Genomic DNA, 57,357 nt, shown 5'->3' on the forward strand with positions numbered 1-57,357 from the left:
CACAGCCGGTCGAACGCCCCCTCATCCGCAGAGGGCAAATACCCGAATGGACCTCTTCCCACGCAACCGCCTCCTTGTATGCGGTCGCGGCAGTATGATCCTTCTCGCCCTTAACTGATCGGCATTGCCCCTAAACCCAAGGTCGCGGCCCCCGCGGAGGCGACAGAGCATCTTCCCGTGACATCGCGAAACTGGACCCGCTGATGGTCGAGCGCCTGATAGCACCTCTCCACAAGCACGGCCCATTCGTTGGATGCCTCCCGCACCACGCAGCGCCCGCCATCCGCCCACGGCAGCGTCGCCGCTCGCTGGAGGTTGGCGACCCTTGGGTTCAAGGGCACTTGCTCCCTTGGGCTCGGTGCCGACGTAGCGCACGTCGAGAGGAAGAGCAGAAGCGTGGCGCAGGCGCGGAGTCGCATGGGCGCGTCCTTTCAGTCGAGCCAGCGAGCCGCGGGTCAGAGTCGGCCTGCTCCGGAGTATGCCACGACGATGTGCGGTGAAGACGCCTGGGCCGTGCCAGCGCGGCTGCTCCGGCGCGACGGGGCTCGGTAGGGAACGCCGTAAAGAATGGCGTCAGGCAGACTGAAGGTCGGGTCGGGCCCAACCCTGAGCTATCCCCTCGTTTGAAGGTTCTCCTCGGAGAACCCATGGGCAGCCGAGCGAGCTTTGAGGGGAAGTCGATTCGCACGCACCACTTGCTTCGCCTGGAGGCTCTTGGTGGTGAGTCAGTGCTGCAGCGGCTTCACGGCCTCGTTGACCTTCGGGGGATGTGCGAGGCCGCGCTCGTCGCCACCTGGGCAGACGTGGGGTGGCTACTCCGACTTCCCACCCGTCCGCTGCCAGAACTCACGGACCAGAATCGTCGCGAAGCGCGAGTCATTCAGGATGTACCGGCGCCACAGGCGCTTGGGTTCATTCACCAGACGGTAGAGCCACTCGAAGCCCGCCTTGGAAATCCACTGCGGCGCGCGCTTGGCCGTACCCGCGATGAAGTCGAACCCCGCCCCGATGCCAATCGCCACGGTGGGCCCCAGCTTCCCGGCCACCTGCGAAATCCACACCTCCTGCTTCGGACTCCCCAACGCCACGAAGAGCAGGTGCGGATCCGCCTCCCGAATCTTCGCCACAATCGGGTCGTTCTGCGCATCCCCTCCATCCGTCTTCACCATCGGCGAGTCCCACCCCACCACCTCCACGCCGTACGTATCCTTCACCTGCTTCGCCACCTTCGCCGCCACGCCAGGGCCCGCGCCGAGCAGGAACACCCGCCACTTGCGCTCCGCCCCCAGCTTCATCAGCGGGAGAATCAGGTCCGAGCCGGCGATGCGCTCGGGCAACGTCACGTCCATCGCCTTCGATGCCCAGACAATCGGCATCCCATCCACCACCGAAATCGTGGCGCGCGAGTACGCCTCGCGGAACTGCACGTTGTCCTCCGCCAGCACCACGTGGTCCACGTTGGCCGTGAAGACGTAGCCGCCCTGGTGCAAATCAACCAGGCGCCCAATCTGCTGCACGGCGTCCTCGAACGTCAGCTGGTCGATGGCCAACTGGCCAATGTGCAGGCGCGGGCGGCCCGTGGTGAACGGCGTCGGCTTCGGAGTCTCGGGGGTCGCGGCACTCATGGCTTCTTCACCGTCAAATCAAGCACTGTCATCGAGTAGGGCGGCAGCCGCTGCGTCAGCGTCCCCGCCGTCTTGCTTCCAGCCGTCTGCTCCAGGAATCCACCCGGCGCGCCCGAATATCCGAGCACGCGCGCACCCTCGAGCGTCCCACAACCCTTCAGCTCGACCCGAGCCTGCGCGGCCTGGTCCGGATCAAAATTCAACACCACCGCCACCAGCTTCGTCCCCGACTCGTCTCGCGAGGCGAACACGCTGGTGCCCTCCTCCGCCTTCGCCGGCACCCAGTAGTCCTGGAAGTGCCCACCGCGCCCGTCGAAGTCCCTGAACGCTCGAAACGCCCAGAACACCGGGCTGCCATTCGTGGGGTACTGCCAGAAGTACGCGGAGTAGATGTTCTCCTGCGCGAAGCGACCCAGCGCCTCGGCCTGCGCCAGTCCGCCGCTCATATGGCCGAACGCCCCGAAGTTGTACTCGCCGATGGAGATGCTCCGGCCCGGGTAGTTCTGCGCGATCCACTCCTTGAGGCGCGGCAACAGGCGCACGGGCTCGGCAATCCAGGACTCGTCCTTGTACGTCGGGTCCCACAGGCCCCGCGTCGAGCGGATGCGGCGCGCGTTCGTCTCCGGGTCCGTGTTGCCTTCCAACCCCACGCCGACGTTCGTCTGCGGGTAGAAGTGAACGTCCACCACGTCGAGGATGCGCACGCCCGTCTTCTTCTCGTGCTCGCGAAGCTGCCGCAGATACCACGGCAACAGCGGCACATCCCCGTGCGCGCGGCGGTCCGAGTGCGGCGCCTTGCCCGGCGCGAAGTCCGCCGCCGACCAGAGGTAGTTCGTCCAGCCCCACTCGGCCGGGCCCGCGATGAGCGCGTCCGGGTCCGCCTTCCGCACCGCGGTGCCGTACGCAATCGTCCGGGACAACAGCCCGTCGTACGTCAGCGGCTCCGGGAAGACATCCCGATGCGTCGAGTTCCAGAGCATGGGCTCGTTGTCCAGGATGTACATCCGGACGTTGCGCTCCCCTCCGCGCGCGATATCCCTCTCGCGGATGGTGCGGACCCACTCGGCGACGAACTCGGGCGAGGCCTCGGTGCTCGTCTGGGACGGAGCGCCCGGCTTGAGCGGTGTGCCATCGCGCGTGACGCCGTTGCCGGAGCCGTTGTCCTCGCCGCGCTGCGGACCGAACTTCGACACCGGGAAGCCCACCGACGTCGTGTCCTTCGCCACCCAGCCAATCAGCGGCACCGTGACGGCGGACATCATGCCGTGCTTCCGGTTGGAGGCGATGAAGTCCTCGTAGCTCAGGCCGATGTCCACGTTCTGGAAGTACCAGTCGTTGGCCGTGTTCCACGCGCCGCCCAGCTTCCAGTTGTAGCGGGACGTGGGGTTGCCGCCCCAGCGGCGCGTCGTCGCGCCCATGCGGTACTGGTGCTGGTCCTTCTTCTCGCGCAGGCCATCCATGGCGATGCCGTAGATGAGCGGGCTGATGCGATGGCCGGGCGCGGTGCAGTCGATGGTCAGCTTCGTCTCGCGCCCGCTGCCCTTGCCGGTGCGTCCCCCGCCCGCGGCGAGCGCGGCGGCGACCTCGGGAGGCAGCGGCACCAGCGACACCTTGTCGAAGAGCACCCAGTCGCGCCCCACGTCCTTGGACGCGCGCAGCACCACGCGGTCGAACGCCTCGCCGCGCGGGTTGAGCAGCTCCATGGGGATGAGGATTTCAGACCACTCGCCGTCCTTGCGGACCTGGAGCTCGGAGGTAATCGGGATGCGCGGGAAGGAGGTGGAGCCCTGCGCGTCCAGCCGTACTTCGAGGAACTCGCCGTAGGACTCGGGCGCGCTCAGGCGCAGGGACAGCGCGCCGAATGAGCCCTCCAGCTTCGGGCGGTACAGAATCCAGCCGCCGTAGTTGAACAGGCGCATGCGCGCCGGAGCGCCCCGAGGCAGTTCACGCGGCGCCCAGCCAATGTCCTTCCACCCGGTGCCCAGGCCGCCGTCATAGAGCGCCTCCAGCGTGGCGGAGGACGCGGTCGCACCGGAAGCCGCCGTGGTGCCGGACGCGTTCTTCACCTCGCCGGAGGTCTCCGTGGTGCCGGACGCGTTCTTCGCCTCGCCGGAAGCCTTCTCCGCCGAAGCTCCGGCTGTGCTCTTCGCCTCACCGGAAGCCGCCGTGGTACCAGACGCCTTCTTCGCCTTGCCCGCCGCCTTGGGCGACGCGCTGGCCACGGGCTCGGCGCCGGTGCCGTCCTGGGCCTGGAGTCCCTGGGCCACCGCCATCGTGCCGCCGACGACGAGCGCGCACGTCAACACGGCCGCGCCGGCCTTCCTCCGCGAACCCTTCACGCCGTCCTCCATGAACTCATCTCCCCCGGGCTCGCCGTGAGGCGGGCCTCACAGCACCACGTCGTCGGTGTCCTTGCGTGGGAAGACGCGGGCGGGAATGCCCACGGCCACGCTGTCCGGCGGAACGTCCTGGAGCACCACGGCATTCGCGCCAATCCGCGAGCGCGCGCCAATGCGCACCGGCCCGAGGATGCGCGCCCCGGCCCCAATCCACACATCGTCCTCGATGGTCGGGTAGCCGTTGTCCTTGGCGGTGCCCACGGTGTTGTTGCCGTAGAAGCGCACCCGGTCGCCGATGCGCGCGTCGCCGCCAATCACGATGCCCAGGCTGTGCACGAAGTACACGCCCTTGCCCAGCGTGACGTCCTTGCCAATCTCAATCCCCAGCACCGCCGTCTGCGCCACGCGCAGCACGTGGTTGACCAGGGGGATGTGGTAGTCGAGCGCGGCCTCGCGGGCGCGGTTCAGCGCGGTGATGCGGTACGAGTCACTGGTGAGCACCATCTTCGCGATGGACTTCGCGCCGGTGTCGCCGTTGGCCGCCTTCGCCAGCTCCAGTGCATCGGAGACCAGCGCGCCGAGCATCGAGCGCTTCGACTTCATGATGTTCATCGTCTCCCCCCGCCCTGGAGGTAACGCGCGACCTCGCGGGCGATGCCAGTCCATCCACCCGCCTCGTTGCGAGCGCCCCGCAGGTACTCCATGCCGTACACCACGGAGGTGCCCGCGAACGCCGCCTTCTCCAGCCCCAGCTTGTCCGCCGCCTTCGCCGCGCGCATCACCGCGCCCGTCAACAGGCGCGTGGCCTCCGGGGCCACCACGGTCGCCGCGAGCAGCGGGCGCGCCAGCGGGTTCGTCTCGAACAGGAGCCGCCACGGATTCACGCCGCGCACGTCCGGGTGCTTGCGCGCCACCTGCGTGTCGAACATGCCGTAGCGGTGCGCGCGTTTGAGCCAGCGCTCGAAGGACACGTGGTCGCTGCCGTGCAACACATACGCGTCGCTGGCGAAGACGAAGGAGCAGCCGGCCTTCTCCAGCCGCACGCCCAGCTCCACGTCCTCGGACTGGCCCAGCGACTTGTCGAAGCCGCCCACGCCCACGTAGTCCTCGCGATGGAAGGACACGTTGCCGGTGTACAGGTGGTTGCCGTGCGCGCGGGCGCCGGGGACGGAGAGCTCCTCCGCCATGCGGTGGTTGAGGTACGCGTACCAGCGCTCGAACAGCGGCATGTCGCCAATGGACGGGTCTGGCCGGATGCGGCCGAGCACCACGTGCCGCGAGCCCGCGGGGTGGTGGTCCAGGTGCCGTTCCAGGAAGTCGTTCGCCACCTGCATGTCGTCGTCGGTGACGAGCACGACTTCACCCCGAGCGGCCAGCACGCCCCGGTGCCGCGCGGCCGCGGCGCCCGCGTTGGCTTGCACCTCCACGCGCAGGGCATAGGGCAGCTTCGCGGTGAGGGCGAGCAGCGGCTCCTTCACCGGCTCCTTGGAGCCGTCATCCACGACGACGACCTCGAACCGCTCGGGCGCGAGCGTCTGGGTGGCGAACTGCTCCAGCAGTCGGGAGATGAGGGGGAGCCGGTTGTAGGTGGCGACGACGACGCTGAGGCGGAGCGACGGGGCGTCAGGAGACGTCATGGCTTCTTCTTCCTGGACGACGAGGCCCGGCCCTTCTTCTTCGGCCGGGGGAAGGTGACGCTGCCCACGAAGCGCTCCGCGCCGATGAAGTCCATCGTCTTGCGAGCCGAGCCGAAGTCGGTCTCCCCCAGGGTGACGCACAGGAGGACGCCGTCGGCGGCGAGCGCCAGGGGGAGGCTTGCGGGACGGGTGAGGACGGAGTCGATGACGGCCACGACGCGCTCACCCCGGGCGACGCGCTCGCGCAGCTCCAACACGCGGCGGGGCGCCTCCGCGGGGGAGATGCTGGTGGCGTCTTCCAGGTGGATCTTCTGCGTGGCCGCGTACGGGGCGCCGGCCTCCAGGATGGCGGTGGCGGCCTCCAGCGCGGGGGCGCCCGGGTGGGCGGGGACCACGGTGAGGTACGCCCAGCCGGTGCGCTCCAGGGCGAACCACAGCCGTTGAAGCGCCGGGGACGGCACGGTGCCGTCGGAAACCTCGGCGTCCGAGGGAGTGGAGGGTGCGCTGGAATCGGCCATGGAGCGCCGCCCGGTATAGCGCAACGCATGGCGTCGGCCCAACGACCTGCCCGGGCGGGCGGGGGAGCGGGTGTCTATCGACCTGCCCCCGGTGATTCCGGGGCCCGTCGCCCGGGCGTGGGGGCGGGCGTGTTATGGAAAGTTCGTGCAGAAGATTGGCTATCTCATCCCTGAGTTTCCCGGACAGACCCACATCTTTTTCTGGCGTGAGCTTCAGGCGCTGCCGGGCAAGGGCGTGACGCCGGAGCTGGTATCCACCCGTCCTCCGCCCGCGCGCATCATTTCGCACAGTTGGGCGCAGGAGGCGATGGCTCGCACCGAGTACCTCTCACCTCCGGGGGCCCTGGGCGTGGCCAAGGCGGCGGCGGAGGTGGCTCGCGCCATGCCCACGGGATGGGCCCGTTGTCTGGCGTCCATTGCTCGCGCGGAGGGCTTGGACGCGAAGGGGCGCGCGCAGCTCCTGGCCTTCGCCGTCATGGGTGGGCGCCTGGCGGCGCTGGCGCGTGAGCGCGGGTGGACGCACGTGCATGTGCATTCCTGCGCCAACGCGGCGCACGTGGCGCTGTTCGCGAACCTCCTGTCGGGGCTGACGTACAGCATGACGCTGCACGGTCCGCTGGACGACTACGGGCCGAACCAGAAGGAGAAGTGGCGCCACGCGAAGTTCGCCTTCGTCATCACGAAGAAGCTGCTGGGGGAAGTGAACCAGGAGCTGGCGGGGCACCTGCCGCCGCGCATCGAGCTGGCGCCCATGGGCGTGGAGCTGGGCAAGTTCAACCGCACGGTGCCGTATTCGGCGTGGACGGGCGAGGGCCCGCTGCGCATCTTCTCGTGTGGCCGTCTCAACCCGTGCAAGGGGCACGCGGACCTCATCGACGCGGTGGGCATGCTGCGCGCGAAGGGCATCGACGCGCGGCTCGCGATTGCAGGCGAGGACGAGGCGGGTGGCACCACGTACCGCAAGGTGCTGGAGGCGAAGCTCGCGGAGACGAAGCTGGGCGACGCGGTGACGCTGCTGGGCGCGGTGAGCGAGGACAAGGTGCGGGGCGAAATCGAGCGCTCGCACATCTTCGCGCTGGCGAGCCTCCAGGAGCCGCTGGGCGTGGCCATCATGGAGGCGATGGCCATGCGCGCGCCGGTGGTGGTGACGGGCGCGGGCGGCGTGAAGGAGCTGGTGGACGACGGCGTGGACGGGCTGCTCGTGCCGCCGCAGGAGCCTCGGATTCTCGCGGAGAAGCTGGAGCAGGTGGCGCGGGACCCGAAGGAGGCCGCGCGCCTGGGCGAGGCCGGCCGTCGCAAGGTGGAGACGCAGTTCAGCAGCGAGAGAAGCGCGGACATGCTCGCGCTGATGCTTCAGCGCGCGGTGGTGTAATCCGCACGGCGAGGGGTGGCTCGGAGGGAAGGGCGGCATGCGGGCGCCCTCCACGAGCCGCGCCGTGGATCCACGGGGCCTTCGGCGCATCGCCGCCCAGTCGCTCGGACCCTGGCCACGCGCCCGTCGACATGACGGGGGAGCGTGCCACCGCGTCCCTGGCTCCATACCTTTGAGACTGAACCGGTGGAATCCTCGTGCTTCGCCGTGAGGAGGGCGACCGGGCGTCCGGGCCCTGTGTCGTCGGGCGCTGGGCGGGCCGAGGTGTCGTGGGGGGCTGATCATCGGGGCCGCGCTGATTAAGCGAAGGGGACCTCGGGAGAGAAGGGAGGACCGGCCTTGGAAGGCACCGAGCAGCTCACCCCTCGCGCTCCCGTCCAGGTGGAGCCACAAAGCACCCGCATCCTCATCGTGGACGACCACGCATCGAACCTGCTCGCGCTGGAGGCCATCCTCGAGCCGATGGGACAACGGCTGGTGAAGGCGTCGTCGGGGAGGGAGGCACTGAGATGTCTCTTGCGCGAGGACTTCGCGCTCATCCTCCTGGATGTGCAGATGCCCGGCATGGATGGGTTCGAGACGGCCCGCATCATCCGGCAGCGAGAGCGCACCCGCTACACGCCCATCATCTTCCTCACCGCGCACGGGCGCGACGAGTCGAACCTGGTGCACGGCTATGCGGCGGGGGCGGCGGACTACGTCGTCAAGCCGTTCCATCCGGACGTGCTGCGCTGGAAGGCGGAGGCCTTCGTCGCGCTCCACCTGCGTCAGCGCGCCTTGCAGTTGCAGGAGGCGGCGCTGTGGGAGCGTGAGCGGCGGGTGCTGGAGCGACAGGGCGAGCAGCGGTTCCGCCGGGTGTTGGACTGCATGCCCCAGTTCGTCTGGGCGCTGCTGGCGGACGGCACCATCAGCTACGCCAACCGGGGATGGCTGGATTACGCGGGGCTGTCACCCGAGCAGGGTCGCCAGCGCGAGGAGAACCTGCGCTGCTTCCATCCGGAGGACGTGGGGCGCGTGCAGCTCACCTGGAATGCCTTGCAGCGCTCGGGGCGGCCGAAGGAGCAGGAGTACCGGCTGCGCCGCGCGACGGACGGAGAGTTCCGGTGGTTCCTCTGTCGCACGCTGCCGGAGCGGGACGAGGTGGGGCGGCTCGTTGGGTGGATATCGACGGCGACGGACATCGACGACGCGCGCCGCGCGGTGGAGTCCCTGCGGGCGACGAGCGAGGCGAAGGACATGTTCCTCACCATGGCGGCGCACGAGCTGCGCACGCCGCTCCAGGCCGCGCGCAGCTACGCGGACCTGGCGAAGGTGAAGGCGGCGGCGGAGCTGACGCCGAACGTGGACCGGGCGCTGGCGGGCATCCATCGCAGCGTGAGCCGCATGGCGCGGCTGGTGGAGAACCTGCTGGACGTGGGGCGCCTGCAGCGTGGAGAGCTGTGCCTGGAGGAGAGCGACGTGGACGTGGGCGTGCTGCTCCACGACGTGGCGAAGCACTTCGAGCCCCTGCCGGAAGGGTGGCGCATCGAGGTGTCTGCGCCGGAGGACCTGTCGCTGCGGGCGGATGGAGAGCGGTTGGACCAGGTGTTCAGCAACCTGGTGTCGAATGCGCTGCGCTATTCGCCGGACGGAGGGGCCATCCAACTGGTCGCGAGAGCGGAGCCCGGGTGGGTGCACGTCGAGGTGATGGACCATGGGCTGGGGATTCCCTCGGACCGGCTGGAGAGCATCTTCGAGCGCTTCGGTCGCGCGCACGGCGTGGCCTACGGCGGGTTGGGCCTGGGGCTGGCCATCGCCCGAGGCATCGTCGAGCGCCACGGAGGACGCATCTGGGCGGAGTCGGCGGGCCGCGCGGGCGAGGGCAGCTCCCTCCACATCCTGCTGCCGAGGTCCTTGAGTTGATGCCCTCGCGCTGAGCGAGTCCTGCCCCCGCGAAATGTCGGAGCGCATTGGTATGGGTGAAGACCACTCAGGTGGTTTGGCGCCCCATGCCGGAGGGCTGCGATGGGTCGTGGTAGGGCATTGGTATGGTGGTTGTTGTTGCTCGGGGCGACGGGTTGCTCGTCGACCCGGGTGGTCCGTCTGGACACGGGCACGGGCTCGCCTCGGGTCCACACTCCACGAGAGGACGCAGACGCGGCTCCGGTGGAGTTGGATGAGGACGCGTTCGAGGAGGCGGTGGCGAAGCTCGCGCGGGACGTGAGGCCCTTCGAGCATCCCTTGAGGGACGCGCGACAGCGCTTCGGCGTACCGGAGCGCGGCGGGGTGTATCTGTATGAAGGGCGCAGGCTCGTCCCGGTGGGGGACGGGGGGGATGCGTCCGCGCCCCAGTTGCTGGAGTCGTACGCGGACGAGGTGCTGACGCGTGACTACGGCCGCTGGTGTGAGCGCGAGCATCAGGGCGGCGACTGTCTCCGGCTGCTGGAGGAGGGGCCGCTGTTGGGGAGCGATGGCAGGTATGCGCTGGCACTGGCCATCGCGATGGAAGGGGTCTGGGAGGAGACGGACGAGGCGCTGGAGGGCGTGGCGAATCCACACGCGGTCCGGGCGACGCTGACGGCGTCGGTGGCGATGTACCTGCTCTTGTGGTCGCTGCCGGAGCCGTTGTCGAAGGGGTTGGCGTCGTTGCTGACGGCGACGGCGATTGCGTACCTGGGTGTGGACACGGTGTGGCGGGCGTTGGAGGCGTGGGTGGTGATGGTGCGGAGGGTGGATGCGGCGCGCACGTTCGAGGAGCTGAGTGCGGCGGGTGAGGCGTACGGGGACGTGCTGGGAGAGAACGCGGCGCGAGTCTTCGTGATGCTGGCGGCCGCCGCGGTGGGGAGCACGGCGGGGCTGGCGGTGACGGGCGTGGAGCTGCCGGGCTCGGCGCAGGCCGCGTTGGCCGTCGAGGGGCAGGCGGGCTTCGCCTTCAGCGCGCTGCGGAGCGTGGAGTCGGTGGCGCTGACGGCGGAGGGCTTCACCGTCGAGCTGGCGCCCACCGCGCTGATGACGGGGCGTGACGCACGGAAGCGGTAGGACGGCCGCGGGTCGAGTCGGTCCTTCGAGGACGTTCAACCTGGAGGGGATACGGGTTCCTGTCCGAACCCGTGAAGGACTCGTCACGGCTCGTGCGCGCGGGTTCACACTCGTGCTCGCGGGTGTCCTCCAGCGGGCGTTTGAGGTTTCCACGTCTCGGGCGCCGTGCTTGAACGCGTCCCCAGTGCGAGGCCGGCATCCGGCCCCGTGCGCGCAGGGAGGCGAGCCGTGGCCCCCGAGTCGGACCCCATCCACGAGGACGAGCTGCGCGACGCGTGGCCCGTGCTCGCACCTCGAGACCGGGTCGAGGGCTTCCGGCTTTTGCCGCCGTCGAGCGCGGACGACTTCTTCCTCTCCCTCTCCTCGAATGACCAGGCGGGGCTCCTCCAGGCCCTCACCCCGAGCGAGCGGCGCATCTGGATGCGAGTGCTCCCCCCGGACGACGCCGCGGACGTCATCCAGAGCCTCCCCGTCGAGGAACACGCCGCCTGTCTCGCCCTGCTGGATGACACCTCTCGCCGCGAGGTGCAGGTGCTCCTGGCCTACGCCGAGGACGCCGCGGGCGGCCTGATGAACCCGCGCTTCGTGCGTGTGCGGCCGGAGATGAGCATCGACGAGGCGCTCGGCTACCTGCGCCGGCAGGCCCGCGAGCAGGTGGAGACTGTCTACTCCGCCTACGTCCTGGACTCCGAGCAGCACCTGCTGGGCGTGGTCTCCCTGCGCCAGCTCTTCCAGGCCGCGCCCGGGAAGACGGTGCGCGACGTCATGCGGACCGAGCCCGTCACCGTGCGGGAGGACGCCCACCAGGAAGGCGTCAGCCGCCTGTTCGCGGAGCACGGCTTGTCGGCCATCCCCGTGGTGGACGCGCAAGGCCGCATGCGGGGCATCGTCACCGTGGACGACATCGTCAGCGTCGTCCAGGAGGAGGCCACCGAGGACATCCAGAAGGTCGGCGGAATGGAGGCGCTCGACGCGCCCTACTTCGACGTGGGCTTCTTCGCCATGGTGCGAAAGCGCGCTGGCTGGCTGCTGGTGCTCTTCGTGTCGGAGATGCTCACCGCCACCGCCATGTCCCGCTACCAGGACGAAATCGCGCGCGCCGTGGTGCTCAGCCTCTTCGTGCCGCTCATCATCTCCTCGGGGGGCAACTCGGGCAGTCAGGCCACCACGCTCATCATCCGCGCGCTCGCGCTGACGGACGTGCGCCTGCGCGACTGGTGGCGCGTGCTGCGGCGGGAGCTGCTGTCGGGCCTGGTGCTGGGCGCGGTGCTCGGCACGGTGGGGCTGGCGCGCATCCTGCTCTGGCAGCACCTGTTCCACAGCTACGGCGAGCACGCGTCGCGGGTGGCGCTGACGGTGGGCCTGTCGGTGCTGGGCGTGGTGACGTGGGGGACGCTGTCCGGGGCCATGCTGCCGTTCGTGTTGAGGCGGCTCGGCTTCGACCCGGCGAGCGCGTCCGCGCCCTTCGTCGCCACGCTGGTGGACGTCAGCGGACTGGTCATCTACTTCACCACCGCGGAGCTGCTCCTGCGCGGCACGCTGCTGTAGCCCTTCAGCTCCGCTTCGCCATCGCCGGGTCATCCGCGTTGACGTAGACGATGGCGCCTGGAGGCGGCTCGGGGAGCAGGGGCGCGGTGGGCACCAGCGCGCTGTTCGGCATGGGCCACGCGCCGGTGGCCACGGCGAGCTTCCCGGACGTCACCACGCACAGCGAGGTGATGAACGTACAGATGTACGAGATGATGCCCATGTCTCCGAACACCTGATTGATGTAGCAGACGATGGCGCCGACGATGACCATGGCGGCGGCGCGGTGCTCGGAGACGTGCGAGCGATGGTAGGAGCGCACCGCGAGATAGAGGGTGACGACCAGGTACATCCACACGCCCGTGTAGCCAACCATTCCACCGAACGCGAACAACCCCAGCAGGGAGTTGTGCGGGTGGTAGCGGTACTGGGGGAACACGAAGGCGATGTTGGGCAGCGGAATCGGCTCCAGGAACTCGTGGCCGTAGCCGGTGCCGAGCAGCGGGAACTGGGTCCACGTCGCGATGACGTCCAGGTTCTCGATGTCGCGATAGTCCAGGTTGCCTTCGCCGCCCTCGCCGTCGATGAGTGAGCGAACCTTGTGCACGGGCGCGAAGGCGCCGCCGCGCGCGTTCCACCCCACCGCGAAGTAGACGACCAGCAGCGGGGCCAGCAGCACCATGCCCCGGCTGAAGGTGCGCTTGATTGCGGGCCACGGGGTGATGAGGTAGCCGGCCAGGAGGCAGCCCACGAAGCTGACGTAGGCGAGCCGGCGGTCGTTGTACATCATGCCCATGAAGATGCAGAACATGAGGAGCAGCCCGCGCAGCGCGTGAGCGCCCTTGGGCTTCTCCAGGAATCGCATCGTCGCCACCAGCAGCGCGAAGTTGAACGTCATCGAGTCCGAGTGACACGTGGTGTACTCGACGAAGACGCCCATGGAGGGCACGACGATGGCGCCGAAGTAGACGCTGATGGCGGCCTTGGTCAGCCCCGCGGCGATGACGGTGCGCGCGAAGATGGGCCAGTCCTCCGGCCCGCGCATCGCATAGTGATACATCGCGACGATGAACGGCATCATCGCGGCCTGGTGCCACTGCCACAGCGAGTTCTTGATGTCCCCGCCGCGCATGACGCCACGCACCTCCATGAAGAGGATGGCGATGAGGGACAGCGTCACCACGGCGATGAGGGGCCGGGGCATGGGCAGCGCGGGGGGGTCGATTTTCGACCGAGTCACCCGCCGGTACATGGCCAGCCCCAGCAGGCCGAGGATGAGCACGTCGACCAGGGGGAAGCGCAGCGCTCCAATCTTGGTGATGTAGCTGAGCTGGGCGAAGAGCAGCTCACCCAGGGGGTGGAGCGGCGAGGGCCAGAAACCGGACTGGGGGCGCTCGGGGACGTAGTCCACGGCGAGGACCAGGTAGGTGACGGCCATGACGGGGTAGCGGACGGGGACCTTCACCACCAGCCACAGGACGGCGGCCACCAGGACTGGGGCCAAAGCGACCACAGGGTGCAGCAGGGCCCCGCCCACGGTGGCGAGCACCAGGGTGCCGAGCAGCGCCACGAAGCGCAGGTAGGAAGGCCGGTCCGGGGCGTACGTCACGACGCGGGGGAGGCTACATCTGGAGGGCCGGTTGGGATAGATGAAGGCACACGTATGCCTGCTCCCAGACCACGCGTCCTTCTGATTGCCGAGCTGTGCAACCCTGACTGGGTGAGTGTCCCGCTGGAAGGCTGGTCGCTCTACCGTGCGCTGGCCGAGGTGGCGGACGTGCACCTCGTCACGCATGTGCGCAACCGGGAGAACATCCTGAAGCAGGGGGTGCTGGAGGGCGCTGGATTCACCGCGCTGGACTCCACGCCGGTGGAGAAGCCGCTCGACAAGGTGGGGCAGCTCCTGCGGGGCACGGCGGGCGTGGGCTGGACGACGGCGACGGCGTTGAGCGTGCTGCCGTACTACTACTTCGAGGAGGTGCTGTGGCAGCGCTTTGGCGCGCGCATCAAGGCGAAGGAGTTCGACCTGGTGCACCGCTACACGCCCATCAGCCCGACGACGCCGAGCACGCTGGCGCGGCGGTGCAAGGCGGCGGGGGTGCCCTTCGTGATGGGGCCGCTCAACGGCGGGTTGCCGTGGCCCAAGGGTTTTGGTGGGGCGCGTCGGCGGGAGAAGGAGTGGCTGAGCTACGTGCGGGATGCGTACAAGCTGATGCCCTTCTACAAGTCCACGCGGGAGAGCGCGGCGGCCATCATCACCGGCTCGCGGGCGACGCGGGGGCAGGTGGCGGACACGTGGCAGGGCAAGACGGTGTACGTGCCGGAGAACGCCATCGACACGAAGCGCTTCGGCACGTCGAAGTCGGAGGGGCCGGTGGAGCTGCCCTTGCGAGTGGCCTTCGTGGGGCGCTTCGTGCCGTACAAGGGCATGGCCATGCTGATGGAGGCGGCGGCGCCGCTCATCCGTGAAGGCAAGGTGGTGCTGGAGTACATCGGCGATGGGCAGGAGATGCCGAACCTCAAGGCGCAGGCGGCGCGAGAAGGCATCGAGTCCGGGGTGACGTTCGCCGGGTGGGTGAAGCACCAGGAGCTGCAGGGGCGGCTGTCGAAGAACCACGTGTTCGGTTTCCCGAGCGTGCGCGAGTTCGGCGGCGCGGTGGTGTGCGAGGCGATGGCGTTGGGGTTGGTGCCCATCGTGATGGACTACGGCGGTCCGGGAGAAATCGTCAGTCCGGCGACGGGGTTCGCGGTGCCCATTGGAACGCCGGAGGAAATCGTGGCGCGGGTGCGCGAGGTGCTGACGAAGCTGGTGGCGGACCCGTCCGTCATCCGGCCCATGGGGGAGCGGGCGCGGGAGCGCATCTTCAAATACTTCACCTGGAAGGCGAAGGCGGAGCAGGTGCTGGAGGTGTACCGCTGGGTGATGGGTGAGCGTGAGAAGCCGGACTGGGGCATGCCCCTGGCGGACTGACGCGCGCCTCCCGCACGAAACTAAAGTCGCGTTTGAGTTTCGTGCAAGGTCGGCCAGGAATCCGCACGAAACTAAAATCACATTTTAGTTTCGTGCGGAATGGCCCGGGCCTCCGTGTCATTTCCGGGTCTGCTTCACGCTGACCGGGGCCGGCGGCGGAGGAGGCGGCAGCTCGAGCAGCTCCACCTTGACGCGCACGGTGCGGTTGGCGCGCAGCAGGATGTCCGAGCGGGAGTAGGTGTTGAAGTCGGGGTGCTCGAACCGCAGCGTGTACGTGCCCGCGGGCAGCATCGGCAGGCGGTAGCGGCCCTGCTCATCCGTCACCGCACCACGCTCTCCCCTGAAGCTCGGCGAGGTAGCGATGACCGCCACGTCCGCGACGGGCTTGCGGCTCTTCACGCCGATGATGGTGCCAATGAACACCCCGGGCGGCGGCGCGTGCTCGGGAGTCTCCGCCCGCGACAGCACTGGCACGGCGACCAGCAACACCAGCATGCACAGCACATAGGGGGCGATGAGCTTCATCATGGAAACCTCGTTCAGACTCGCGAGTGAGGTGTCCATGTTCTCGACCTGGCCCGTGACAAGCCTCACGCCCGGCTCGTCGCTGCATCACGGTTTCAGCATGGCCGCCGGTGCCCATGCGCGCCCTGAGCCCGACGCTTTTCGCTTCAGCGCTTCGAGACGCTCGACATCGACGTCCGCGAGGGCTGCTCCTCCAGGCTTTCGCGCAGGAGCTGCTCGGGAGTCCCCGGTGCCAGCTCCGCCAGGGACTGGAAGCCCCGCGGCGGACCTTGGAGTCCCATGCTCACGCGACGCGCGCCCTCGTCGGCCTCCGCGCCTTGCGTGACGGGCGCGCCCTGGGCCTCCCGCGTTTCCCATGACCCGCGCAGGCTGATGAGGGGCGCGTTGCGCAGGCTCATCACCTCGGAGAACTCCGGGACGTCGGAGATCCGCTCCAGCTCGTCCCCCATGCGGATGCGTACCTCCGAGCCCGTGACGGCGATGCGCCGGAGGAACTCCTGGTCCACCTGAACCCCCGTCGTCATGGAACCCACGTCGACGGTCGGCGCGACACTCCCCGGCTCCAACGTCTCGATGGGCCCGGTGGCTCGCGCCGCATCCAGGGCGACCACGGGACGGTTCGGGCGCCGCCTTACCGTGGACGTGCGGCTCGCTTCACCTGCCTCCAAGGGGAGCGCCTTCTCCTCTTCGCCCACGCACCCGGTCAGCGACTCGTCCGCGCTGGGCCCCGTGTTCGGAGTGGCGGTGACGCGGACGTCCTCGGACTGAGCCCAGGCGGCCGGGGCCACCCACCACATGAGTCCACACAGCACCCCACGAAGGACGGACTTCATGCGGTCAACCTCGAAGCGTTGAGAGAACGCCATCATCCGGAAGCTCCTCGGGATGATCTCCCCGAGAGGCTCCTGACCTGGTCATGGTTTCGTCACGGAGGAGGACTCGGTGGGGTGGATCCACCCGGGGGCAGCCCGGCCCGACACCCGGGCGCAGCGTGTGAAAGCCGACCTTCCGTCCGGAGTGAATCCTCCGGGGTGCCCTGGACTCACTAGCCTTCCGTTCCATGCGCTTGCTCATCCAGGGGTTCATCCTGTCGCTGGTGCTGTCCGGGGTCTCCGCCGCCCATCCCCGCCCCGGCCCCGTCTGGGCCGAGAGCTCCATGGTGAAGATACGGCCCCAGACGCAGCCTCGGGTCGAACGGGAGGTGGAGCTGGTCGGCGCCCGGAACGAATACCTCTCCTTCCAGGTGGGCCTTCACGGAGGCACCTCGGGCCTGAGGGACGTCCGGGCCCGGCTGCCCGCCCTCTGGAACGGCCTGCGGCGCATCGACGGACCGGACATCCTCCTCTATCGCGAGGCCCTCCTGGACATCACCCGGCCCACCCCGCCGGACACGGAGCCGGGGCGCTGGCCGGACGGGTTGATTCCGGACGTGGACGAGGTCGTCGGTGAGCAGCGCTCGGCCTTCCCATTCGATGTCCCCGCCCGGGAGGCTCGGGGCCTCTGGGTGGATGTGCACGTGCCCGAGGATGCGCGCCCCGGGCGTTACCACGGCCTCGTCGAGGTGACGGGCCGGGGCTTGCGCGAGTACGTGAAGGTCCGCGTCACCGTGGTGGAGGCCACGCTGTCCAGCACGCCCTCCCTGCGCACGGCCTTCCTGCTGTGGCCGCCCCACGTCTGCCGCGCCTTCACCGGCGACCCGAGCTGTCCCGTGGACACCCAGGTGCGCCTGTTGAAGCAGTTCCACCAACTGGCGCTCTCCCACCGCTTCACCCTGGCGAGCGCGTTCCCCCGCCTCCCCGAGCAGCCCACCTGGGACCTGCCCGACTACGACACCTTCGATGCGCGCTGGGGCCCGTTCCTCGACGGCTCGGCGCCGAACCCGCTGCCCGGTGCGCGCATGACGAGCCTCCAGTACCTGGGGCCCGGCACCGCGCCGGACCTCGCGGAGTTCGAGCAAGAGGCCCGCACCCGAGGCTGGCTGAGCCGCTCGTTCGACTACGTGGGTGACGAGCCGCCCTATGGCACGTCCTGGGAGGCCGTCACGGAGCGGGCCCGGCTCACGCGCGCCGCCGCGCCGGACCTGCGCACGTTCCTCACCACCACCGTGACGGAGACCCAGGCGCATGGACTCATCGAGGACATCGACATCCTCAGCGTCCTGGTGAACTTCATCGACGGGACGCAGCCTCCGTACGAGGGCAACCAGCGGCCGAAGTACGACGCCTTCCTCGCCAGGCCGAATCGAGAACTCTGGCTGTATCAGAGTTGCATGAGCCACGGCTGTGTGGAGGGCGAGCCGCCGCCACCGGAGAACCAGCCGGGGCAGGGCTGGCCCTCGTACATGGTGGACCGCTCGGCGGCGAAGGCGCGGGGCATGCAGTGGCTGACCTTCCGCATGGGCGCCACCGGTGAGCTGTACTACCAGACGGTGGGCCTGCTCTCCACGGCGTGGACCACTCAGTTCCGCTTCAACGGCAACGGGGACGGCACGCTCTTCTATCCGGGGCTGACATCGGTCATCGGAGGCACCACGGAGGTTCCGCTTCCGTCCATCCGGTTGAAGCTCATCCGCCAGGGCCTCCAGGATTACGAGTGGCTCCAGCGGGTGAGTGACGCGGGCGACCCTGGGTTCGCGATGCAGGTCGCCGAGCAGCTCATCCCCCACGCGTGGGCGGTGCCCGACGACGGGGCGCTGTTCGAGCGCGCCCGCCTCAGGCTCATCCGACGCTACCTGGAGCTGCGCGCGCGAGAGCGCTAGTTAGAGCACCGAGGGCGCCTGGTCGTAGTCCATGCTCTTCAAGGGGGCGAGCGACTCGAAGCGGTCCTGCCGCTGGTCGAGCGCCGCCGCCATGCGGATGAGGTCCCCCAACTCGCTCACGTCCTGACGGTCCTCCAGGCCCACGACCCGCCACAGCTCCAGGAGGGAGGCGTACGTCAGCGGGCGCGTCCAGTAGGAGCCTCGGAGCTTCTCCGCGAAGGCCGCCGCCACATAGGCCAGGCGCGTCGTCGACCTGGCCCGGGCATAGTTGGCCCGCAGCGCGGTGATGGGCAGCTTCGTTTCCAGTTCCTTCGAGTCCCCACCCTCCGGCGCCTTGTAACGGATGCGCAGCGTGCCCAGGTCGGAGGCGCCCTCGCGCAACTTCACCTCGTAGAGCGCGGTGACGGAGTGGCCCGCGCCGACCTCGCCCGCGTCCACGCGGTCATCGCGGAACGCCTGCTTCGTGAGCATCCGGTTCTCGTAGCCGAGCAGCCTGTAGAGGGACACGTCCTTCGGGTCGAACTCCACCTGGAGCTTCACGTCCTTGGCCACCACCTGGAGCGTGCCGGTGAGGTTCTGCACGAAGATGCGGTGCGCTTCCTTCAGGCCATCCACGTAGGCGTAGTTGCCCTCGCCCACGTGGGACAGCCGCTCCATCAGCGCGTCGTTGTAGTTGCCCATGCCGAAGCCCACGGTGGACAGGGTGATGCCCCGCGCGGCGAAGCCCTTCACCTTGGCCCAGATGCCATCCGCGTCGGAGACGCCGACGTTGGCCACGCCGTCCGAGCAGAGGATGACGCGGTTGATGCCTCCCGGGATGCGGTGCTCGGAGGCGATTTGATAGCCCAGCTCCAGCCCCTCCTGCGCGTTGGTGGAGCCCTCGCTGTAGAGCCCGTCGATGGCTTCGAGCAGGCGGGCCTGCTGGGTCGCGCTCGTGGGCGCGAGCACCCGGCGAGCCTGGGAGCCGTAGACGACGATGGACACGAAGTCCCGCTCATCGAGCTCCTCCACCAGCATCCGCAGCGCGTGCTTCACCAGCCCGAGCCGGTTCTCCATGTTCATCGAACCGGAGACGTCGATGACGAAGACGAGGTGGCTCGGCTTGCGCTGTGCGTCGCTCACCTCGCGCGCCTTCACGCCGATGCGCACCACCTGGTAGCCCTTGCGCACGGGCGAGGGAAAGCCCTCCACGTGGACGCCGAACGGCGCGTCCTCCGCGTCCGCGTAGCCGTAGTCGAAGGTGTTGACGAACTCCTCCACGCGCACGGCCTGTTCGTCGGGAAGGGCCTGGCGCTCCAGGTACGCACGCGTCAGCGTGTACGAGGCCGTGTCCGTGTCCACGGAGAAGGTGGAGAAGCGCTCCTCCTCCGTGTTCACCGTGGGGTTCACCCCGTGGCCCTTGAAGTACATGTCGAGGAACCGGGCGCCGTTCGGCGGGACGAGGGGCGCTGGTGTCTCGGAAGGCGGGCTCGCTGGAACGGGGAGGGCAACGGGTGTGGCCGCCGGAGGCGTGGGAGCGGAGGCGTGGCTGACGGACGTGCCCGGCGGTGGGCCGTTGACGCCGTAGGCACGGCGGGACTCGACGAGGCCGGCGGGACCGATGCCGTAGCTGGTGTTGGGGATGTTGGGGGAGATGGGGCCGGGGTTCGCGACGGGGACTCCGTACTCCTCGTTGCTGCTTGTGCCCGCGAGGGACTCATGGGAGCGAGAGGGTCCACCCCGGGCTCCGGGCCGAGCGACGGCGACGCGCTTGATGAACTCCTGGTCCACGTTGACGCCCGCCACCGTGCTTGCCACGTCGATGATTTGCCGTGTGCCAGGAGGTGACGTCCTGACGACCTCGATGCCTTCGCCGCGAGAGTCATCGGGAAGCAGGCTGGCGTCGGCGCGCTGGGTTCGCCCTGCCTGGACGCGGACCTGGTGCCGGATGCTGGGATAGAACTGCTTGCCCGCGAAGCGCAGGGTGTAGACGCCCGGTGGAAGCGTGGTCATCCGGTAGCTGCCCCAGGTGTCGGTCTTCGCCGACCAGGAGCCAGACTGCTGGAGCGAGGTCGCGGTCACCTCCACGTCGACGAGGGACTTGTGGCTGCGTGAGTCGATGACCGTGCCGATGAGGGTGCCCGTGGCCTTCCGTGCCAGCGCGGGCAGGGCGAACAGCAGCAACAGGCCACACAGCACACCGCGAATGACTGGCGTCATGACGTCCACCTCGGAGCTTGGAGAGGTGTCCATCGTCCGTGAGTCGCACCGCGTGAACCGCACGTGCGCCTCTTTGCTGAGTCATCGTTTCATCATGGGGCACTCCACATGCTTCTCACGCGGCAAGGACCTGTCCCGGTGTCGTCCTTCCTCTTCACGAGTGGAGGCCGAGGATGCTCTGGTGCGGCGTCCTCTTGGGTCAGGAGCTTTCATGCGACGTGGTTCGCGGTCCTTCTCGGCGTTCGTCGTCGTCCTTGTCGGGCTGCTCGCGGCGGGGCCCGCGGCGGCACAGGGCTCGCTTCGTGAGCGCATCGACGCGTTCGTTCGCGCGGAGCAGAAGCGTCAGGGCGTGGTGGGGCTCGCGGTGGGCGTCGTGCAGCATGGGCGCGTCGTCCTGGCGAAGGGCTATGGCTCCGCCAACCTGGAGCACCGCGTCCCCGTGGGGACGGACACTCTGTTCCAGTCAGGCTCCGTGGGGAAGATGTTCACCACGATGGCGGTGATGGCCCAGGTGGAGGCCGGCCGGCTTTCGCTGTCGGACTCCATCACGAAGTACTTCCCCGACGCTCCGGCCTCGTGGGCGCCCATCACCGTGCGCCACCTGTTGAATCACACCTCCGGCATCCAGGACCTGGAGGGCCAGCTCGACGAGCGCAAGGACTACACGGACGAGGAGTTCGCCCGGTTCATCTACGCGCTACCCCTGGACTTCCCGGCGGGCGTGCGGTGGAGCTACAGCAACTCCGGCTATGTCCTTTTGGGGCTCCTGGTGAATCGCGTCGCGGGGACGCCCTACGGCGAAGTCCTCGCCACGAAGGTCTTCAAGCCCGCGGGAATGAAGACGGCGCGCGGCATCAGCGAGGCCGACGTCATTCCCAACCGCTCCTCCGGCTATCGACTGGTGGGCAGCGAGGTGAAGCACCAGACGTGGGTCTCCCAGTCCCTCAACACCACGGGAGATGGGTCGCTCTACTTCTCGTTGAAGGACATGCTGGCGTGGGACGCCGCCGTGCAGCAGCGTTCCCTGTTGAGAGAGGAGAGCTGGCGCGAAATCCTGTCCCCCGCGCGGCTCAACAGCGGAGCCACCCAGCCGTATGGGTTTGGCTGGCAGCTCCTGGAGCGCAACGGCAAGCCCCTGCATCAGCATGGCGGTGCATGGCAGGGCTTCCGCACCGTGTACTCCCGCTTCCTCGGGGACTCGCTGTCCATCATCGTGCTGGCCAACACGAATCGGGCCAGCCCCGCGAGATTCGTCGAGGGCATCGCCGCCATCGTCAACCCCGCGCTCGCCGTGCCGAAGCTCGCGCCCATCGAGGACGGTGAGCCTCAAGTCACCGCCCAGCTCACGGAGTTGCTTGAGGATGTACGGATGGGGACCGTGGACCGCGCCCGCTTCGCGTATGCCCCGAAGTGGCTCGTCGACGAGGCGCTGCCGCACTTCCGCGAGCTGCTCGAGCGCCTTGGCGCCGCGGGGCCCCTGGTGCTGGCCCAGCGGGAGGTGGTGGGCGATGACCGCGTCTACACGTACCTGGTGCGCTTCGGCGCGGCCACCCATGTCTACAGGGTGGCGCTCATCCCGGACGGCCGCGTGACGGTCCTCAGCGTGAGCGAGAGGCCGAACTAGCGCGCCCCCTCACCGGAGTGAACGACTCGAAGTGGTCCTGGCGCAGGTGCCCCGAGGCCGCTTCGCGGAGGAGGTCACGCGGCTCGCTGACGTCCTCGGAGGTGCATGACGAAGGAGGCGAGTGCGGCTCGGTGGAGCGCCGCGCCGGGGGCTTCTGGGGACCTCGACGCTGGGGACGGGATGGAGCCGCAGCGTCATCGACATGCCGGGCATGGCGGGGGAGAAGTTGTACCGAGGAGGCGCGTGGATGACGGGAGGCTCCTCCTTCACGGGCTCGGGCCTGGCCTCGGCATCGGGCCTGCGCCTGGTCGCGCGAGAGTCGTTGCCCTGGCCCCTCGCGACCGGCCGGACGACGTCGGTGCACTTGACGAACTCCTCGCTCATGTTGACGCACGTGTTCCGTGCTCCCGCGTCGATGAGGGGTGGCTTGCCGATGACCTCCAACGGCTCATCGATGGGGACGAGCGGCAGCGCGATGTTGACGCGGCGGGTGCGGTTCGGTCGCAGTTGGACGTTGTCGCGCATGAAGGGCTGGTATGGCTCCTTCTGGAACACCAGGGTGTGCATGCCGGGCGAAAGCTCGAGGATGCGATAGGTGCCCTGGGCGTCGGTGAGCACGGCGATTTCGCCCAGGAACGTGGGCGACGTCACCGTAACGACCACGCCAGCCAGGGGCTCGAGGCTCCGTGCGTCGACGACCGTGCCGACCAAGGCGCTGCTCTGGGCCAGCGCCTGCGAGGCGAGGAGCCCCAGCAGGCCACACAGCATCCGAGGAATGACAGCGTTCACGAGAGCCCACTCCTGCGATTCGAAAGGTGGCCATCATCCAGAGCGCCCGTGCCTCGCACCGCACGCGAGGCTCCAGGCTTCATCATGGTTTCGGCACGTCCTTCATTCGAGCCCGACGCCCTGTGGCCCCGAGGGTTCGTGGTCGAAGTCCATCGACTTCACCGGAGCGAACGACTCGAAGAGGTCCTGACGCTGGTCCAGTGAGGCCGCCCTTTGGATGAGGCCGCCCAGTTCGCTCACGTCCTCTCGTGCCTTCAGGGGGGCGCCCAGGCCCTCCCACAGCTCCACCAGGGCGCCGTACGTGAGCGCGCGCGTCCAGTAGGAACCCCGCAGCTTCTCCGCCAGGGCCGCCGCCACATAAGCCAGTCGTGCGGTGGGTGCCGCCGCCCCATAGCTGGCCTGGAGCGCACCGCGAGCCAGCTTCGTCTCCAGCTCCTTCGAGTCCCCACCCTCCGGTGCCTTGTAGCGGATGCGCAGCGTGCCCAGGCTCGGCGAGGGTTTGTTCAGCTTCACCTCGTAGAGCGCGGTGACGGAGTGGCCCGCGCCCACCTCACCCGCGTCCACGCGGTCATCGCGGAACTGCTCCTTGGACAGCATCCGGTTCTCGTAGCCGAGCAGCCGGTAACGCGAGACGGCCTTCGGGTCGAACTCCACCTGGAGCTTCACGTCCTTGGCCACCACCTGGAGCGTCCCCGTGAGGTTCTTCACGAAGATGCGATGCGCTTCCTTCAGGCGGTCCACGTAGGCGTAGTTGCCCTCACCCACCTGGGCCAGCCGCTCCATGAGCACGTCGTTGTAGTGGCCCATGCCGAAGCCCACGGTGGACAGGGTGATGCCTTGCGCGGCGAAGTTCTTCACTCGCGACCAGATGCCGTCCGCGTCGGTGATGCCGTTGTTGGCCACTCCGTCCGAGCAGAGGATGACGCGGTTGATGCCCCCTTCGAGGAGGTGCTCGGAGGCGATTCGATAGCCGAGCTCCATGCCCGCCTGTGCGTTGGTGGAGCCCTCACTGTGCAGCCCGTCGATGGCGGTGAGCAGGCGCTCCTTGTCTTCCGCGCTCGTGGGAGGCAGCACCTGCCGGGCCTCGGAGCCGTAGACGACGATGGAGACCCGGTCTCGCGCGTCCAGCTCGTTCACCAGCAACAGCAGGGCCCGCTTCACCAGCCCGAGCCGCTGGTCTCCCTGCATCGAACCGGAGACATCGATGACGAAGACGAGGTGGCTCGGCTTGCGCTGCGCGTCGCTCACCTCGCGAGCCTTCACGCCGATACGCAACACCTGGTAGCCCTTGCGCGCGGGAGAGGGAAAGCCCTCCACGTGGACGTTGAAGGGGGCCTCGACGGGGCCCGGATAGGCGTAGTCGAACGTGTTGACGAACTCCTCCACGCGCACGGCCCCCTCCTCCGGGAGTGACGAGCGCTCCAGGTAGGCGCGCGCCAGGGTGTACGAGGCGGTGTCGGTGTCCACGGAGAAGGTGGAGAAGCGCTCGTCCTCCGTGTCCACCGTGGGGTTCACGCCGTACCCCTTGAAGTACATGTCGAAGTAGTGCGCGCGGGTCAGCGGCTCGCCGCGCCGGAGTCTCCTGAGAGGCTGCCCCGACGGGACGGGATGGAGCCGCAGCGTCATCGACATGCCGGGCATCGCGGGGGAGAAGTTGTACCGAGGGGCCTCGCTCACGACGGTGAGCGCCTCTCCGATGGGCACGCCGTACTGGTCGCTCTCTTCACTCGGGGCCAGCTCGGCCAGGGATTCGAAGGACCGTGACGTGCCGCCCGAACCGGGAGCGGCGATGCGCTTGATGAATTCCTGGTCCACGTTGACGCCCGTGGTCGTGGAGCCCTCATCGATGTCCGGAGCGGCGCAAATCTCCACCACCTCACCGAGGGGATCGGTGAGCAGCTCGACGTTGACGCGGATGGTGCGGTTCAGCCGCAGTTGCACGTCGCTCCGCGCATAGGGCTTGTACCGCTCCTTCTCGTAGCGAAGGAGGTACACGCCGGGAGGAAGCTGGGGGATGCGATACTCGCCCTGGGCGTCGGTGATGACCGTCTGTTCGCCCTGGAGATTGGGCGACGTCGCGGTGACCACCACGTCGGGCACCGGCTGACGGCTCTGCGCGTCGATGACCGTGCCGGTGATGGTGCTGCTCTGGGCCAGCACCTGCGAGGCAAACAGCGCCAGCAGTCCACACAGCATCCGAGGAATGACAGCGTTCACGAGAGCCCACCCCTGCGTTTCGAGAGGTGGCCATCATCCAGAGAGCCCACGCCTCGCATCGCACGCGAGGCTCCAGGCTCCATCATGGTTTCCGCACGAAGCGGACGTCACGAGCCCCGAAGGGCCCGGCACATCAACCCCTCAGGGACGCTCGGCCTCGCGCGAGGTGCGCACCCACTCGCCGCGCTTCTCCGCGCCGGGGCCGCGCAACATCAGCCCCACCTTCCACACCACGTACACGGGCGCCCAGGCCAGGTCCAACAGGCCGCGAGGCCCCACGCCGGACACCCACCAGCCGCGCAGCACGTACGCGCCCAGGCTCATCAGTCCGAAGCCCGCCAGCGCCGACGCCCACACCGCAGTGCCACCCGACAGCCACACCAGCACCGACGCCGCCACCGCGCTGCCCACCGCCGCGAGCACCAACTGGCTCAAGGGCGGCACCAGCACGTCCATGGACAGGTCGAGCAGCAATCCACTGCGCTGCTTCAGCGCGTCCTTCAGGAGCGGCCAGCCGTGCAGCTTGCGCATCTGGCTGCGCCCACCCTCCCAGCGCTGGCGCTGCGAGCGGCTCTGCTTCTCCGCGGAGACCATCTCCCCCTGCACCTCCGCCTCCCAGGCGTAGTGCACGCGGTGGCCCTTGCGGCCCAGGCGGATGCCGTACTCCAAATCCTCCACCACGCTGAAGGCGTCGTGCGGCACCTCGCGCAGCACCGCGTGCGTGAAGCACATGCCGTTGCCGCGCAGGCCGCAGGAGACGCCCATCGCCTCGCGCCCCGACGAGCGCACCTTGTGGAACATGCCCAACGCAATCGTCATCAGCCGCGTGCGCCACGACGCCGTCGGGTTCATCACCCCGTAGTGCGCCTGCGCCGCGTGCGCGCCGTCCGCGAGCCGCCGCGCGTACGCATGCAGCAGGTTGGGGGACACCACCGTGTCCGCGTCCACCACGACGACGGCGTCAGCGAAGCCGTCCTTCTGGCTGAACTCGAAGGCGTACGCGAGCGCATAGCCCTTGCCGCGCTTCTCCGTGTCGTGCCGCTCCAGCACCGTGGCGCCCGCCTCGCGCGCCTTCTCGGCCGTGGCGTCCGAGCAGTTGTCCGCCACGACGAGGATGCGCCGCAGCGACGCGGGGTAGTCCACCGCGGACAGGTTCGCCACCGTGCGGGCGATGCCCAGTTCCTCGTTGTGCGAGGGAATCACCACGTCGAACTTGCGCGTGGGCGCGGGAGGCACCGGCGCCGCGCGCCGCCACGACAGCAGCGTCAGGAGCAGCAGGTAGCCGCACGCCACCACCACCGGCAACAGCGCCACGCACAGCGCCAGGTCCACCCAGGTCCACACCGTCACGAGACTCTCCCCCGAGCGCGCGTCAGCGCCGCTCCAGCTCCGCCAGCACCGGGAGCTTCAGGATTCGCTCCACCTGCCACTTCTCCAGGATGCGCCGACGGATGATGTCCAGCGCCACCGCCGCGAAGATGCCCATGGCGATGCCACCCACCACGCCCGCGGCGAGGATGAGCTGCACCTTCGGCTTGGACGGCTTCTCCGGAAACTGCGGCGGCGCCAGCACGCTGAAGCGGTGCTTCATCGACGCGCGCGAAATCTCCAGCTCCGTCTTCGCCTGGTCCAGTCGCCGCATCTTCTCCTGATGCCGCATCACCAGCATGCGCACCCGGTCCGCCGCCACCGACACCTCCGGGTTGTCCGCCGTCGTCGGCCCGCCGAACGCCGCCGCGCCCAACAGCGGCCCCGTCGTCCCCTGCTCCAGCTCGCCCGGGTCTCCGCCGTTGCGCATGTACTCGTTGATGAGCTCGTTGAGCTCCGAGCGCAGCGCCACCAACTGCGGCGAGTCCTCCGTCAGCGCGATGATGCGCTGCTCCAGGTCCGTGATGAGCGGGTGCTGCGGCGAGTAGATGACGCGCTGCTCGGCCAACTGGTTGCGCAGCTCCGTCAGCCGCCGTGCGCGGAACTCCTCCACGTCGGAGATGGCCCGGCGCTTGGTCTGCACCATGAACCGCATCTGCGCGAGCAGGTGGTTGGTGTTGATGCCCAGCCCCGCCTGCGCCTGCGCGTTCCGGCCTCCGCGCGTCGCGGCCTTGGCCTCGTCGCGCTTGCGCTTCGTCTCCACGCGCTTCACGGTGGCGTCCAGCGCGGCGATGGCCTGTTTGATTCCCTCGCCCTCGTCAATCACCTGCTTGTCGAGGATGGTGATGGCCTCCGACACCGCGCCCATCTCCGCCGCCTGCCGCATCTCCAGGAAGTTCTTCTGCGCCGCTTCCACGATGTTGAGCGCCAGCTGCGGGTCGCTCCAGTCCACGCCGATGGTGACGGTGCCCGTGCCACCCTCCACCATGACGAGCATGGCCTGCTCCAGCATGGCGGTGAGCGCATCGCGCTTGTCGTCGTCCGACATGGGCGGCGGCGGCTTGCGCAGCAGCGTCTCCTTCAGCTTGCTCATGGGCGAGCGCTGCAGCTCCCAGTACTCCACCAGCTTCGCGTCCCGGACGATGGCCTTGATGTTGTCCGTCTTCATCACCATCTCCCACGCCGCGCGCGTGGGCTGGTCCGCGTCCACCGGAATGGAGCGGCCCGGGTTCGCCAGCGAGGCGATGATGAAGTTGCGTTGCGTCAGCATCCGCGTTTCGACGTGGTACTTGCGCGGCATGATTTTGCTGACGCCCGCCGCCAGCCCCGACACCGCGACCATCACCAGCAGCGCCAGGAACCAGTGTCGCAGCACCGCGTTCTTCACATAGAAGACCGCGTCAATCGCGAAGCCCCAGTCGATGAGGTCCGACGGCGCGTTCGTCTCCGCCCGCTCCGGCGTGTACAGCGGAGCGGGGGCGGGAGCCCGCGGACCCCGTGGCCCGGGGGCCGGCATCGTCACGACGTCCTCCTCGCAGCGGCGCTCTTCAGGAGCTGGCCCACCCGACGGGAGAACTCATCCTGCGTGAAGGGCTTGCCCAGGTAGCCGTTGGCGCCCGCCTCCTCGGCGTGGGCCTTGTCCTCCGGCAAATCGCGCGCGCTCACCACCAGCACCGGCACGTCCGCCATGCCCACGGTGCGGCGGATGTGCTCGCACAAGTCGTAGCCGGAGATATCCGGCAGCGTCAGGTCCAGACACACGAGGTCCGGACGCGCCGCTCCCGCCAGGTGCTTGAGCGCGGCCTGGCCATTGGGCAGCTCCACCACGTCCTTGAATCCCATGGCACGCAGGTAGTCGCCCAGCATCTTCCGAAAGAAGGGCGCGTCCTCCACCAGGAGAACCGTGTGCATTTGGGGCTCCATCCGTCGTCAGCCTTTCTTCTCAGTCGCGCTCAGTGGAAGCCGAGCCGTGGCACCCAGACGATGACGCCGTAGGTGTATGCCGCGTTGAAGAGGATCACCCACAGGATGGCCTTCTTCAGTCCCCTCATCGGATTCTCATCCCTCGCCGCCATCGCGGGGAGGGTGATGGTGAGGATGAGGACGGACATCAGGATGAGCTTCGCCATGGGCCTTGAACTCAGAGGATACCAGTTTGACGAAGCGACAGGCCCAACGCCGCCGCCCACTGGAAGCGGGCCGCCGGCAACTCGGGCGAGCGGCTCCACGTCCCGCGTGTGTCGGCATCCACCGACATCCAACTGTTGAGAATCCAGGATGCCGTCACCCCGCCGGACACCAGCCGGTCGCCTGTCGCGCCGCCCACCGCGAAGGCGGTGCCGCCCGTGGTGGCCACGCGCACGCGAGGCCCCAGCGCCCACGTCCCCGTCACGGTGAGGTCCGCTCGAGGGTAGACGCGCGCCGTCAGCCGGTCCGTGAAGGGAGACACTCGCAGCCCCAACCTTCCGTCGAAGTCCGCGGTGCGGGAGGGAATCCGGTGGCCCACCGCGAGGGTGAGGTTGGGCAGCAGCTCCGTGCGGGGCCCTGCGTCCGCGCCTTCCTCGCCGGGGTCCGGGTCGACTCCCGTCGCGGTGAGGGAGCGGACGATGCTGGCCCCGGCGCCGGCCTCGACGGAGGTCCTTCGCGTCATCCGCCGCGTCCAGCTCTCCGTCAGCGTCACGACGGTGTTGTTGGCGCCGGTGGAGAAGCGCGCGTGCGTGACGGCGGCGGACGTCGTCAGCGCGCTGAGCGAGGACAGCGCGTGGCTCAGCGACGTGTCCAGGCGCGGGCCGTACTGGAGGGGGACGGCTTCCCGGGCCGGGCCGTCCAGGCCGCCGCTGACGGAGAAGCCGGTGGTGGCGGACAACTGCCAGCGCCGTCCCAGCCAGCTCGTCTCGCCGGTGAGCGAGGTGGCGGACGACACGAAGTGGACGGTGTCCGTCTCCGGAAGCGGCTGGAGCGGACCGCCGCCCACGGGCGGGCGCAGCGGGCCGTCCGGGTCTATCGGGTCCGGGTCGAAGTCCGGCAGCGCGTCCGTGGTGAGCAGGTTGACGCTGCCCACCACCAGCTCCTCGCTCAGCCGGAAGGACAGGCCGCGCTCGGGACGCCAGAGGGCAGCGAAGCGGCCCACGTGCTGCACTTCGGTGCGCGCCTGGGCGGTGACTTCGCGCAGGCTGATGCGCGGGGCGTAGTCCAACTGGAGGGTGGTGTTCCCCTCGCGCCGCTCCAGGCCCAATATCGGCGTGAAGTCGGTGTCACCGGCGACGGAGGGCGCGTCCTCGGCGGGGTCCTCGTTGGAGCGCACGCGCGAGTCCACCCGCACCGACGCGGTGTAGGTGATGGCGGTGGAGGAGACCTCCAGCCACATCGCGGTGAGCGCCGCCCCCAGCACCGCTCACTCCACCACCACCACGTCACCAGGGCGCAGGCGGAAAGTCGGCGCGCGCCCCTCGGCGTGGATGAGGTCCTGGTAGCGGAAGCGGATGCGCAGCGGGCCCTGCCCGTCCTCGTGACGCATGACGAAGATGCGGTCCTGGTGCGCGTACTCGGTGAAGCCGCCCGCGCCGGCCAGGGCCTGCAGGAGGCTTGCGCCCACGTCGATTTCCAGCGGGCCAATGCGGTTGACCTCACCCACCATGGTCACCTTGATGGGGCGCGCCATCTCCAGCGCCACGGTGACGACGGGGTGGTTGATGTAGTCCTTCAGCCGCGTCTGGATTTGCTGCGACAGCATGGCGGGGCTGTGGCCCGCGGCCTCCACGTCGTCCAGGAACAGCAGGCTGATGCGCCCGTCGTCGCGCACGCGTGCCTGCGTGGTGAGCGACTCCTGGTTCCACACGCGGATGTTGAGCAAGTCGCCCGCGGCGATGCGGTAGCTGGCGTCGGGCGGGGGCGGCTTCTCCTGGTACTCGTCCACCCAGGTGTACTTGCCCAGCCCGCTGCACGCGGAGGCCACGACGAGCAGCACGGCGCACGCGAGGACGCGCGGCGGGAGGTGGAGCGCGGGGCGATGGGTGCGGGGCAAGGACGACATGGGCTCTGACGGTTTCCTCTAGGGAGTGGGGGCGACGGCGATGACGGCCGGCTCCGGTTCGGGGTTGCCACGGCGGCGCGCGAGCTTCACCACCGAGAGGACTTCACCCGGCTTCACCGCGCCGAGCGCCAGGACTCCGAAGACATACAGCGTGGCCTCCACGCCCAGCCGGGGCCAGTCTTCCAGGGAGAGGAGCACCGTCCTGTCCAGCGCGACGATGGCCACGCAGACCACCGCCGTCTTGGCCACCCTGACGAGCAGCCGGCGGTCCACCGCGGAGCGGCCCATGCGGCCCAGCATGATGATGGTGATGACCACCTCCATCAGCAGGAGGGAAATCGCGGTGCCCGCCGCGCCGCCGCCGTCGCCGTAGGCCGCGTGCATGCGCGGCACCAGCATCAGGTTGAGCAGCGGGTTGAGCAGCAGGCTGCCGAAGATGCTGGTGCCCGTCACCCACCACTCGCGGTTCGTCATGGTGAGCCAGGCGCCGCACGTCATCGTCACGAAGGCGAGGACGAACAGGGGCGACTGGAGCCGCAACAGATTGACGGCCAGCGAGTAGTCCTTGCCGAGCAGCCCAATCCACAGGGGCGCGCCCATGACGATGAGCATCATCATGGGGACGGTGACGGCGAGCGTGCCCTCCAGCGCGCGGCGGGCGATGGCGCTGACCTCTTCTTCCGAGCGCGCGGCGGCGCGGGACATCAGCGGCAGGAGCACCCAGCCCATGACGGGGTTGAGGGCGAAGGTGACGTTGGAGATGCTCCACGCGGCGCTGTACCAGCCGACCTCCTCGTGGTTGCCGAGCATCCCCAGAATCATGATGTCCAGCCGCCCGTTCGTCGCGAGCGCCGCGGCGGTGAGGAAGTAGGGCAGGCCCGCCTTGAACACCCGCCACGTGGCGGGGAAGTCCACGCGGAACACCAGCCCCATGTGCTGGCGCGCCAGGTGCCAGCCCACCGCCAGCTTGATGGCCTCCGACGCGACGACGGGCACCGCGAGCCACGGCAGGGGCAGGCCCATGACGCCGACCGCGAACAGGCCGCCGCCCCACACCAGCTTGGTGACGACGTTGGAGATGGAGAGTCCGGCGACCTTGCCCTTGGCGTGCAGCAGCGCCGCCATGGACGCGTTGCACATGACGAGCAACTGCGCGGCGCCGAAGACGTAGACGAGCGCGCGCATCTCCGGCGGGTCGTCCCGGTAGTTCATGACGAGCGCGAGCGCGCCCATCAACACGCCCGTGAGCACCAGCCGCACCAGCATGGAGGCGCCGAAGAAGTCGCTGGCGTGTTCGGGCCGGCGCGACACCTCCTTGCGGATGTACATCTCCAGGCCGAGATTGGTCGCGATGAAGAAGATGGCGGAGAAGCTGTCCGCCCAGTTGAAGCGCCCGAAGGCCTCCGGGGACAGGTAGTGCGTCAGCAGGGGACGGATGCCGAAGGCGATGGCATACGTCACCAGCAGCGAGCCGCCGAGCTGCAGGCCGTTGCGCACCGCGCCCATCGCCTCATGGGAGCGTTCACGCTCCTGGGCGTCATGCTGAGAGGATTCGCTGTGGGTCGTCACGGTGGGAGCGGGCGCTCCGGCAATTGGCCGGCCAGCCCGTGTGCATAGAAGACGAGCGGGAGCGGCGCGTCAATGCCGCCCCCGAGGAAGTCAGGCCGCCTGGAAGCCTAGCTGGCCCCGCGCCCGGTAATCACGACGGGCACCGTCTGGAGCAACAGGCGCAGGTCGCTCGTGAGGGTCCAGTGGTCGATGTACTGCATGTCCAGGTACATCCACTCCTCGAACGAAATCTGGTTGCGGCCGGAGACCTGCCAGATGCAGGTGAGGCCCGGGCGCACCGACAACCGGCGGCGCTGCCACGTCTCGTATTTGGCCACCTCGTTGGGCACGGGCGGACGCGGGCCGACGATGCTCATCTCGCCGCGCAGCACGTTGATGAACTGGGGCAGCTCGTCGATGGAGAACTTGCGGATGAAGCGACCGATGCCGGTGATGCGCGGGTCGTTCTTCATCTTGAAGACAGGGCCGGTCTGCTCGTTCTGCGCGGCCAGCTTCTCCTTCAGCTCCTCCGCGTTCACCACCATGGAGCGGAACTTGAGCATGTAGAACGGCTTGCCGTTCTGCCCGACGCGGTACTGCTTGAAGAAGATGGGGCCCTTCGACGTGAGCTTCACCACGAGCGCCACGAAGCCCAGCAGCGGCAGCAGCATCCACAGCGCGACGGCGGACACGCAGATGTCGAACAGGCGCTTCATCGCCATCTGGTGCGGCTTGGGGCTCACCGCCGCGAAGTGCAGGAAGCCATCCGCCACCGCGCGGCTGTCCACCGGACGCGCGCGGTCCAGGCGGAAGCTGTGCGCGGGCAGTGCGAAGGGGACGCCGAAGCGCTCGGCCAGCTTGATGGACGCCTGCATCGCCTCGCCCTGCTTGAGCGTGTTGCCGGCGATGTAGACTTCGTCCACGGCGGTGTTGCGAAGGATGTGCTCCAGGTCATCCACCGTGCCCAGCACCTTGGCGGGCAATTCACCGATGGAGCCCGTGTCGTCGTGGAAGCGCACGTAGCCAATGAGCTGACGACGGCCGCGGCGCGCCAGGTCCTCGCCGGAGTAGCGGCCCATGGCGCCCGTGCCGACGATGACCACCGTGTCCGTGGGGCGCTCCTGGGAGGCCACCGAGCGGAAGACGAACAGCCGCAAGAGCAACGCCACGGGCCAGAAGAGGATGAGCAGCGGGGCAAGGCCGGGGACCTTCATCGTCTCCGGCAGCGCCAGGTGCACCACGGCCAGCACCGTGACGACGGCCAGCGTCGTCACCGACACGAGCGCCACGTGGTCCAGCTTGCTGCGCTCCGCGAAGCGCGAGTCGTACAGACACAGCGCGGTGCCGGTGATGATCCACACGATGAGGGACGCGATGACCAGCGCGGGCAACAGCCAGCCGGGCTGGGCCCACAGCAGACCGTCCAACCATGCCGAGGCCGTCAGCACCGCCGACATCAAGACCAGGTCTACGGTGAGGTTCATCTTGGCCGCGAAGCCGGGCGCAAGCTTTGGCCCGGGAACCAGCTCTTCCGCCGCGCCCCCCACATTGCCCTGAGCGGATGCCGACCCAGGAGCACCGACCGCCGCACCAGTACTTGCGCTGCTCATCGTGTCCACCCCCCTCTACCCGCCCACTGAGTGTTCAGTTCCGGTAGAGGATGCCGTTGAGGCTGAAAATCTTCAAGTCGGAAAGAACTGCTTTTTGCCATGCTTGTGCGGCGCGTTGCAACCCCCCGCACTGTGAGTAAGACGTGACATGGTGTGAAATCTTTGGATCATCCGACTCTCGTCGCATCTCAGGGGGTCCCAGCGAACACCGGGAGTCGCCCCTTCGCTTCCCCGCGCGAAGGTGCCGTCCCCCAACACATTGCATCTACGGTGCCGGTCTGACGCGAACGGTACGGAGCGCGTGGGTGGGATGGATGCATGGGGTCAGGGTCCAGGAGTTTCGCGGGGTTGCGCGGATTCCAGCCGTTCCGGGTGGGTGTGGACGTTGAAGCGCCCGTTCCGGACGAACGTCGCCAGCGTCACGTGGGAACGCAGCGCCAGGTCGATGGCCAACGTGCTGGCCGCGGAAACACCCGCAATGACTGGGATTCTGGCCATGACTGCTTTTTGGACGATTTCAAAGCTGACGCGTCCGCTGACGGCGAGCAGCACGGGCTGACGCGTCAGGGCGACGGGCGGCGCGGGGACTGCGCGCGAGGCCCTGGCCAGGACGAGGGCGCCCACGACCTTGTCGACGGCGTTGTGGCGGCCCACGTCCTCGAAGGACGCCAGCAATTGGCCGTCGGCGTCGAGCGCGGCGGCGGCGTGGACTCCCCCGGTCCGGGCGAAGTTGCGCTGCACGTCGCGCAGGCGCTCGGTGGCTCGGGCCACGACTTCTGGGGAAAGCCGGGGGCCGGGCGGGAGCGGGGTGCAGCGGGACAGCAGGTCCTCCACGCTGCGCCGGCCACAGACGCCACATGCGGAGGTGGTGAGGGTGCCCCGGCGGGTGGCCTTCAGTGGATCAGGGTCAATGACAACACCTGGGGCGGGAGTGACCTCAAGCACATTGCCCCAGCCTTCCTCGCCCGGCCGGCCGCAGTGGGAGAGGGTGCCCAGGTCGTCCGCGCTTCGGATGAGGCCCTCGGCCAGCAGGAAGCCCACGGCCAGCTCCCGGTCATGTCCGGGTGTCCGCATGGTGGTGGCCAGGGCTTCGCCGTTGACGCGCAGCTCGAGCGGCTCCTCGACGGCGATGGTGTCGTCCTCGGCGGGGAGGAGGGTGGCGCCGTTCCAGCGTCGCACCGGACGAGAGGCCACGCCCCGCGCATCCTGGGGCGGCAGTGGCGCGCGTCGGGGCGGGCGCAGGTGTTCGAGGAGGGCGTCCGCGATGGCGCGCGTGTCGACCGGTGACAGCAGCCGCGCGGCGGAGGGGCTCGACACGAGCGCGTCCGTGACGAGGGCGAAGACCTCCGGACGGGAGGAGGCGAGGGGCGGGCCCAATCCCTCGCGCCACACCTCCAGCTTGGGGAGGGGGCCGTCCTTCCAGCCTTCCACCAGCGCGAGGTCCAGGGTGCCCGCGAGGCGGATGAGCAGCTCCGGAAGGGCCTCCGTGGGGGCGGTGCCGGTGGTGAGCTGCACGCCCGAGGGTGTGGCGAAGCCGGTGAGGCAGGCGCCGGCTTCCTGGAAGCGGGCGGTGTCGCTGCCTCCCCGGTGGAGCGGGTGGGTGTCCGAGGAGTGCTTCACGGCGGCGACGCGCAGTCCTCGCGAGGCGAGCTCCGGGAGCAGCCGCGTGAGGAGCGTCGTCTTCCCGGCGCCGGACCAGCCGACGATGCTGAGAGCGGGCACGCGGCTCATGGCTTCAGGGCTGCGGCGTGGTGGGGGCGGTCGAATGGCTCGACGGCGTTGAGAGCGGGCACATGGCTCACGGCGCGGTGTCCGGGGCTGAGTCCACGGCGTGGTGGTGGCGGTCGAATGGCTCGACGGCGTTGAGAGCGGGCACATGGCTCACGGCGCGGTGTCCGGGGCTGAGTCCGCCGCGTGGTGGTGGGGACGGTCGAACAGCTCCACCTCGACGAGGTCGTTTTCGTTGAAGTCGGCGCGGCCCGGAGGCAGGACGGCCCAGCCGTCTGCTTGAACGTTCTGGAGAATCTGCCCGGCACCCTGGGGGCGCAGCCAGGCACGAAGGCCCTCGTCGCCGTGCTCCAGCGTGGCGGTGATGAGGTAGGTGAGGCCGGCCTGCTTGTGACGGGGCTCGGACAGGCGCGCGCGGACGCGGCGGCGCGTTTCGAGCACGCCCTGATGCTTGAGCAGCAGCGGCCTCGCGAGCTGGTCGAAGGCGACGGTGGCCGCGCCCGGGTTGCCCGGCAGGACGACGATGGCGGTGTCCCCCAGGCGCGCGACGGCTACGGGCTTGCCTGGCTTCAGGGCCACGCCGTCGACGAAGAAATGCGCGCCCAGCGCGGTGAGCACGCGCTTCACGTGGTCCTTGTCTCCCACCGACGCGCCGCCCGTGGTGATGAGCACGTCGACTCGCGGCGCGAGCTCGGTCAGGGCCTCGCGCAGGGCGTCCTCGTCATCGCGGGCCCGGGACATGTGGAGCACGTGGGCGCCCGCTTCGCGCGCGAGCGCCGCGACCAGGACCAGGTTGCTCTCGTAGACCTGATGCGCGAGCGCGGGCTCACCGGGGCGCACGAGCTCGTCACCCGTGGCGAGCACGGCCACCCGTGGCGCCGGACGCACGCGGACGGTGGTCTCTCCCTGGGACGCGAGCACGCCAAGCACGGAGGCATTCACACACTGGCCCTCGCGGAACAGCGGCGCGCCCGCGCGGACCTCCTCGCCGGTGCGGCGGATGTCGTGGCCGGGGGGCACGGTGATGAAGAGGTCCACGGTGAGGCCATCGTCCGAGGCGCGCGCGGCTTCCTGTCGCACGACGGCATCGGCACCGGAGGGGATGGGTGCGCCGGTGAAGATGCGCGCGGCCTCGCCGGGCTGGAGCGCGCGAGCGGGCAGGGCGCCCGCGTAGATGGTGTCGATGACGCGCAGCCTCGTGGGGCTGTCACGGTTGGCGCCGCGAGTCTCCTCCGCGCGCACGGCCCAGCCATCCATCGCGGAGTTGTCGCAGCCGGGCAGCGAGCGCGAGGCTCGGACGTCCGTGGCCAGGAAGCGGCCGTGGGCATCGAGCAGGGGCACAGGCTCGGGAGCCGCGGGAGCAATGGCTTCGAGCGCGGCCTGCCGGGCGGCGGAGAGGGACGTGAGCGGCATCGGGGACGCGCAGACTACGCCGCGGGCCCTGTCCGTTGTCCACGGGGCCGCGGGCCGTCTGTTCGCCTGCTGTCCTTCGCGGTGGGCCCGGGCATGGCGCCGCGCGGGATGCACCGCTTCGACATGGAGCTTCGATGCACGGCCGTGGTGCTCGGAGGCAGCGCGTGGACTCGCCGCGTCACTCCGCGGGTGACCTCGAATCGAGGGGGCGCGCTCACCTCTCCGTTCGAGGTGTGGCATTCTGAGGGGAGGGCTCTCGTGCGTGCTTCGCTGCACTCGGGATGGAACGTGTGACGTCGCGCGTGGCCGGGGGCAAGTGCCGACGTTCCAGGGGAGAGCGAGACACGAGCCATGGACCCCAACAGCGGCAGTCTCGGCAACACGTATCCGGACGTGACGCTGGCCATCATCGCGGGAGGCCAGGGACGACGACTGTCCGGTGTGCCCAAGGGCCTGCTGGAGGTGGAGGGCCGCACGGTGCTGGCGCGACTGCTCGCGCTGGCGCCCCGCTTCGGTGAGGTGCTCCTCGTCGCCAATTCACCGGAGCCCTACGCCCGTTATGCGCTGCGCACCGTCGCGGATGTGGTGCCGGACAAGGGCGCGCCCGGCGGCGTCCACGCGGCACTCTCCGCGGCTCGGACGCCCTGGGTGGTGGCGGTCGCATGTGACATGCCCTTCATCTCGCCCGATGTCCTGCGCGTGTTGCTCGACGCGCGCGGTGACGACGTGGACGCGGTGTGCTTCGACGCGGGCGGACGCGTGGAGCCCCTGCTGGCCGTGTACCGTGCCGCGCTCGCGCGGGTCTGGCGCGCGACGTTGTCCGAAGACCCGTCCCTGCGTCAGCTCCTCTCCCGCTTCCGCGCGCGACTGCTGCCCGAGTCCGCGCTGCGCGCCGTGGACCCGTCGCTGCGCTCGCTGGTGAACGTGAACACCCCCCAGGACCTCACGCGGTACGCGGTGACGCTGCCTGGCGATTAGCCCTCGTCCCGAGACACGCGCCATGAATGCGTGTCATGGCCTCGCGCCGCCCGGCGCCGTCAGGAGCGAGGCGTCGGGACGGGCTGGAGGAGGGTGGGCAGCTCCGCCAGGTCGAGCACGAGGCTGGGGCGAATCTGGCCGACGGCATCGGACATGTCCTCGCCCTGGCCCTGTACGCCCAGGCCCACGGTGAAGCGGTCGCCCACCATGACGCGGGTGGTGGCCACGACGCTGGCGCGTTTCGTGTCCGTGTTTCCCAGTTTCAACAGTGACTGGGTGGCTTCGAGCTTGAGCTGGAAGCGCTGCGAGGCGACGCCGAAGGACAGGCCGACGTCGACCCATCTGTCCATGGAGAGCTCCGGGCGCGGACGTTCCTGGAGTACGCGCACTTGCATGGCGACCTCGAGGTTGGAGTCCGCGCTGCTCAACAGCTCCAGCGTGGCCGCGCCGAAGCCGCGCTGGATGGCGACGCCGTCGCCGTCATGTGACTTGAGGCCGGGTGTCACCCAGCGTCCGCCGACGGAGAAGAAGAGGGCGCTGGAGGCCTGGCGTGTCTCGCGGGTGCAGGCGGGGAGGCCCTGGCGAATCTTCGCGATGCCCGCCTGGCGCGCGGCCTCCATGGCCAGGCGGTAGTCGGCGAGGGCCTTCTCGAAGTCGGCGGGATTCACATGGTCGCCGGGCAGGGGCTTGTCGGGGAACTCGTAGAGGCTCGGGTCCGCGAGGACGCGGGTGATGCAGGTGTTGTAGGTGGAGCCGTAGATGCTGCGCTCGCCGAGGACGTCCACGGACAGGCCGGCCATCACCGTGGCGAAGCGGCCCTTCTCCGGGACGGCGTCCTGGAAGGGCGTGTCCTGGCCCACGCCGAGGGTGATGGCGGTGTCCTGGAGCAGGCGGGTGAGGATGGAGGCGTTCCGCGCGGCGACGGCCTCCGAGTAGAGCCGTTCGAAGCCGTCGGTGAGCAGGTAGGGGTTGAGCTGGAGCGCGAAGGACGCCTGGGTGCCATCGAGCACCGCGCCCACGCCGCGCAGGCTGGCCACGAGGGCGGAGGGATTGGAGGGGTGGACGACTTCTCCGGCGGTGGCGATGTCCAGTCCGGCGGCGGTCTCCGAGCCGCCTCGGAGGATGCTGGGGAAGTCGAGCTCCACGGTGCCCGCGTCCGGGGTGCCACCGTCCTGGGCGTTCGCGACGGAGGCGCAGAGGAGGAGCAGCGCGAGGAGCGCCCTCATTCCACCACCGTCCAGGTGAGGGTGATGAAGTCGGCCACGGCGCCCTGCTGGAGGGAGAAGTCGTCCCAGAGGGCTTCCTTCTGGCCCTTTTCGAAGACGAGTGTCGCGCGCTGGAGGAACCGGGCGCCCGCGCCCGTCGGGTCCGCGACGGAGAACACGGCGCGCACCCAGCCCTGGGCGGCGGTGGGGAGGAAGTCGTCGGGCAGGGGGATGGTGCCCTCGCCGGTGAAGACGTCCGAGTGGAGCTGGCGGCGCTCCTGGCCCTGCATCTTCCCGCTGACGACCAGTCGCATGGCGACGGTGTTGAGGACACCCGAGGGCCGCTCCAGCACCAGCTTCACGCCCTTCCGGTCCGCGCGTGGCACCTGGATGATGGACTCCAGCTTGTCGTTGCCTGACATGGTGTTCCCCCTCGACGGGTGATGGCGGGCTTTGCCGGCCTCACCCGGTTCATTCTAGTGGGAGGGGTGACGCGGAAAGAAGCCAGGCGGGCGGGCGACCGGGTGCGTCACCCTGACGCATGGACGGGAGGGGCGGAGGGTGGGAGACAGGAGGGGGAGAGCGCCATGTTGAAGACCCCTCTTGGACGGTTCCGCGCGGTGGCCTTGTTGGAAGGCCTGTCGTTCGTGTGCCTGTTGTTCATCGCGATGCCGCTGAAGTACGCGGCGGACATGCCGTTGGCGGTGCGCTTCACGGGCATGGCGCACGGGCTGTTGTTCGTGCTGTACCTCTTCGCGTTGATGGAGGCGGCCATCGCGCTGCGCTGGTCCTTCGTGCGCGTGGTGGTGGCGTTCGGCGCGTCGCTGGTGCCCTTCGGCAACTTCCTGCTCGACGCGAAGCTGCGCAAGGAGAACGCCTAGTCGGCGCGGAGCTTCACCCGACGTGCTGCGTTGGCCGCATTCCCAGGAACGGGACGCGCCAGGGTGTGGATGACCTCCAGGAGTTCGCGCGCGCGAGGAAGCTGTGCGAGCATTCCGCGCGCTTTTTCGCGGTGGAGGTCGGCTCATGGAACGCGGCACTTGGAACACGCCAGAGGCAGTGCAGCGGGAGCTGGATTCGCGGCTCGCCCTCGTGCAGTCCTCCGAGCACATTCGCGGCATGCACTTCGCCGCCGTGCTCGACACCGTGCGCTTCCTGGGCGGTGAGCAGGCGGTGAAACACATCGTCGATGCCGGTGACTTCCCTCCCGACCTTGACCCCACCGAGCTCTACCCCGTCCCTCCCTTCATGCGGCTGTTCTTCGCCTCCGCCAACCTGCTCGCGCCCCAGCTCGGCGGCGTCGAGGAGGCCATGCGCCAGATTGGCGTCCAGGGCACGCTCGCCTTCGTCCGCTCCATGTTCGGCACCGAGGTCCGTCAGCAGGTCGGCGGAGATCCAAAGCTCCTCGTCAACATGCTCCCAGAGGCCTACCGCATGGCCATCGACTTCGGCGAACTCCAGGTCGAATGGACCGCGCCCCGCGCCGGCCTCATCCACATGCGCCGCATCTTCACCCCCGTCGCCTACAACGAAGGCATGCTCGAAGGTGCCCTCCAGGCCGTCGGCGCCCAGGACATCCGCGTCGAGGGCCGCCAGACCTCGCTGCTCGACAGCGAGTACTCCCTCTCCTGGGACGACTGAGCGCTTCTACCGGGACGCGCCCCTCGCGGGCGCATCCGCATCGAAGACGAAGGCGCCGTACCCAATCACCTCGTCCCGTGCCCCGGCCGCATCCCCGGAGCTGCGCAGCGCCATCAACCTGGGCCGCAGCCCCCGCCGCTTCGCCACCCGCAGCAGACCGCTGATGGCCTCCGCGCCACACGCGCTGCCCGCGTCCAACGGCCCCTCCAGCGCCAGCACCCGCGCCGCCGTCGCATGGTCCGCCCGCCGCGCCTCCTCGTACGGCCGGTAGTGCGACAGGTCCGACGTGACGACGAGCAACACGTCCTCGTCCCACAACGCCTCCAGCACCTGGGCGACCTCCTCCTCGTCTGTGCGCCCCACCACCAGCGGCAACACCGTGAAGCGCTCCAACACGCGCTGGAGGAAGGGGAGCTGCACCTCCAGCGCATGCTCCGACTCGTGCGCCTCCGTCGAGGCGCTCACCTGTCCCAGCGCGGTCGCCCGGCGCAGCAGGTCCGCATCCAGTCGCACGTCCCCCAGCGGCGTACACAGCAGGTCCACCTCCGGGTACGCCAGGCCGCGCAGCCTGTGGAAGTGACACGGCCCCAGCAACAACACCCGCGTGCGCTCCGCTCGCCGAGCCCACAACGTGGCGTAGGCCGCCGCCGCCACCGCGCCTGAATAGACATACCCGGCATGCGGAACGATGAGCGCGGCGGGAAGCCCCTCCTCCGGCCCCCGCGCCTGCTCCAGCCACGCGTCCACCTGCGTCATCAACGTGGTGGGATTGGAGGAATAGAAGGTGCCCGCCACCGCGGGCGCACGCACACGAGGCATGTCCTCCAACCCGTCCTTCCCTGGGCGGCGCCGCGAGCACTGACGGGCGGGGCTGGCTGTCCCACCAGCGGCCCCGGGCTCCACACGAACGTGGCTCCGGGTGGAATCCTACGGACAGACGGCAACGCGAGGATATGCGAATCATTGCAAGTCTGTTCGCTTGTGGGACGTGCGGGTCCCGACTTCGAGCGCCGCGCGCCTCATTCCCGGCCCTCCACGAATGACAAAGGATTGATTTCACCGGCCGTTTGTCTGGCGTGAGGCTTGCTAACGGTGACTTCGTTCCGTGCGCTCCTTCCGAGCGGTTCAGGGCCGTTCGGGGCACGGAACCTCGCGCATGGGAGGGCCGGCCGGGACCTCTGACTCCTCCACCCTGGCCGACCTTCCCGTCCGTGAGCCCTGGCCCATGCGGGCCCGCCGCGCGCCCGTGTCCAGGCCTGGGCCCATGTCTCAGCGATGTCTCACGCGCGGCGTCTCCGGGAGCGATCTTCCTCGGCAGATGGCGCGAGGAACGGCTCCGCCGAGCGAATTCTCAAGTTGCGCTCATGCGGTACATGACACACAGGGAACGAAAAAAGGATGCGCGCAGGCGCGCATTGACTAGAAGGGGCCGCCGAGCGCCCGGGAATGACCGCGGGCACACGCAACGGAGGGACGCTTCATGAAGGCAAATCAGTGGCAGGCCATGGCCGTAGCGGCCGGGTTGATGGTGTCGACGAGTGCATTGGCGCAGTCGACGGGTGGTGGTTCCGGTGCTTTCGGCAACGCCGGGCAGATTGTCGTCAGCTCGGATGCGTCGGCGAACCTGGGCTACACGACGGAGGGCGCGGGGTACGGTTTCTTCAACCTGGCGCCGAGCGTGGATTACTTCCTGAAGGAGAACCTCTCCATCGGTAGCGGCGTCAACCTGGCGGTGGTGTTCGGCGACGGCGACACGGCGGCCGCCTTCGGCATCAACGCGCGCGTGGGCTACAACATCTCCCTCACGGAGAAGGTCTCCGTGTGGCCCAAGGCCATCGTCACGCTGTTCGTCGGCGACAACATCCTGTCGCTTCCCGACGGCACGGGCTCGGCCTCCACGGTCATCCTGGAGGGCTACGCGCCCTTCCTGTACCACGTGACGTCCCACTTCTTCGTGGGCGCCGGTCCTCGCCTGGCCTTCGGCCTGGGTGATGACGTCGACGTGACGTTCAGCGTCGGCACCACGGTGGGCGGTTACTTCTAGCGGTTTCGAGGCCCCGCGCGCGGCAGGCTGTGTCCCGCCGCGCGCCGGGGCTTCGTCGTCTTCGTCAGGGCAGTGTGAGGCGGCTGACGCCCCCGCCCGGACGGAGTGGACGGCCCACGCGGGTCTCCTCCACCCAGCCCTCCGCGGACGGCGCGTTGCCTTCGTGGATGAGCCGCAGGCCCAGGTGCAGCGTGCGCGAGCCCGTGCCTGGTGAGTAGAGGCGCAGCACCGCCGCCGCCTCTTCGACGACCCGGCGTGACACCGACCGCGTCGCGTTCCCCCGGCCCGCTCGCACCACGCGCCAGCCCTCCAACTCCCAACCCACCACGCGGCCGTCCCGCACGTGCACGGACACGTCCGCCCACACCGTGCCGTCCACGGGCACCCGCACCGGCATGAGCAGGCGTTGGACGCTCGCGGCCATCCAGGTCGACTCGGGCGTCGAGGCCTCACGCCGTCCGGCGAGGTGAAGGGCCTCGGGAGGCCGCTCGGTGGAGAAGGACGCGCTCGGCTCCAGGGCCCACGAGGACGCGTCGCGACGCAGCCGCAGCACCACCTCGCCCGCGGAGTGACTCGTGGTGGACATCAGCGCCCGGGCCACTGTTCGCCGCAAGTCATCCGAGTCGATGCCGCGTCCCGGCCGTCCGCCGCGCTGCACCGACTGGTAGCCCACCAGCGTGAGGGCGCCGCGCTCCGACCAGAACGTGAGCTCCAGGCGCGAGCCGACGTCACGCACGCCACCCGCCAGCGCCGCCACCTGCCGGGCCACTTCCCGCGCTTCCTGGCGACGGGCCTCCTCGTGCTCGAAAGGCTCGTCCGTCCCCGCGCGTCCCGAGCCGCCCGTGCCGCCGGACGCGCACGCGAGGCTCGTCGCGAGGATGACGACACCCACGGTCCGAGCGCACACCCGGAGTCCGTGGTGAATGGACCGCATGGACATGGCTTCCCCCTCCGGGTGACAGAGTCACCGGGTTGGATTGGGCTTGCGCGGGGCGCGCGGGCCGACAGGGTATTCCTGTGAGGCAAAGACGCGCGTGGTGAGGGATTCCTGAGCGCTCGGGACTGGCGGACGGGACGTTTGTCCATTCCCCCACGCCCGGCTGCCCGGTGCGCCGGGGTCGCGGCTCACCGCGCGAGGTGGCGCAGGACGAACGCGAGGTTCGCTGGACGCTCGGCCATGCGGCGCATGAGGTAGGGATACCAGTGGGGTCCGTACGGGACGTAGATGCGCACCGGATGGCCCTTCTCGGAGAGTCGTTGCTGGAGGTCTTCCCGGATGCCGTAGAGCATCTGGAACTCGAACGCGTCGCGCGGCAACTGTCGCCGGGTGGCATGCTCCAGCGTCGCGTCAATCATCCGCTCATCGTGCGTGGCGATGCCGTGATACACGCCGCTGTCGAGCAGCACCTTCATGCACTGTACGAAGCTGGCATCCACGTCCTTCTTGTCTGGAAAGGCGATGTCCGGCCCCTCCAGATAGGCGCCCTTGCACAGACGGATGCGCACCCGCTCGGCGCACAGTGCGCGGGCGTCTGTTTCCGTGCGCCGCAGACAGCTCTGCAGCACCGCGCCCACGTGTCGCTCGCCGTGCTCCGTGTGCAACTGGCGGACGATGTCCAGCGTCGCCTGGGTCACCGCGCCGTGCTCCATGTCGATGCGTACGAACGTGTCTCTTGCTCGCGCATCGGCCACGACGGTGCGCGCATTCTCCAGTGCCAGCGCCGGGTCGAGCAACAGTCCACACTGCGTCAGCTTCAGCGACACGTTGGCCTTCACGCCCGTCTGGTCGATGCGCGCCAGCAGCCGTCGATACTCGCGCACCTCGTCGCGTGTCTGGGCCGCGTCACGCACCGCTTCGTTGAGATGGTCGAACGACGCCCAGAGCCCGCGCGCGGTGAGTGCCTTCACCGCGTCCATCGCCTCTTCCAGACTCTCGCCCGCGACGAAGCGCCGTGAAAGGCGTCGCAGTGGTCCCAGGCGGGTCGCCCGGTCCTTCAGCCCTTCCTGGCGCGACAGGAACAGCAGGGCGGAGCGCGAGAGTCGCGCGGCGGTGTGGCTCATGGCGTGCGCCCTGGAGTGTCGATGCCTTGCTCCAGGCATGACAGGAACTGCAGAGCGGAGCGTGAGAATCGCGCGGTGGTGTGGCTCATGGCACGAGCCTCGGAGTTCCGGCACCGTGCTCCTGGAGGAACGCGCCGACGGCGGCGTTGAAGGCTTCCGGGTGGCTCATGTACGGCAGGTGGCTCGCGTCGCGGAGCAGCTCCAACCGTGCGCCAGGGATGTGCTCCGCCACGTCGCGCGCGGCCCGGGGCGGCACCAGCAAATCCCTGCCACCTTGGATGACGAGCGTGGGCACTCGCAGTTGGTGGAGCCGGGGATGGAAGTCCGCGGCCAGCACGTCGCGCAGCCGGCGCAGCAACTCCACGGGGGTCAACCGCCGCGCCTCGCGCACGATTTCCGCGCGCCCCTCCGGAGGAAGCCGCGCGCCTCCGAGCACTCGCGCCACCGTGGGTGCGAAGAGATACGCCAGCGGGCGCGGCGTGCGCACCAGCGTGGACAGCGTCACCGCCAGACGCCTCACCCGGCGCACGCTGGCCACCGGAGACACCAGCACCAGCGCCTTCACCCGCTCCGGGTGCGCCAGCGCGAAGGCGATGGACAGCAGGCTGCCATAGGAGGAACCCACGAGCGCGAAGCGCTCCGGCAGCCGCGCCTCGGGGTCGTTCAGCACGGCCAGGTTCCACTGCAGTGGGGTGTGGGTGGCGGGGGTGTGCAGAGGCGGCGTCCACAGCAACAACCGGAACCGTCCGGCCAACGGCTCCATGGGCGCGAAGGACCTCCCACTGGCACCCAACCCCGGCAGACACACCACGGTGCGGGCTACATCCGTATCGCCGTTGAGAAAGGTGAACAGCCGCGAAGGTGTGCCTTTCACCCGGCGCTCCTCGCAATGCAAGTGCGCGTAGCCAGAGGGAATGTCCTCGACGTCCGGGACGCGCGACGGCGCGGGAGCCCGGGACGCGCGGCCCGGAGGTGTCTCAAGCATGGCGAGCCCTGACCAGCAGCCGGTGCACGCTGGTGGCCACCCTGTCGCGGAACGCGCGCAGCCGCGGCTCGGAGGCCCCCGAAGGCGGCGGGGTGTGGGCATTGCCCAGCGCGAAGGTGAGGCGCACCGGAAACGGGAGAGGGCCCAGCCCCACCAGCAGCGGCACGCGATACTTCGCCTCGTTCGTCAGGTGCACGCCCAGCCGCGCCTCACCGGGCGGCCAGAGGAAGGTGTCGTCCACGCCGAAGCCCGCGAAGGGCACCACCGGCACCCCCGCATCGGAGGCCACCCGCGCGAAGCCCAGCGCCCGCTCCCAGCGCAACTGATAGCGCCCGCGCGGCCGCTTGAAGACCTCTCTCGCGCCGCCCGGGTAACAGACGACCAACGCTCCGTCGCGCAGCACCGCCAACGCATTGTCCTGGGTGCCCTCCACGCCACCCAGCCAGGGCAACACCGTGCGGACCACGGGAATCCGGAAGAAACCTCTCTCCGCCAACCCCAGCACCCTGCGCCCGGTGGCCTGGTGCAGCAGATGGAAGAACGCGGGCGTTTCGTAACCCCACACGCCATGGTTTCCCACCAGCAACACGGGGCCGCTCGACGGCAGGTGCTCGGTGCCCACCAGCCGGGCCCGGTGGTAGAGCGCGGACAGCGCCGCGCCCCGCTCGGCGAGGTGGAACACCGTCCTCCGCAGGGTGGCGAGCGAAGCTTCCACGAGGAAACATCATGGAGACGTCCCCGCCCATCGCCATCCAACCCGGCCGGGCGGACGGGCCCCCGCTTCCGGGCCGTCGGTCAGCGCAAACCCACGCGCCGTCCCCGGGGGGACGCGCCCTGCCCACCCCGGAGGTTGCTTTGAGTAGGCAACGCTTCGCGCCCGGCCCCATGGGCTTTCAGCCGCCAGTCGAGGCAGGCTGCGGGACGTTGTTTCACCCCGCCGAACGTTCGCTCGCCCTGTCGTTTGAGTTTCGATAATGTGAGGATGAAGCGCAGCTTTGGTTGTCTGCCTGCCGAACCATGCAGATGGTTGAGGGTATGGGAGGCCCGTTCGACATCCTCGTGGAGGAGCACCGTGAGCTCGAGGAGCGCTTCGAGCGGCTCGTGTCCGGCGCGGAGGAGGAGCCTCTGAGCGCGCAGCGCGAGCTGCTGGAGCTGTTGCGACTGCACACCTGGCTGGAGGAGCGCTGTCTGCAACCGCTGGTGGCTCGGGTGGAAGGGCGTGCTCGTGCCCGTCAGCAGGCCGAGGATCATCTGGCCATGCGTGAGCTGATGGATGAGTTGGAGGAATTGCCCCTGGGCGATGCCGAATGGCAGGCCCGGCTCTATGCGCTCGAGGATCTCTGGGTCGCGCATTTCCAAGAAGAAGAGAGTTCGCTGTTGCCCAGACTCTCCACCGCGTTGGATCCCCGCGAGCAGCAGACGCTGCGCGTGGAGCTGACGCTGGCTCGCGAGGAGCTGCGCACCCTGGCCGAGGGGCCCTTTGTTTCGGGGACCCGCTCCCTGCTGGAAGACCTTCGCTGGGACGGCTGAGCGCCGTTCCCGCCCCACTGGAATGGGGCCCCGACCGGTACGGTAGGGGGGGTGATACGTCCTTCAGTCACACCTTTTATCGCTTCCTTTAGACAAATCCTAAATTGGAAGGTATGGGTATGAGCAGCATCACAAATCAACTCCCCCTTCCAGACCTTCAACAACCAGATTAGCCAAGACGAGGATTGAACGAATGTCCGTGGATAAAGCGTTTCGGGACATGATCCGTAACGAAATCGAGGTCCAGCTCAAGCCGCTGCGCGACGTGGTCTCCCGCCTGGAGTCCGGGACGGCGGATCTGGATGCACTGCGCAACGTGGCGGAGCGGCTGGCCCCGCTGGCCGAGGTCGTGGGGCCGCTGTTCGGCGCCCAGGTCGCGGCGGCGAAGCCGGGCCGCAAGGCCGTGGGTCGTCCCCCCGCGGCGGCGCGTGGCGCGGTGAGCGCGGCGGCGTCGGTGTCGGCGGGTGGCAAGCGTCGCGGCCGTAAGCCGGCGGCGGCGGATGGCTCGCGCGAGTGCGCCATCGTCGACTGCGGCAAGCCCAGCCGGACCAAGGGCTACTGCGCCGCGCACTACCAGAAGCTGCGGATGCTGGAGAAGACCAACCGCCGCCCGTCGGCGTGGGTCGACTACGCGCCCGCCAACAGCGTCGAGGACATCAAGCTGCCCCGTGGCCGCGCCGCGTCGAAGGCCCTGGCCGCCGCCGCCCAAGCAGCGAACGGTTAAATCAGCGGCACGTTTGGCCCCGGCCCGGGCAGACAGTGACCGCACCTCCGTCAACCGTGCTCCCTGGCAGGGAGAGGGTTCGGGGGCAGCCCGTACGGGAAGTCTTGCCCGCGGGGGCTTGCAGGGGCATGAATGCCCGGGCCCATGAACAAACGAGATCTGGAGCCTGGAATCATCACCGACCTGGCCGGAAGGACCACGTACGGTGAGTACCTACAGCTCGACCGGCTGTTGTCGGCGCAGGTTCCGCGCTCGCAGCCCCCGCACCACGACGAGCTGCTCTTCATCATCCAGCACCAGACGAGCGAGCTGTGGATGAAGCTTCTCATCCACGAGCTGAGCGCGTGCATCCGCTATGTGCAGGCGGACCGGCTGGAGCCTTCGTTCAAGATTTTCGCCCGCGTGGGGAACATCCAACGCATGCTCTTCGAGCAGTGGAGCGTGCTGGAGACGCTCACGCCGAATGAGTACCTGGAGTTCCGCGACGCGCTCGGGCCCGCGTCTGGCTTCCAGAGCTGGCAGTACCGCGCGGTGGAGTTCCTGCTGGGCAACAAGGACCCCAATGCCCTGGGTCCCTTCCGCCACCAGCCGGATGTGCATGGCGAACTGGAGCGGCTGTTGGAGTCTCCCAGCCTCTATGACGAGTTCCTGCGGTACCTGGCGCGCATGGGGCATGCGATTCCGGAGGACCGCGCCCAGCGCGACTGGCGGCTGCCGTACGAGAAGAGCCCGGCCGTCGTGGAGGTGTTCCGTCGCATCTACGAGGACACCGAGGCGCACTGGGATGCGTACGAGATGTGCGAGAAGCTGGTGGACACCGAGGAGCGGTTCCAGCTGTGGCGCTACCGGCACATGATGACGGTGATGCGAATCATCGGCTTCAAGCAGGGCACCGGGGGCTCCTCCGGGGTGTCCTTCCTTCGCAAGGCCTTGGATTTGCGCTTCTTCCCAGAGCTGTGGGATGTGCGCACGGAGCTGGCGCCCCCCGGGGCCCGGGCTCATAAACCGTCGACATGAGCGCGCTCCTGGCCGTCATGGCAGGCGTTGCGCCCCAGTCTTGACGTGCGGCCAATTGAGAGGAATGGCGGGGGGCCGGCGTGACAGGCTTCCGGCGTGAAACATCGACAATGTGACGGGGTGGATGGGCAGGTGTCGGAAGCCACCCTGTCCGCCCAGCGGCCTGACGGGTGGGCGGGACATGCGCTCGCTTCAGGGCGCGCCCTAGCTTGAGTGAGCAAAGGGAGCGCGCCATGGCCGAACATGAAGTCACCCATCCCAGGAAGGAGCCTCGGCTTCCCGAGGACGGGCGGGAGGCTCGGCGTTCGGCGGGAGAGCCTGTGTCGCCGCCGCCCGACCAGGTCGGTGGGGTGCCGGACACGCGGCCCGGCCCGGGCAAGCCGGTGGTGCATCCCTCACCCGTGCCCGAGGACTGACGGCTCGTCGACAGGCGCCCGGCGTCAGCCATTCGGCGGCGTTCGTGTGGGGACGCGCGGGCTAGGCTGGGCGCACCATGGCTGCCTCGGCTCCCCTGCTCTTCGAGAAGGCCCACATCCTCTGCTACCGCACCTTCGACATCGCGGAGGAAATCAACCTGGAGCGAGCGCGCAAGGCCGTGTCGGAGGACACCCGCCGCCTCAAGCTGTCGCGCGAGAATGGCCAGTACCTCCAGCTCCCCAATCCGCCGCTCGCGTATGAGCTGGGGCGAAGGCCGCTCGCGCTGAAGGACGGGCCCGTCACGGTGGATGCCACCGCACGCCTGTTCGACCATGGCGCCGCGTCCATCATCCTGCGCGTGCCCGTGGTGCCGGGCACGTCGCTGGAGCAGCTCATCCGCGTGGCGGACGAGTTGTATGACAGCCAGGCGTTGGAGGACCTGGCGCTGGATTTGGTGGAAGGCGTGCGCAACACCATCGCCGCCGCGGTGCAGGAGCCGCACCTGTGGGACCAGAACGAGAGCTACACCGTCATCTTCGCGGAGAGCATCCAGGGCAACCCGTCCGCGGAGGACATCCTCGCGGAGGCGGACCTCGCCCGGCTGCTGCTGGGGGAGAACGGCCAGACGCCGCTGTCGCGCCGGGAGAGCGAGGCCGTCACGCAGATGCGCTTCAGCTACACGGTGAATGACCTGGTCGTCATCGACTGGAACAGCGCCTTCGTCTACGAGCCGTCGGGCTCCGGGGACATCCCGGACCTGCTCGAAATCGCCAACGCGCAACTGTTGGAATTCCGTTACTACGACGAGCGGCTGGACGAGCACATCGCGCGCATCCACGACGAGGTGCAGGCCAAGCGCCACGGGTGGACGCGGCTGTTCCGCAGTCCGTACCGCACGCTGACGCGGCAGACGCTCACCACGCTGGTGGACCTCAACGAGTTCATCGAGCGGGTGGACAACAGCCTGAAAATCATCGGCGACTTCTACCTGGCCAAGGTCTACGAGGGCGCGGTGCGCCGCATGCGCATCTCCGCCTGGCAGGGCTCCGTCACGCGCAAGCAGCAACTGCTCGCCCAGACGTATGGCCTGCTCAAGGGCGACGTGGACATCGACCGCTCCCACACGCTGGAGGCCGTCATCGTCCTGCTCATCGTCCTCGAGATTTTCTTCGCCTTCTTCAATGTGTTCGCTCACTGAAAGCCAAGGTCTCTTGTACCTGGGGACAGGTGCCCGCGGGTTTCGCGGCCCTGGCGGACATGGGACACTGGAGCTTCGCGGTTGGCCCGATGGGGCCCAGACCGGGGGGACGTGTGGGCATGAAGGTGCCCGAGAGCAACCGGGTGGCCGCGACGGACCGCGTGACGCGGCCCCGGGAGCGGCTGTCGGTGGCGCCGCCGGTGCGGGCGGTGCTGGAGGCGCTGCTGCGCGAGGCCGCGGCCACCCTCTCCGCGTCCGGCGTCTTCATGTGTTGGAGAGAGGACGAAAGCGTCCCTCGTACGCTCGCCACGCCCGCGCTGCCGGCTGACGCGCTGGAGGTGTGTGGCCAGCGCCTGCTGAACGGCCCGAGGGACATCGACGGGGCGCTCTTGACGTACGTGTCGGTGGACCTGGAGCGGGACGTGCTGCTCGCGGGCGAGCCGGAGGCCCGGCGGAAGCTGGGCGCGGTGGGGCTGGTGTCGCTGCCGCTGTCGCCCTCCGTGGACCGGGGCGTCGTCGGCGTGTTGTGCGCCGTCCTGCGCCAGGGGCGGGTGCCGTCGGAGGAGGACCTTCAGCGCTGCGGGCTGTACGCGCGCCTTGCGGGGCTGGCGCTGGAGCGGGAGCTGGCGGTGGAGGGGACGCGGGTGGAGGTGGCTCGGGCGCGCGCGGAGGTGGAGCAGGCGGAGGTGCTGCGGCTGAGCCGCTTCCAGGCGGTGACGGAGGCCTTCGGTCAGACGCTCACCCGCGAGGAGGTGGCCCACGTGGTGTTGGACCTGGGCTTGCCGGCGGTGGATGCGATGGCGGGCATGGTGCATCTGACGCCGGAGGGCGGCGCGTCCGCGGAGCTCATCGCGGCGGTGGGCGTGCCCGACGGGCTCTTGGAGCCCTTGCGCGTGTTGCCCCGCACCGGCGAGGACCTGCCGGGGTACGACGCGGTGCTGGCCGAAGCGCCGGTGTGGCTGGAGACGCTGGCGGCGATTCAGGCCCGCTACCCGAGGCTCGCGGCGTTGATGGAAGAAGGGCCGCTGCGCGCGCTGGCGCTGGCGCCGCTGTTCGTCGAGGGGCGGGTGTTCGGCACGCTGGCCTTCGGCTTCGAGCGGGAGAAGGACTTCACCGCGCTGGAGCGCGAGTCCATCATCGGGCTGTCGCGGCAGTGTGGTCAGGCGCTGGAGCGCGCGCGGCTGTACGAGCGCGAGCACACCGCGCGACTGGAGGCGGAGGCGCTGGGCGCGCGGCTGAGCCTGCTGGCGGACGCGAGCGCGCTGGTGTCCGGCTCGCTGGGCTGGGAGGACACGGTGGCCGGCGTGGCGCGGCTGGCGCTGGGCCACTTCGCGGACGGGTGCTCGGTGGACTCGTACGAAGAGGGCGTGGTGCGGCGGCTGGCGGTGTTGCACGCGAGCCCGGAGAAGGCGCAGCGGGTGCTGGAGCTGACGAGCTTCCCGCTCGACTCGGGGCAGCCCTCCACGCTGGCGCGGGTGCTGGCCAGCGGGCAATCCCGCATGGAGACCCGCAAGACGCGCGCGGTCTCCGAGATGGACGGCGCGTCGACGTGGAGTATCAGCTCGCTCATCCTCACGCCGCTGGTGGCCCGGCAGCGCACGCTCGGCGCGCTGACCTTCGTGCGGGACGCGGGGCGGGCGCCCTTCGACGCGACGGACCTGTCGCTCGCGGAGGAACTCACCCGGCGCGCGGCGATGGCCATGGACAACGCGCGGTTGTTTCGCGACGCGCGCGCGGCGGAGGAGGAGAGCCGGCGCAGCGCCGCGCGGCTGCATGTGCTGGTGCAGGTCAGCCAGCTCATCGCCGAGGCGGGGTTGGACCTGCCCACGGTGCTGGACGTGCTGGCGAGCAAGGTGTCCGAGGCGCTGGGTGGCGGGTGCGTCCTGCAACTGCTCGCGGAGGAAGGGGAGCAGTTGGAGCTGGTGGCGGCGCACCATCCGGACCCCGTCGCGCGCGGCGTGCTGGAGTCGTCGCTGCGGATGAACCCGGCGCGCGTGGGTGAAGGGCTGTCGGGCCGGGTGGTGGCCACGGGGCAGACGCTCTTCGTGCCCCGACTGAGCGCGGAGGAGCTGCAGGGGGACCGCTCGCCGGAGGGTGTCACCTTCCTGGAGCGCTACGGGCCGCAGAGCCTCATCATCGTTCCTTTGGGCGCGCGGGGCCGGGTGCTGGGCACGCTCGGCGTCATCCGCGAGGCGCGCGGGCGCGAGTACACCGCGGAAGAGCGCGCGCTGTTGGAGAGCCTGGCCGCGCGGGCCGCCCTGGCCATCGAGGATGCGCGGCTGTATGGCGCGGCCACCCAGGCGGTGAAGGCTCGCGACGAGCTGCTGTCAGTGGCGGGGCACGAGCTGAAATCGCCGCTCAACGCGTTGCAGCTCCAGATTCACCTGCTGGCGCGCATGGCGAAGGACGCGATGGCGGCCAGCGGGCTGGCGGAGCGCGCGGAGAAGGCGGCACGCGCGGGCCAGCGGCTGGGGTTGCTCATCGACGACCTGCTGGACGTGTCGCGCATCAGCGCGGGCCGGCTGTCCCTCAACCTGGAGGAGGTGGACCTGGCGGCGCTGACGCGCGAGCTGGTGTCGCGGATGTCCGAGGAGCTGGTGCGCGCGGGCAGCGAGGTGCGCATGCTGGCGGACGACGCCGTGGTGGGACAGTGGGACAAGCTTCGGCTGGAGCAGGTGCTGGTGAACCTGTTGTCCAACGCGGCGAAGTATGGCGCGGGGCGGCCGGTGACGGTGCGGGTGGAGCCGCGCGGAGCGGTGGCGGAGTTGGTCGTCCAGGACGAGGGTATCGGCGTGGCGCAGGAGGACCAGGAGCGCATCTTCGAGCGCTTCGAGCGCTCGGAGTCCGCGCAGCACTTCAAGGGCCTGGGCCTGGGGCTCTGGATTACCAAGCGCATCGTCGAGGCCCACGGCGGCGGCATCCGCGTCCAGAGCCAGCCCGGCAAGGGCTCCATCTTCACCGTGGAGCTTCCCCTGTCCGACACCTTGCCGACGTGAGCGCGTGGCCCGTCCACCAGACACATCACCTGGACAGCGCTTGGCCCCGTGCGCTCTGGTGCCCTTCGTGATGATGCGTGTTTTGCGCGGCGGAGTCCTGCTCCTCCTGCTGGGTGGGGCGCTCGCTTCCGGATGTGGCCATGCGCCCCAGGCGCGGCCTGCTCCCGACGGCGACGGTGATGGTGTGTCCGATGCCGGGGATGCGTGCCCGCTCCTCCCTGGCCCCGCCTCCACGCGCGGCTGTCCCAGCAAGGACACCGACGGCGACGGCCTGGACGACTCCGTGGACAAGTGCCCACGCCATGCGGGCCCCGCGTTCCGGGAGGGCTGTCCCGCCCGGGACGTCGACGACGATGGCGTGGAGGACACCAAGGACGCGTGTCCCCGCGAGGCCGGCCCGCTGGAGCGCAAGGGCTGCCCCATCGTCGACCCGGACCGCGATGGCGTGGAGGGCGACGCCGACGTGTGTCCCGACGAGCCCGGCCCGGTGGAGCGGCAGGGCTGTCCGGAGCAGGATGAGGACGGCGATGGTGTCCCGGACGAGGACGACGCCTGTCCTCGCGACGAGGGCGTCCCCCACCTGCGCGGGTGTCCCGAGCGGGACAGGGACGGTGACAGCCTCGCGGACCATCGGGACAACTGCCCCACGGTGTACGGCCCGGCGACGAACCAGGGCTGCCCCGCCCAGGACAAGCAGCGCGTCAGCCTCCAGCGGGACAGGCTGGAGCTGCTGGAGCGCATCGGCTTCGAGAGTCAGACGGCGAAGCTCCAGGCGAGCTCGCACGCGCTCCTGGACAACGTGGCCCGGGTGCTGCTCGCGCACCCGGAGCTGACGCGCGTCATCGTGGAGGGGCACACCGACGCCTGGGATGACGCGACCACCGGACGCGCGATGACGCAGGCCCGCGCGGAGGCCGTGGTGGCCTACCTGGAGGGGAAGGGCGTCCCGACGGAGCGATTGGAGGCGCAGGGGCTCGGGGCGGACAGGCCGCTCGAGTCCAGCGGGACGTCGCTTGGACGCACGGCCAACCGCCGCGTGGAGTTCATCATCCCGCCTCCCCCCGTCCGCAAGCCCGCCCGGCCCGCCCCCCGGCGGTGAGGTGGGCGGGTCTCGGGCGCCTCGGCTCGTCCTCGGGGTGGAGTCCTCCCGGAGCGTCGGGAGGTGGGATACGCTGTCGGCCGCGTCCAAGGCTCCACCGGACGCCGAGGTGGCCCCCATGAGCGCATCCCCCCTCTTTGGTGACCTGCTGCTCAAGCTGGGTATCGTCACGCCCGTGCAGGTGCAGGAAGCCCTGGCCCTCCAGGCGCTCACTGGCCAGCGCGTGGGCGAGGCGCTCATCTCCCTCGGCTACGTCACCCGGGAGCAGATTCAGGACGCGCTGGGAGAGGCGTTGGGTCTGCACCACGACAAGGGGCCCTCGCAGCCCGCCCTGGGCGAGCTGCTGGTGGGGCTCAAGTACGTGACGCTCGCGCAGCTCGAGGAAGCGCTCGCCCGTCAGCGCCGCGACGGGCGCAAGCTGGGTGAAATCCTCGTGGAGCTGGGGCACTGCACGTACAAGCAAATCTACGAGGCGCTCGGCTTGCAGAACCGCATCGCGGGCCGGCAGGAGAATCCGCGGCCCTTCATCGACGGGCGCCGCCGCGTCGTCGTCGTGGACGACAGCCCGCTGGCGTGTGCCTTCGTGCAGGAGGGCTTGGTCGCCCTGGGCTACGAGGTCCTCTGCTTCCAGGACCCGTTCGAGGGGCTGGAGGGCATGAGCCGGCTTCAGCCCGCCATCGTCCTGAGCGATTTGGAGATGCCCGGTCTGGATGGCGTGGAGCTGTGCCGCCGACTCAAGGAGGGCCCCACGCGGGGCCTGCCCGTCATCATCCTCACCGCGAATGACCGCGAGGCGGAGCGCGTGCGCGGCCTGCGCGCGGGCGCGGACGACTACGTCAACAAGTCCGCGTCCATGGATGAGCTGGCGGCGCGAATCGAGAGCGTGGTGCGCCGCACCGGTGAGACGGAGCGGATGCGCAAGCTGTTCGCGCGCTACACGTCCGCGGCGGTGGTGGACGAAATCCTCAAGAGCGCGGATGCGGTGGTGCTCACCGGCGAGAAGCGCGAAGTGACGGTGTTGTTCGCGGACATCCGCAACTTCACCGGGCTGGCGGAGAGCCTCCCTCCCGAGCAGGTCGTCGGCGTGCTCAACCAGGTGCTGGGCCGGCTGTCCGACGCGGTGCTCACGTGCGGGGGCACGCTGGACAAGTTCCTCGGCGACGGGCTGATGGCGGTGTTCGGCGCCCCGGTGGCGCGCACGGACGATGCGCTGCGCGCGCTCCAGTGCGCGAAGATGATGATGGACGCGATGACGGACCTGCGCGTGGAGGCGGAGGCCGAGTGGGCCGCCAACGGCCGCGAGGGCCACCCGCTGGTGCTGGAGCTGGGCGTGGGCATCAACTCGGGCGTCGTCGTCGCCGGCAACATCGGCAGCACCGTGCGCTCCGAGTACACCTGCATCGGCGACGCGGTGAATGTGGCCGCGCGGTTGTGCGCGCTCGCGGGCCCGGGGGAAATCCTCGTGGGCGAGCGCACCCGGGAGCTGGTGGACGCCAACGAGACGGCCTTCGAGGACCTGCCCCCTGTCCGCCTGAAGGGTAAGCAGCAGCCGGTGCCGCTATTCCGCGCGCTTTAGGCCCGCGTGAAGTCTTCCGCACCCCAGGCCCCCTCTGGCGGTAGGGTGGGGGGCATGAATCCGTCCGCTGACGACCGCCCTCCGCCCTCCCGTCGCTCACCCGTGCTGTGGGTGGGGCTGGTGTTCGCCCTCGCCCTCATCTGCGCGGTGCTGGTGGGGGCGCTGACGCGCTCGAAGGCGGTGTACGCGGAGCGGATCCACCAGGACATCGGCGTGCTGGAGGACGCGCTGTCGCGCTTCCACGCGGACGGCAACGAGCTGCCGGAAGAAGCGGACCTGGAGCCCCTGCTGGTGCCCAAGTACCTGCCCGCGCTGCCGCTGGACCCGTGGGGTCGGCACTACCGGTACACCAGCAACGGCACCCAGGTGTTCATCGCGACGTTCGGCAAGAGCGACGACCGGGGCGGCAGCCGCGAGGAGCAGGACCACACCAACCACGACGGACACCCCCGGCCGGAGCCGGTGAAGTAGCCGTCCTGACGTGCGGCCGTGTGCCTTCGGGCCCGGCGACCGGTGGGCCTCCGGGCGGGCTGTCATGACGGAGGGGCCCCCCGCCTGGCGGCGTCGTGCGCATCTGTCCTGGAGGGGATGGACGTCCAGGCCATCCCCGCGAGGAGGGCGGCCATGGCCATCGTCTGTGCGAGCCCGCTGATGGCGCGGGAGTCCCGGGAAGTGGAGGTCGCCGCGGCCCTGGCGGCCCGGCTGGGAGAGCCGCTCCTGCTCGTGGGCGTCATCGACGGCGAGCCGCTGACGGAGGCCACGCGCCTGGAGGCCCAGCGGCACCTGGAGGAGCAGGCGGAGCGATTGGAGCTCCCCCCGGGCCGGGTGAGTTGCCGGGTGCGCTCGGACACGGACGCGGTGCTCGCGGACGAGGAGTGCCGCCACTCGCGCTGGGTGGTGGCCGCGGCGGAGGGCTGGCGCACGTCGGCCTGGCGGCGGGCGTCGCTGCCGGAGCGGCTGGCGCGCCATGGCTGCGGCCCGGTGCTGTCGGTGCGCCGCGAGGACGCGCTGGTGGACTGGCTGCGAGGCCGGCGGCGCCTGCTTGTCGTGGTGGGCGTGGATCCGCT

At 69.4% G+C, this 57,357-nt stretch carries 48 protein-coding genes and 1 pseudogene (1 of these 49 only partly in view); 21 read left to right on the forward strand and 28 right to left on the reverse strand.

Going from position 1 to position 57,357, the window contains the following annotated elements:
* Window positions 1–812 precede the first annotated feature (812 nt).
* The 5 genes from epsA to HUA75_RS44345 are packed head-to-tail and all read right to left on the reverse strand — an operon-like array spanning window position 813 to window position 6,119.
* Window positions 813–1,625, reverse strand: coding sequence for an exopolysaccharide biosynthesis glycosyltransferase EpsA (gene epsA / locus HUA75_RS44325; protein WP_141642493.1), 813 nt, complete (start codon window positions 1,623–1,625; stop codon window positions 813–815).
* A complete protein-coding gene (gene epsB / locus HUA75_RS44330) occupies window positions 1,622–3,964 on the reverse strand; it encodes a GH44 family glycoside hydrolase EpsB (protein ID WP_371746336.1) in 2,343 nt (780 codons plus the stop codon). Before epsB ends, epsA begins: the two co-directional genes overlap by 4 nt.
* A 48-nt stretch (window positions 3,965–4,012) precedes the next feature.
* Complete coding sequence (gene epsC, locus HUA75_RS44335) at window positions 4,013–4,567, reverse strand: serine O-acetyltransferase EpsC (protein ID WP_254614007.1); 555 nt, start codon at window positions 4,565–4,567, stop codon at window positions 4,013–4,015.
* A 5-nt stretch (window positions 4,568–4,572) separates the two neighbouring features.
* Entirely contained in the window at window positions 4,573–5,601 is a 1,029-nt protein-coding gene (gene epsD / locus HUA75_RS44340; RefSeq protein WP_141642495.1) for an exopolysaccharide biosynthesis glycosyltransferase EpsD, read from the reverse strand.
* The gene (locus HUA75_RS44345; RefSeq protein ID WP_254625177.1) at window positions 5,598–6,119 is read right to left on the reverse strand and encodes a hypothetical protein; all 522 of its coding nucleotides are present in this window, start codon (window positions 6,117–6,119) and stop codon (window positions 5,598–5,600) included. Before HUA75_RS44345 ends, epsD begins: the two co-directional genes overlap by 4 nt.
* Window positions 6,120–6,189: 70 nt before the next feature.
* Here HUA75_RS44345 and epsE point away from each other — a divergent pair, with 70 nt between their 5' ends.
* The 4 genes and pseudogenes from epsE (at window position 6,190) to mgtE (ending at window position 12,057) form a co-directional block, all read left to right on the forward strand.
* Complete coding sequence (epsE, locus tag HUA75_RS44350; protein WP_371746337.1) at window positions 6,190–7,491, forward strand: exopolysaccharide biosynthesis GT4 family glycosyltransferase EpsE; 1,302 nt, start codon at window positions 6,190–6,192, stop codon at window positions 7,489–7,491.
* 339 nt (window positions 7,492–7,830) lie between these two features.
* Window positions 7,831–9,393, forward strand: coding sequence for a response regulator EpsF (gene epsF / locus HUA75_RS44355; RefSeq protein ID WP_174460403.1), 1,563 nt, complete (start codon window positions 7,831–7,833; stop codon window positions 9,391–9,393).
* Between the two features lie 102 nt (window positions 9,394–9,495).
* Window positions 9,496–10,479 (forward strand): annotated as a pseudogene (locus HUA75_RS44360) (hypothetical protein); the annotation flags it as partial.
* A gap of 258 nt (window positions 10,480–10,737) precedes the next feature.
* Window positions 10,738–12,057 (forward strand): magnesium transporter, encoded by a 1,320-nt coding sequence (mgtE, locus tag HUA75_RS44365; protein ID WP_141648137.1) that lies wholly within the window; start codon window positions 10,738–10,740, stop codon window positions 12,055–12,057.
* 4 nt (window positions 12,058–12,061) lie between these two features.
* On the opposite strand, the gene wzy is transcribed toward mgtE, so the two are convergent.
* The gene (gene wzy / locus HUA75_RS44370) at window positions 12,062–13,645 is read right to left on the reverse strand and encodes an exopolysaccharide repeat unit polymerase (protein WP_371746338.1); all 1,584 of its coding nucleotides are present in this window, start codon (window positions 13,643–13,645) and stop codon (window positions 12,062–12,064) included.
* A gap of 54 nt (window positions 13,646–13,699) precedes the next feature.
* Here wzy and epsH point away from each other — a divergent pair, with 54 nt between their 5' ends.
* A complete protein-coding gene (gene epsH, locus HUA75_RS44375) occupies window positions 13,700–15,007 on the forward strand; it encodes an exopolysaccharide biosynthesis glycosyltransferase EpsH (RefSeq protein ID WP_141648136.1) in 1,308 nt (435 codons plus the stop codon).
* A 117-nt stretch (window positions 15,008–15,124) separates the two neighbouring features.
* Here epsH and HUA75_RS44380 read toward each other — a convergent pair whose 3' ends face one another.
* Entirely contained in the window at window positions 15,125–15,535 is a 411-nt protein-coding gene (locus tag HUA75_RS44380; RefSeq protein WP_254628098.1) for a carboxypeptidase-like regulatory domain-containing protein, read from the reverse strand.
* 143 nt (window positions 15,536–15,678) lie between these two features.
* Window positions 15,679–16,365 carry a hypothetical protein gene (locus HUA75_RS44385; protein ID WP_217446564.1) on the reverse strand — a complete coding sequence of 229 codons (687 nt, stop codon included), beginning with the start codon at window positions 16,363–16,365 and terminating at the stop codon, window positions 15,679–15,681.
* Window positions 16,366–16,592: 227 nt separating this feature from the next.
* Here HUA75_RS44385 and HUA75_RS44390 point away from each other — a divergent pair, with 227 nt between their 5' ends.
* Window positions 16,593–18,290, forward strand: a complete 1,698-nt coding sequence (locus HUA75_RS44390) for a DUF4091 domain-containing protein (RefSeq protein WP_174489906.1) — start codon at window positions 16,593–16,595, stop codon at window positions 18,288–18,290.
* Here the strand turns inward: HUA75_RS44390 and HUA75_RS44395 are convergent, their stop codons facing one another.
* Window positions 18,291–20,489, reverse strand: coding sequence for a von Willebrand factor type A domain-containing protein (locus tag HUA75_RS44395; RefSeq protein ID WP_174489907.1), 2,199 nt, complete (start codon window positions 20,487–20,489; stop codon window positions 18,291–18,293). It abuts the gene before it with no gap.
* 211 nt (window positions 20,490–20,700) lie between these two features.
* Between HUA75_RS44395 and HUA75_RS44400 the strand changes: the two genes are divergently transcribed.
* Window positions 20,701–22,113: a serine hydrolase gene (locus HUA75_RS44400; RefSeq protein WP_174489908.1), complete on the forward strand. Its 1,413-nt coding sequence runs from the start codon at window positions 20,701–20,703 to the stop codon at window positions 22,111–22,113.
* 9 nt (window positions 22,114–22,122) lie between these two features.
* Here HUA75_RS44400 and HUA75_RS44405 read toward each other — a convergent pair whose 3' ends face one another.
* The 12 genes from HUA75_RS44405 to glp all read right to left on the reverse strand — a co-directional run bounded on the left by HUA75_RS44405 (window position 22,123) and on the right by glp (window position 36,819).
* Window positions 22,123–22,902 carry a carboxypeptidase-like regulatory domain-containing protein gene (locus HUA75_RS44405; RefSeq protein WP_174489909.1) on the reverse strand — a complete coding sequence of 260 codons (780 nt, stop codon included), beginning with the start codon at window positions 22,900–22,902 and terminating at the stop codon, window positions 22,123–22,125.
* A 102-nt stretch (window positions 22,903–23,004) separates the two neighbouring features.
* On the reverse strand, window positions 23,005–25,098 hold the full coding sequence (locus HUA75_RS44410; protein ID WP_217446568.1) for a von Willebrand factor type A domain-containing protein: 2,094 nt from the start codon (window positions 25,096–25,098) through the stop codon (window positions 23,005–23,007).
* 162 nt (window positions 25,099–25,260) lie between these two features.
* Window positions 25,261–26,469: an exopolysaccharide biosynthesis GT2 family glycosyltransferase EpsU gene (gene epsU / locus HUA75_RS44415; protein ID WP_141647182.1), complete on the reverse strand. Its 1,209-nt coding sequence runs from the start codon at window positions 26,467–26,469 to the stop codon at window positions 25,261–25,263.
* 22 nt (window positions 26,470–26,491) lie between these two features.
* Window positions 26,492–28,003 (reverse strand): PCP family exopolysaccharide biosynthesis protein EpsV, encoded by a 1,512-nt coding sequence (epsV, locus tag HUA75_RS44420; protein WP_217446569.1) that lies wholly within the window; start codon window positions 28,001–28,003, stop codon window positions 26,492–26,494.
* Window positions 28,004–28,005: 2 nt separating this feature from the next.
* Window positions 28,006–28,410: an exopolysaccharide biosynthesis response regulator EpsW gene (gene epsW, locus HUA75_RS44425; RefSeq protein WP_141647184.1), complete on the reverse strand. Its 405-nt coding sequence runs from the start codon at window positions 28,408–28,410 to the stop codon at window positions 28,006–28,008.
* A 29-nt stretch (window positions 28,411–28,439) separates the two neighbouring features.
* Window positions 28,440–28,616, reverse strand: coding sequence for a hypothetical protein (locus HUA75_RS44430; RefSeq protein ID WP_174456159.1), 177 nt, complete (start codon window positions 28,614–28,616; stop codon window positions 28,440–28,442).
* 11 nt (window positions 28,617–28,627) lie between these two features.
* Entirely contained in the window at window positions 28,628–29,878 is a 1,251-nt protein-coding gene (gene epsX, locus HUA75_RS44435; protein ID WP_174460410.1) for an exopolysaccharide export protein EpsX, read from the reverse strand.
* A gap of 3 nt (window positions 29,879–29,881) precedes the next feature.
* Entirely contained in the window at window positions 29,882–30,520 is a 639-nt protein-coding gene (gene epsY, locus HUA75_RS44440) for an exopolysaccharide export protein EpsY (RefSeq protein ID WP_141647186.1), read from the reverse strand.
* An 18-nt stretch (window positions 30,521–30,538) separates the two neighbouring features.
* A complete protein-coding gene (wzx, locus tag HUA75_RS44445; protein WP_246137633.1) occupies window positions 30,539–32,089 on the reverse strand; it encodes an exopolysaccharide biosynthesis flippase in 1,551 nt (516 codons plus the stop codon).
* Between the two features lie 107 nt (window positions 32,090–32,196).
* Window positions 32,197–33,687 carry an exopolysaccharide biosynthesis polyisoprenyl-phosphate hexose-1-phosphate transferase EpsZ gene (epsZ, locus tag HUA75_RS44450; RefSeq protein WP_174489912.1) on the reverse strand — a complete coding sequence of 497 codons (1,491 nt, stop codon included), beginning with the start codon at window positions 33,685–33,687 and terminating at the stop codon, window positions 32,197–32,199.
* Between the two features lie 315 nt (window positions 33,688–34,002).
* A complete protein-coding gene (mobB, locus tag HUA75_RS44455; protein WP_174489913.1) occupies window positions 34,003–35,409 on the reverse strand; it encodes a molybdopterin-guanine dinucleotide biosynthesis protein B in 1,407 nt (468 codons plus the stop codon).
* A 150-nt stretch (window positions 35,410–35,559) separates the two neighbouring features.
* The gene (gene glp / locus HUA75_RS44460; RefSeq protein WP_174489914.1) at window positions 35,560–36,819 is read right to left on the reverse strand and encodes a gephyrin-like molybdotransferase Glp; all 1,260 of its coding nucleotides are present in this window, start codon (window positions 36,817–36,819) and stop codon (window positions 35,560–35,562) included.
* 351 nt (window positions 36,820–37,170) lie between these two features.
* On the opposite strand from glp, the gene HUA75_RS44465 reads away from it, so the two are divergent.
* Window positions 37,171–37,797 carry a molybdenum cofactor guanylyltransferase gene (locus tag HUA75_RS44465; protein WP_141647190.1) on the forward strand — a complete coding sequence of 209 codons (627 nt, stop codon included), beginning with the start codon at window positions 37,171–37,173 and terminating at the stop codon, window positions 37,795–37,797.
* 59 nt (window positions 37,798–37,856) lie between these two features.
* Here HUA75_RS44465 and HUA75_RS44470 read toward each other — a convergent pair whose 3' ends face one another.
* A complete protein-coding gene (locus HUA75_RS44470) occupies window positions 37,857–39,023 on the reverse strand; it encodes a hypothetical protein (RefSeq protein WP_174489915.1) in 1,167 nt (388 codons plus the stop codon).
* Window positions 39,020–39,424 (reverse strand): hypothetical protein, encoded by a 405-nt coding sequence (locus HUA75_RS44475; RefSeq protein WP_174468693.1) that lies wholly within the window; start codon window positions 39,422–39,424, stop codon window positions 39,020–39,022. The genes HUA75_RS44470 and HUA75_RS44475 overlap by 4 nt, the downstream gene beginning before the upstream one ends.
* 165 nt (window positions 39,425–39,589) lie before the next feature.
* On the opposite strand from HUA75_RS44475, the gene HUA75_RS44480 reads away from it, so the two are divergent.
* Entirely contained in the window at window positions 39,590–39,883 is a 294-nt protein-coding gene (locus HUA75_RS44480; RefSeq protein ID WP_174489916.1) for a DUF3817 domain-containing protein, read from the forward strand.
* A gap of 145 nt (window positions 39,884–40,028) precedes the next feature.
* Window positions 40,029–40,643: a TIGR02265 family protein gene (locus HUA75_RS44485; protein WP_141647931.1), complete on the forward strand. Its 615-nt coding sequence runs from the start codon at window positions 40,029–40,031 to the stop codon at window positions 40,641–40,643.
* 6 nt (window positions 40,644–40,649) lie between these two features.
* On the opposite strand, the gene amrB is transcribed toward HUA75_RS44485, so the two are convergent.
* Entirely contained in the window at window positions 40,650–41,462 is an 813-nt protein-coding gene (gene amrB / locus HUA75_RS44490) for an AmmeMemoRadiSam system protein B (protein ID WP_174489917.1), read from the reverse strand.
* 661 nt (window positions 41,463–42,123) lie between these two features.
* Between amrB and HUA75_RS44495 the strand changes: the two genes are divergently transcribed.
* On the forward strand, window positions 42,124–42,687 hold the full coding sequence (locus HUA75_RS44495) for a hypothetical protein (RefSeq protein ID WP_141647933.1): 564 nt from the start codon (window positions 42,124–42,126) through the stop codon (window positions 42,685–42,687).
* A gap of 64 nt (window positions 42,688–42,751) precedes the next feature.
* Here the strand turns inward: HUA75_RS44495 and HUA75_RS44500 are convergent, their stop codons facing one another.
* From HUA75_RS44500 to HUA75_RS44515, 4 genes are all read right to left on the reverse strand, one after another.
* Window positions 42,752–43,627: a hypothetical protein gene (locus HUA75_RS44500; RefSeq protein WP_174489918.1), complete on the reverse strand. Its 876-nt coding sequence runs from the start codon at window positions 43,625–43,627 to the stop codon at window positions 42,752–42,754.
* 185 nt (window positions 43,628–43,812) lie between these two features.
* Window positions 43,813–44,748, reverse strand: coding sequence for a proline dehydrogenase family protein (locus HUA75_RS44505; RefSeq protein ID WP_174489919.1), 936 nt, complete (start codon window positions 44,746–44,748; stop codon window positions 43,813–43,815).
* Window positions 44,749–44,833: 85 nt separating this feature from the next.
* Complete coding sequence (locus HUA75_RS44510) at window positions 44,834–45,622, reverse strand: alpha/beta fold hydrolase (protein ID WP_371746340.1); 789 nt, start codon at window positions 45,620–45,622, stop codon at window positions 44,834–44,836.
* A gap of 103 nt (window positions 45,623–45,725) precedes the next feature.
* Window positions 45,726–46,448, reverse strand: a complete 723-nt coding sequence (locus HUA75_RS44515) for a lysophospholipid acyltransferase family protein (RefSeq protein ID WP_174489921.1) — start codon at window positions 46,446–46,448, stop codon at window positions 45,726–45,728.
* Between the two features lie 308 nt (window positions 46,449–46,756).
* On the opposite strand from HUA75_RS44515, the gene HUA75_RS44520 reads away from it, so the two are divergent.
* From HUA75_RS44520 to HUA75_RS44565, 10 genes are all read left to right on the forward strand, one after another.
* On the forward strand, window positions 46,757–47,263 hold the full coding sequence (locus HUA75_RS44520) for a hemerythrin domain-containing protein (RefSeq protein ID WP_141647944.1): 507 nt from the start codon (window positions 46,757–46,759) through the stop codon (window positions 47,261–47,263).
* Window positions 47,264–47,456: 193 nt separating this feature from the next.
* Entirely contained in the window at window positions 47,457–47,987 is a 531-nt protein-coding gene (locus tag HUA75_RS44525) for a cell wall protein (protein ID WP_141647938.1), read from the forward strand.
* Window positions 47,988–48,119: 132 nt separating this feature from the next.
* A complete protein-coding gene (locus HUA75_RS44530; RefSeq protein ID WP_141647939.1) occupies window positions 48,120–49,004 on the forward strand; it encodes a tryptophan 2,3-dioxygenase in 885 nt (294 codons plus the stop codon).
* 233 nt (window positions 49,005–49,237) lie between these two features.
* Window positions 49,238–49,420 (forward strand): hypothetical protein, encoded by a 183-nt coding sequence (locus HUA75_RS44535; RefSeq protein ID WP_141647940.1) that lies wholly within the window; start codon window positions 49,238–49,240, stop codon window positions 49,418–49,420.
* Between the two features lie 77 nt (window positions 49,421–49,497).
* Window positions 49,498–50,619 (forward strand): hypothetical protein, encoded by a 1,122-nt coding sequence (locus HUA75_RS44540; RefSeq protein ID WP_141647941.1) that lies wholly within the window; start codon window positions 49,498–49,500, stop codon window positions 50,617–50,619.
* 119 nt (window positions 50,620–50,738) lie between these two features.
* A complete protein-coding gene (locus HUA75_RS44545; RefSeq protein ID WP_174489922.1) occupies window positions 50,739–53,615 on the forward strand; it encodes a GAF domain-containing protein in 2,877 nt (958 codons plus the stop codon).
* 70 nt (window positions 53,616–53,685) lie between these two features.
* Window positions 53,686–54,714, forward strand: coding sequence for an OmpA family protein (locus tag HUA75_RS44550; RefSeq protein WP_174489937.1), 1,029 nt, complete (start codon window positions 53,686–53,688; stop codon window positions 54,712–54,714).
* Window positions 54,715–54,832: 118 nt separating this feature from the next.
* Window positions 54,833–56,290, forward strand: coding sequence for an adenylate/guanylate cyclase domain-containing protein (locus HUA75_RS44555; protein WP_141646630.1), 1,458 nt, complete (start codon window positions 54,833–54,835; stop codon window positions 56,288–56,290).
* A 54-nt stretch (window positions 56,291–56,344) separates the two neighbouring features.
* On the forward strand, window positions 56,345–56,761 hold the full coding sequence (locus HUA75_RS44560; protein WP_141646631.1) for a type II secretion system protein GspG: 417 nt from the start codon (window positions 56,345–56,347) through the stop codon (window positions 56,759–56,761).
* A 153-nt stretch (window positions 56,762–56,914) separates the two neighbouring features.
* Window positions 56,915–57,357: the 5' portion of a universal stress protein gene (locus HUA75_RS44565; RefSeq protein ID WP_174489923.1), read on the forward strand. Its footprint extends 907 nt past the window's final position; 443 of the gene's 1,350 nt are visible here — the first part of the coding sequence; the start codon lies at window positions 56,915–56,917; the stop codon falls past the right edge of the window.

Source organism: Myxococcus sp. CA040A (assembly GCF_013336725.1).
GTDB classification, from domain to species: domain Bacteria; phylum Myxococcota; class Myxococcia; order Myxococcales; family Myxococcaceae; genus Myxococcus; species Myxococcus llanfairpwllgwyngyllgogerychwyrndrobwllllantysiliogogogochensis.

What these genes read in the sequence shown, in the direction of transcription:
- epsA (WP_141642493.1), bottom strand. Translation starts at nt 1,625, where the DNA reads ATGAGTGCCGCGACCCCCGAGACTCCGAAGCCGACGCCGTTCACCACG.
- epsC (WP_254614007.1), bottom strand. Translation starts at nt 4,567, where the DNA reads ATGAAGTCGAAGCGCTCGATGCTCGGCGCGCTGGTCTCCGATGCACTG.
- epsD (WP_141642495.1), bottom strand. Translation starts at nt 5,601, where the DNA reads ATGACGTCTCCTGACGCCCCGTCGCTCCGCCTCAGCGTCGTCGTCGCC.
- HUA75_RS44345 (WP_254625177.1), bottom strand. Translation starts at nt 6,119, where the DNA reads ATGGCCGATTCCAGCGCACCCTCCACTCCCTCGGACGCCGAGGTTTCC.
- epsH (WP_141648136.1), top strand. Translation starts at nt 13,700, where the DNA reads ATGCCTGCTCCCAGACCACGCGTCCTTCTGATTGCCGAGCTGTGCAAC.
- HUA75_RS44380 (WP_254628098.1), bottom strand. Translation starts at nt 15,535, where the DNA reads ATGATGAAGCTCATCGCCCCCTATGTGCTGTGCATGCTGGTGTTGCTG.
- HUA75_RS44385 (WP_217446564.1), bottom strand. Translation starts at nt 16,365, where the DNA reads ATGAAGTCCGTCCTTCGTGGGGTGCTGTGTGGACTCATGTGGTGGGTG.
- HUA75_RS44390 (WP_174489906.1), top strand. Translation starts at nt 16,593, where the DNA reads ATGCGCTTGCTCATCCAGGGGTTCATCCTGTCGCTGGTGCTGTCCGGG.
- HUA75_RS44395 (WP_174489907.1), bottom strand. Translation starts at nt 20,489, where the DNA reads ATGACGCCAGTCATTCGCGGTGTGCTGTGTGGCCTGTTGCTGCTGTTC.
- HUA75_RS44400 (WP_174489908.1), top strand. Translation starts at nt 20,701, where the DNA reads ATGCGACGTGGTTCGCGGTCCTTCTCGGCGTTCGTCGTCGTCCTTGTC.
- HUA75_RS44410 (WP_217446568.1), bottom strand. Translation starts at nt 25,098, where the DNA reads ATGCTGTGTGGACTGCTGGCGCTGTTTGCCTCGCAGGTGCTGGCCCAG.
- epsV (WP_217446569.1), bottom strand. Translation starts at nt 28,003, where the DNA reads ATGCCGGCCCCCGGGCCACGGGGTCCGCGGGCTCCCGCCCCCGCTCCG.
- epsW (WP_141647184.1), bottom strand. Translation starts at nt 28,410, where the DNA reads ATGGAGCCCCAAATGCACACGGTTCTCCTGGTGGAGGACGCGCCCTTC.
- HUA75_RS44430 (WP_174456159.1), bottom strand. Translation starts at nt 28,616, where the DNA reads ATGGCGAAGCTCATCCTGATGTCCGTCCTCATCCTCACCATCACCCTC.
- epsY (WP_141647186.1), bottom strand. Translation starts at nt 30,520, where the DNA reads ATGTCGTCCTTGCCCCGCACCCATCGCCCCGCGCTCCACCTCCCGCCG.
- mobB (WP_174489913.1), bottom strand. Translation starts at nt 35,409, where the DNA reads ATGAGCCGCGTGCCCGCTCTCAGCATCGTCGGCTGGTCCGGCGCCGGG.
- glp (WP_174489914.1), bottom strand. Translation starts at nt 36,819, where the DNA reads ATGCCGCTCACGTCCCTCTCCGCCGCCCGGCAGGCCGCGCTCGAAGCC.
- HUA75_RS44465 (WP_141647190.1), top strand. Translation starts at nt 37,171, where the DNA reads ATGGACCCCAACAGCGGCAGTCTCGGCAACACGTATCCGGACGTGACG.
- HUA75_RS44470 (WP_174489915.1), bottom strand. Translation starts at nt 39,023, where the DNA reads ATGAGGGCGCTCCTCGCGCTGCTCCTCCTCTGCGCCTCCGTCGCGAAC.
- HUA75_RS44475 (WP_174468693.1), bottom strand. Translation starts at nt 39,424, where the DNA reads ATGTCAGGCAACGACAAGCTGGAGTCCATCATCCAGGTGCCACGCGCG.
- HUA75_RS44480 (WP_174489916.1), top strand. Translation starts at nt 39,590, where the DNA reads ATGTTGAAGACCCCTCTTGGACGGTTCCGCGCGGTGGCCTTGTTGGAA.
- HUA75_RS44485 (WP_141647931.1), top strand. Translation starts at nt 40,029, where the DNA reads ATGGAACGCGGCACTTGGAACACGCCAGAGGCAGTGCAGCGGGAGCTG.
- amrB (WP_174489917.1), bottom strand. Translation starts at nt 41,462, where the DNA reads ATGCCTCGTGTGCGTGCGCCCGCGGTGGCGGGCACCTTCTATTCCTCC.
- HUA75_RS44495 (WP_141647933.1), top strand. Translation starts at nt 42,124, where the DNA reads ATGAAGGCAAATCAGTGGCAGGCCATGGCCGTAGCGGCCGGGTTGATG.
- HUA75_RS44500 (WP_174489918.1), bottom strand. Translation starts at nt 43,627, where the DNA reads ATGTCCATGCGGTCCATTCACCACGGACTCCGGGTGTGCGCTCGGACC.
- HUA75_RS44505 (WP_174489919.1), bottom strand. Translation starts at nt 44,748, where the DNA reads ATGAGCCACACCGCCGCGCGACTCTCGCGCTCCGCCCTGCTGTTCCTG.
- HUA75_RS44520 (WP_141647944.1), top strand. Translation starts at nt 46,757, where the DNA reads ATGGTTGAGGGTATGGGAGGCCCGTTCGACATCCTCGTGGAGGAGCAC.
- HUA75_RS44525 (WP_141647938.1), top strand. Translation starts at nt 47,457, where the DNA reads ATGTCCGTGGATAAAGCGTTTCGGGACATGATCCGTAACGAAATCGAG.
- HUA75_RS44530 (WP_141647939.1), top strand. Translation starts at nt 48,120, where the DNA reads ATGCCCGGGCCCATGAACAAACGAGATCTGGAGCCTGGAATCATCACC.
- HUA75_RS44535 (WP_141647940.1), top strand. Translation starts at nt 49,238, where the DNA reads ATGGCCGAACATGAAGTCACCCATCCCAGGAAGGAGCCTCGGCTTCCC.
- HUA75_RS44540 (WP_141647941.1), top strand. Translation starts at nt 49,498, where the DNA reads ATGGCTGCCTCGGCTCCCCTGCTCTTCGAGAAGGCCCACATCCTCTGC.
- HUA75_RS44545 (WP_174489922.1), top strand. Translation starts at nt 50,739, where the DNA reads ATGAAGGTGCCCGAGAGCAACCGGGTGGCCGCGACGGACCGCGTGACG.
- HUA75_RS44550 (WP_174489937.1), top strand. Translation starts at nt 53,686, where the DNA reads ATGATGCGTGTTTTGCGCGGCGGAGTCCTGCTCCTCCTGCTGGGTGGG.
- HUA75_RS44555 (WP_141646630.1), top strand. Translation starts at nt 54,833, where the DNA reads ATGAGCGCATCCCCCCTCTTTGGTGACCTGCTGCTCAAGCTGGGTATC.
- HUA75_RS44560 (WP_141646631.1), top strand. Translation starts at nt 56,345, where the DNA reads ATGAATCCGTCCGCTGACGACCGCCCTCCGCCCTCCCGTCGCTCACCC.